The sequence below is a fragment of the Blautia glucerasea genome (assembly GCF_020537505.1).
Classification (GTDB): Bacteria; Bacillota; Clostridia; order Lachnospirales; family Lachnospiraceae; genus Blautia_A.
In genome coordinates, this window is record NZ_JAJBMO010000024.1 from 1 (window position 1) to 57,671 (window position 57,671).

The following is a 57,671-nucleotide window of genomic DNA, read 5'->3' on the forward strand; positions in this document are numbered from 1 at the left end:
CCGCTTCCATCATTTCCTTAATGGTACCGCCTAAAAGATCCTTGAGCGCATCCTGGATATCTTCAGCAGACTGGATATCATACTCTTCTAGAAGCTGATGGATGATGTTTCGTTTTCCTTCGGTCATTTGTACTCGATGTACCGGTTTCTTTTGTCTTGCCATAATAAAAGGTCCTCCTAATGATAGTTATTGTATCATAGAAGAACCTTCTAAACATTATTTTACAGAAAAAGTTTCATACTCTCGATAAAACTAATATACACAGACTAAATAACAGTACTCTTTTCAAACTCATAATTTCTTTCCAAGTTCATATGCTTTTTTCATCACATCAGCATGGCTTGCAGCTATATTTGCAGCATCAATTCCACCGCCACCGACCATGCCTTTCAAGGAAGCCTTTTCAAAACAGTCTACCCAGCCTTGCAGACCATTGTAGGCTTTTTCAAATGCACTTTCATCATTCTCAGCAGCAGTTGCAATCATATAAATATCTCTGAATGAATAATCTGTCGAATATAAAGGATTCAATCTATCAAGAAGTGTTTTCATTTGGCCACACATCTCATAGTAATAAATTGGTGTTGCATAGACAATGACCTCCGCATCCTTTACTTTTGCCATAATATCTGCAACATCATCCTTCAGTACACATATCCCATTCCTCTGACAGGATAGACAACCGATACAATATTTTATATCTTTTCCTTTCAAAGAAAGAAGTTCCACATCATGCCCGGCTTCTTTTGCTCCATTTGCACACTCATTTGCAAGTATATCAGAATTGCTGCCTCCTCGAAGACTTGTCGATATGATCAATACTTTTTTTGCCATGATTAAATTTCTCCTTTTTCAGTGTCTTTTTTAACCTTCCGTATAACTTTCGCAGGCACTCCTGCCGCAATCATATTGGCCGGAACATCCTTTGTTACAACTGCTCCGGCTGCAATGACCGAACCTTCACCAATCGTACCCCCCCCCCCGGAAGAACCGTTACATTTGCTCCAAGCCACACTTTTTTTTCGATGTGAATCGGCTGAAATATCATACCTGCTCTTTTCTCGGGATCTTCCATATGATTGATCGTTGCCAATACTGCTGCATTATGTCCAATCAGGACTCCAGCCTCTATATAAATACCACCCTGATCCTGAAACTTACATCCTGCATTAATAAAAACATTTTTACCTATATGGATATTTCGTCCGCAGTCTGTATAAAACGGAGGAAACATTCCAAAACTTTCATCTATTTTTTGTCCGGTAAGTTCCGACATAAGCTGTATAATTTCTTCTTTTGTATGATATTTGTTATTCAGCTCCATCGTTATCTTTAATGCCCTTTGAGACAGCTCATGCATAACCAGATGTTCTTCACTTCCACCATCTACGATATATCCGGGCTTCATATTACTCAAATATTCTTCACACGTCATAATTAACCAACTCCGTTTTCTTTAAAAAATTTCTGAATTTTGTCAAATGGGATCACATCCGGATTATCGTATAGATCTGTATGAACAGCTCCCGGAATTGTCAGCAGTTCTTTATTGGATGTGTACTTGCTGTTCTTGATCATATTTTCATAAGCATCTTTTCCAAAATAATAGCTGTGTGCTTTTTCTCCATGAACGATAAGGACTGCACTTCTGATTTCATTACTGTACTTTAATATTGGCTGATTCATAAATGACATACATCCAATACTGTTCCAGCCATCATTTGAATTCAGGCTCCTTTTATGATAACATCTGCCTTTATAATACTCACTGTAATCTTTTACGAAGAAAGGTGCATCTTCCGGAACCGGAAGGGGAACACAACCACCGCCTCTTGAATATTCGCCTTTACGGTATTCTTCTGTCCTGAGGGTATTCAGTGACTGTTTCTTTGCATAACGTGCTTCTTCACTGTCCTCAGAATCAAAGTATCCATTCGCATTTACTCTTGTCATATCATACATGGTAGAAGCAACGGTTGCTTTTATTCTTGTATCCAACGCAGCTGCGTTAAGAGCCATTCCACCCCAGCCGCAGATTCCAATGATTCCTATTTTATCCGGATCCACATCTTCCCGAACAGAAAGGAAATCAACAGCAGCCATAAAATCTTCTGTATTAATATCTGGAGAAGCCATAAATCTTGGATAGCCTCCACTTTCCCCCGTAAAAGAAGGGTCAAATGCAATCGTTAAATATCCTCTTTCAGCCATTGTCTGTGCATATAATCCGGAACACTGTTCTTTGACTGCCCCAAATGGTCCGCTTACGGCAATCGCAGGATATTTCCCAGATGCATTTTTAGGTTTATACAAATCTGCGGCAAGTGTGATTCCATAACGATTTACAAATGTCACTTTCTTATAGTCTACTTTTTCACTCTGTGGAAAAGTTTTATCCCATTCAGATACCAGCTTTAATTCTTCTGTTTTTAACATATTTAACATCCTCCATATGCAAAATTTCTTGTAATTATACTAACAATAGTATATGATATAAATATCTTACAACCTAAAGTTAACTTTAGGTCAAGCATAAATTTGAAAGAAGGTTTTTTATGTATACAATCGGTCAGGTCTCTGCAATGTTTAATCTTCCTGTTTCTACATTAAGGTATTATGACAAGGAAGGCTTTTTCCCTAATCTGGAACGCAAGGGAAATATCCGTTATTTCAGCGATAATGAATTAGAAGCACTTCGTATCATTGAATGTCTGAAGAAATCCGGTCTTGAGATAAAAGATATAAAGCAATTTTTTATCTGGGTATCTGAAGGCAGCTCCAGCTATGAAAAAAGGAAAGAATTATTTGAAACCAGAAAATCAGCTGTTGAAACTGAAATTCAGGAACTTCAAAAAACTCTCTCCCTCTTAAAATTCAAGTGCTGGTATTACGAAACAGCAATGAAAGATGGTAACGAAGATGCTATAAATGCCATGTTGCCTGACAAACTTCCAAAAAATATACAGAAACTATATGATAAAGGGCATGACTGATTTTTGCTTTCTCCATCAAACTGGAAATTGTTACACTTAAAAAAGCGGAATTTCACCATCATAGTTTTCTGCTTTTTCCAATAGCGGTCCTTTAGCTCCCATCGTAAACGCGATGTCGCTACTGTGGATAGAGAGCAGCTCCATTCCGGGTCTCACCTTCAAAAAATCCATCATTTTCTTCGTAAGAAGAATTTGCCCCTCCTGTGAAATTTCTACCCAGCAGTAGGAACGCCCCTTGTATTTGATAAATTCGCCAGAACCTGCTGAGTAGTCAAGCAACGGTGGAGTATCGTCCAAAATGTGACCAAGTTTTGACGGATGCAAAAGGCCTTTCCGGGTGACGCAGAAGCCACCGGTAATCTTACTTCCGGTAAAAAGATATACTTTTCCTTCATCTGCAATGTGATATTCTTCCATTGCCTGCGGTGGAATCCGCAATGTTCCATCCGTCCGAATGAGTGATTTCCCGAAAATAAATTTTCCTCCCTTATTCATTTGTGGCATAAAAAAACCTCCTGAAATTCCGATTTGAAATCAAATTTACATTATTAGCAAATTCATCACCAAATTAACCATAATATCTTTCTCCTTTGGATCTGACTCTGCAATCATTAATGTTATTGCTACTAATGCACCATCGCTTACCCTTTTTTGATCAGCTTTGTAAAGTATATTATTTCGAGCCAAAAATTCCAAAAATAACGATGCAGCAATTCTCTTGCATCCATCAGCATAAGGATGATCTTTTATCATAAAATACAAAAGATTGGCTGCTTTCTCTTCTAAGGAAGGATAAACATCTCCTCCAAAAACATTTTGATAAACTGCTGCAAGAATACCTTCAACTTTTCCCTTTTCTTTCTCAATCCCAAAGACATCCGAGTGAAATGAATCTTCCATTGCGTTCACCATATTTCGGCAATCTTCATATGTAATTCTATAGATAGCCTTGCTTCCAGTAGGCTTTTTAAGTGATTGATGATCATACTGATCTAACAGCATCAAAGCATTTGTATATAAGCTAACAGCTTTCAACACCTCTGCTTCATCTACTTCCAAAGTGCATGCAAGCATTTTTGTTTGGATATTTATTGTTCGTTGTAAAGCTTCTAATCTTTTTTCATTGATTGCATACCCCTGTATGATATACTGTTTTAGAACACTATTAGCCCATTTTCTAAATTCTACTCCTCGATTAGATTTCACTCTATAGCCTATAGAAATAATCATATCTAAATTATAATGTTCTATTTGATACACTTTTCCATCTGAAGCAGTTGTCGCAAAATTTGCGACAACTGAATTATCCAACTCTTCTTTTAATGCATTATTAATATGTTTCCCAATTGTCTTTACATCTCTTCCAAACAATTCGGCTAACTGTTTTCTATTAAGCCATACAGTATTATTTTTAATAGGCACAGTTAACTTTATTTCTTTATCAGCAGTTTCAAACAAAATTAATTCATTCTCCATGTTTGATTTCCCTTCTGAAAATACAAAAAATGCCAACAGTTAAAACGAATTCAATAATAAATCTTCTTTACGATAAGGACCTAATGTCAATCTATCTGTAATGATATGTTCTTTTTTTAGTATTTGCCTGCTCATCGCTCTGTTTCCTTCCTTACTGATATACAGCATTGATAATCACGCCTTTATTGTGACCGATCCCGATTGTTCTAAGCAAATTCACACCTTATATTTTCTGTAAATTCGATTATATATAAGTATCAATACCGGAATTCCAGCAATACAGCCTACTCCGGTGAAGATTCCTGCAATGACCATGTTCCATACTTCAGCAAAGGATGCCAGCCAGAACACCAGGCAATATCCAATCCACATAGTTTTTTTCTATTCCATGCAAAGATGCCGATTCCTGTAAATAACATACTACAGGGAACCATAATAACCAGCCAGATGATACTGTCCATATCAAAAGTCATCTTGTGTTCTTCCTTTCCATCCTGTTCTCTGTTTTCTAATAATACCATAAAAAGGGGATTCATGCATGACTTTATACACGAATTCCATTTTGGAAGTGTATTATTTACAGTTTAAAGTTAGAATCTTGGCAGCAGGATACGGCTTTTTCGTATTTCATTTTTCTACTTTTCGTTTGCAATAAACATTCACATATAGCAGTGATCCCGGTAAATACACAGATTCTGGCAAATCATCCGGTCTGTTTTAAATGTTCGTCAGTGTCAGCAGGAATCTGGCAAGATCGATTACCGCATAAGTTTGAGCAGATCCTCGTTGTTAAAATGAGGATCTATAAAGTTTAGGTTCTGTACTTCTGGATCTTTTGAAGTGAATAAATTTATCTCGCAGGAAGTTCCAGAGAGTTTTTGCACCATATCGTTTTTGAGTTGTACGGCCGCAGATGCTGGATCATGGTCAGTGCAGTGGTATTCCAAGGCCGTTTCAAAGGAATCCACCAGGACATGACATAAATCGTCAAAATCTTCCCGGGAATTGGTACTTCCCAGTAGTTTTTGCAAATCATTTTCTGTAATATTGTTCATCATGAGAGGTCCGATCTTCGGGATGATATACCTGTAGATCAGGTCTTTATACTTTATCCTGCGGGCAGATGAGATTATTTTCATTCCCGGCAGGTAGATACTGAGCCAGTATTCGAAAAAGTCTTTTACACTGTACTTGAAAATACACAGCCTTTTTTCTTCTATCTGCTTTTCATAAAAAGAACGCTGGGAAAGAAGTTCTTCCCTAGTTACATACGCAGTCTGGATTATTTTTTTCTGTCCTGACATAAAGGAACATTGGATCCGGTAATAAAAAAGGCTGCGATCTTTTTTACAAAGTGGATGCTCATATAACTTAGCATTGATCAGTTTTCCGTATGTAAATGCCTGGATTATGGCTTATTAAAACGCATCTGTTTAAATTCATCCATAATATTTTTCTTATCCAGGCTTGTTCCACGATAATGATAAAGACGTTTAAAATAGTCTGTAATTCCTGTTAAGTCATCTACTTTTTCATAGTCTTGCAGAACAGATGTTGCTGTTTCAATTTGCAATTTCTGATTTCCACCTTTTTTTCGTCAATTAAATCAAAAATATAAACTTTACTTTTCGCTACATCCTTCTTTCCGTTCCTGTTGCATCTTCCGGCTGCCTGAATTATAGAATCCACACTTGCAATCTGTCTGTAAACAATGTCAAAATCCAGATCCACTCCTGCTTCCACCAGACTTGTTGAAATAACAATGCCCGTTTCATTTTTATCCAGTTGCTCCCGAATTATTTTCAATACTCTTTTTCTATGTTTGGGATACATATTTGTAGATAAATGATATATATTTTTCTCTTCTTTCTGCAGTTTTTTGTACAGTTCCTGCGCAGTTTTTTTCGTATTCACAATGCAAAGTACACTTTGATCTCCCTGTATTCGCATGAGCAATTCCTCTTGAGAGATTTTTCCTATTTTTTCATAAGTAACCCGCTCAAAGAAGCGGAACTGTTCTTCTATACGAGGACATAATTCTATCATTTTATTCTTCGACGAGAAAAACATTTCAAGCGCAGGCTGTGTTGCAGTACATAAAACAATACTTGAAGCATAATTATCAACCAACTCCTGCAAAACAGAAACACAAGGTTTTAAGTAATCCATTGGGAGCATTTGCGCTTCATCAAATATCACAACACTATTTGCAATGTTATGGATTTTTCTGCATTTTGATGATTTGTTTCCAAACAAAGATTCGAAAAACTGTACATTTGTTGTCACAACTACAGGTTTATCCCAATTTTCACTTGCAAGCTGCATCGGATAAAACTCTTCTGAATCTTTATATTCTACGTTACAATGATTTTTCAATACATTTTCTGCACCAAGAATTTCTCGAAATACCTGCGCATTCTGTTCGATTATACTCGTATAGGGAATCACATAAATAATCCGATCCATCTGATGTTTTACTGCATGTTTTAATGCAAAGGCAAGAGAAGCAATCGTTTTTCCTCCACCGGTTGGAACTGTCAGCCGGTAAATTCCTCTTTCTTGTTTTCCCATTTCCATACAATGAGCTAAAATCTCCGTTCTTCTTCCATTAATACTTTCCAGCTCAGTATTACTTAACCAAGGTGCAACATGTTGTTCTAGTTTTTTCTCCAGAATTTGCATCGTTTCTCCCGAAACACGACCAGTATTTTCATTTTTTATAAAAAATTCTGTATCCAGAAAATCCGCATCTACTAAACACGAATACAACATCCTTACAAAAACACTTAATGCAAAATCTAAATTTTTAGTTGGATCAAACACAACCGGATCTGTATGAAGCATTGGAATTTGTATTTCATTTTTATAATTTTCGAAATCACAGATCCTTTTTTTGCATCTTCCACATAAGCTGTTGCTGATTGCGGTGTTTCCATAATCCGGAAGTCCAGCATGATGTCCAGCAATACAATAGCTCAAAATAGAATAGTAACCGCCTTTTTCATTGCAGACTTTTGCACCTGCAGTTGAATGGTCTACTCTTTCACCTGTATCATTTTGAATTTTTCTTTGAAACTCTTTGGAATATTTTCCAAGATCATGTAGCATTCCGCAACAATAACCCCATTCTTTTTTTCAAAATTTTTCCGCAAAAGATCCTGCTAATTCTGCCGTACCATATAAGTGTTCTTTTACTGTCTGTACTCTTTCACCATCTTTATGCGCTATATACTCCATGCAAACAACACCTCCAATAAACATACAAAAAAAGAATATCACATTACAGGATTTAAAGGTGAAATTGTAGCGAATTCCTTATTTTGCAATATACAAAACACCTAACGTGCCAGGTCCACAATGACTTGATATAACACCACCTGCCCTGGTTTCCAATATCTCATCAAAAACGCCAAGCTCTTCCAGATAAGCCCGCACTTTCTCTACAGTTTCCTCTTCACAGCCAGAATGTGTTATGAATACACGTTCTGGTCTCGCATTTTTTAAATCTTTTTCCATATCTTTAACATAGTCCATGATAACAGAATCAATTTTTCCCCGGTATTTCTTAGAAGCATTCATAACGCCATTTTCTACTACAATCCTGGGGTGCAGTTTTAAAACACCTCCAGCCATAGCCGCTACTGCATTGCAGCGTCCACCTCGGTACAAATAGGTAAGAGTATCTACCACAAAGCTTGCTCGCACATTTGGCTTTAGCCTCTCTATCTCAGAAACAATCTGGGAAGCTGTCCGGTTATTCTTTGCCATAATTGCAGCCTCTATTACAAGAAGACCGATGCCTGTAGAAAGGTTTGCAGAATCGATTACCTTTATCCTGTCAGAAGCCCCCAGCTCTTCAGCAGCAAGGCGCATCACATTTCCAGAGGTGGACATACCTGCTGAAATAGAAAAGCAGACAATTTCCCTTCCAGCCTCTACATATGGGCGAAAAAGCTCCATGGCATCTGCCAGGGCAGGAGCAGAAGTTTTAGGCGTTGTCTTATTTGCGTCAGACCAGGTATAAATCTGATCCGGAGTAATGTTTTTTCCATCCTCATATTCCTTATCACCCAGAAGAATATGAAGCGGAAGAATGTCAATCTCATATTTTTTTAATAACTCCTGCGAAAGGTCGCAGGTACTGTCTGAAATAATTTTTACCATATTCGTTTCTCCTCTGCCAACTCATTTTCTATCAGATTCCCGGCCTGCAAGAGCCAGAAATTTTTTATCAGACTGTATTCCCTGTGTCAGAAACCTTCCATCTCTGAATAGCGCATACGTTGTCACCGGTGCCGGAACGTTCTGTGCAGCTTCTCTGCTTGTAACATGAATTACCTTTAAAGAAATATTGTGTTCTTTTGCCACTTCCACTACACGGGGCACCCAGTAACAGGTAAAAGGACATTGATCTGTATAATAGAGAACAAATCCTTTCTCTTCTACTTTCGGGTGTCTTGCACATTCTTTGAATTTTGGCGGCTCAGTATCTGTGTCAAATGGTAAATACATAAGATTGATTCCGCAGTCCGAAGTATCTGCAACAGAAAATCCCTTAAATTTTAAATATTTCGGGTCTGCCAGAAATTCTTTTTTTCGTCCTTCTGAAGACAGAATACAGATTCCCTTTTTCCCTTGTTCTTTTGTATCACGAATGCATTCATTCAGCAAATCATTGGAATAGCCGTGTCCTTTCATGGAACCGGAAACCCATAAGCAGTTAATGTATATATATCCGTCTGCATCAATGGGCACCCAGGCATTCTCAGCAGGAATATATTCAATAAAACACTTTCCGCGCTCTGCACTCCGATAAAAAACCAGTCCTTCTTCAAAACGCTGTTTTAACCACTCTTTTTTTACGATACTGTTTTTTCCTGACATAGCACAGCAGATATGTTCCTTATCAATGTTTTCTTTTGTAATTCTAATATAATGCATTGTCTCGCTTCTATCCTTTCCAGGTAATACAATTACAATTTTCTCCAAAGTCTGTTTGGATTTACTATACCACTTTATTAAGATTGGGTACATTGAAATTTACAGAACAAAAAACTGCGGAAATAAAAAGCATTTCCCGATTTCATTTCTGATTTCGAAAAACGCTTTATCCATTTCTTCCTCCGTATTTCACATACCATATCATATACGACATGTTTTTTCCAAAGTCTATTAGATTTACTACTCACATCTGTTTTCTTTTGACATCCCCCAATAAAACACAGCGCAAAATACCAGAGCAAAAACAACACCAAATACATTCTGAATCACTCTGAGGCTGACTGCACCCTTTAATCCATAACTCTCTGCAGCGATAGCCAAAGCGCCAAATGTATTAAATACAGCCTGCCAGCCATATTTTGCGGAAAATCCTACACCGATTCCGCCAAGGATTCCTATATATGCATAGATGGATGACGGAAGCAGGAAATACAATGCTGTAAAACAAAGAACTCCTGCAATATTTCCCACAATTCTTTTCTTCACTCTGTACTGCATGTCTTCCATAAACGGTAAGATTGCTGACATAGCTGCAATACCTGCCCACATTGCACGTGGCATTTTAAAAAGCTCTGCAATACAAAGTACAGCCGGTACACACAGGATCTGGCATAACTGCCATTTTGTCCTGGAAGAAGAGAGATCAAATTCCTGCAGTACATCCTGTATCTTTCTTTTATAAACCTGGTTTCTGTGATTTCGATAAAATACCAGACAGGTAAGTACAGCTCCTACTGCCATTCCCACCAGTCTCATTTCGTAGCTTTTTCCTGTTACATCATATCCATATAGCAACAGATATCCAAGAACGAGTGTGGACTGATTAAACATAAATGGATTATGACAGCCGAACAGAATCAGCACTGCCAATGCAGCAATATTTAACAGCATTCCCGGTATCGGGGAAAGCTGATTTGCCAGATGTGGACACACTGTCATAACTGCGAAAAACAAAGCCAAAAGTATGGTAGACTGTCCAGTATGGATTCCGAGATCGGCATTTCGAAATACCATAAGACATAATAAGACAACGACTCCTACAATACTGTTCTCATTTCCAAGCAGAATACTGAAAATAGTAACAAATAAAAAACAAAATGCCATCGTGACCGCTACCTTCGCCATATATACAAACAGATGATATATTTTTTCTTTTGCGGTCTCACTTTTTTTCAGCAGGTCTTTTGAACCTGCCTGATTCAACTGAAGTTCCTGATAAAATGTCATATAGCACCTCCGCTTTTTTGTAAATAGGCATTTTATCACAAACAGGAAGATAATTCAAGAATGATTTTTAAGAGAATAATTACCTGGCCAGACCATTGCTTTCAATTCTGATCATACGATACCCAATTCCAATATGCGTCTGGATGTATTGCACACCATTTTTTTCTGGCTCCAGTTTTTTTCGCAGTGTTGCCATAAAAACACGGAGGGAAGCAACGTCATTTTCAGAACACCGCCCCCAGATCTGCTGGGTAATAAATGTATGTGTCAATACTTTTCCCGCATTACGGGATAAAAGGCAGAGCAGCTTATACTCAATAGGAGTCAGATGTAATTCTTCACCCTTCAGATATGCACAGCCAGCCGAATAATCGATCTCTAATTCACCATTTTTAAAAACAGATGTTTCCTGCTGTTCTCCGGGCTGCGTTATTGCAAGTCTCCTTTGCGCAACACGAATACGCGCAAGCAATTCCTCTACAGAAAACGGTTTCGTAATATAATCATCTGCACCAGCGTCCAGTGCTTCAATTTTATCTGTATCCTCACTTCTGGCACTGATCACAATAATCGGCATGTTCGACCAGGTACGGATTTTCTTTATTACTTCTACTCCTTCCATATCAGGAAGCCCGAGATCCAGAAGGACAATATCCGGATGATGAGAAGATGCTTCCAAAATGGCCGAAGAGCCGTTTTCTGCTGCCAGATATTTATAGTCATGTGTCTTTAGTGTCGTAACAATCAGGTTTCTTATAGGTCTGTCATCCTCAACCACCAGAATTAATGTTTTATTCATTCAATGTCACCTCACTTAAGGGTAAAGTAAAAGTAAAATTACATCCATGGGGATCATGGTCCGTCAGAATCAGGGTTCCGTCATGGGCTTCTATAATAGAGTGACAAAGCGCCAGCCCCAGTCCCAGACTTCGGTGACTATCCGCAACTGTTGTTTTGCCGGTATAAAACATCTGGAAAATATGCGGTTTCATTTCTTCCGGAATCCCAGGTCCATTATCCTCCACGCTTATCTGCGCTTTTCCATCTGTTTTAGTTCCCCGGATTCTGATTACAGTACCTGGCGGCGTATATTTTATGGCATTGTCAATTAAATTTACCAGAACCTGTATAATAAGGCGGACATCCATACGTGCAAGAACAAGTTCTTCACAGTCAGTTACGATTTTATAATCGTCATGCTTCCGGCTGATATGCCGCAGAGCCTCTGCGATCACCTCATCTAACAGCTGATCTGTAAATTTGAATTTCAGTCTTCCATCATTTAGCCTGGTAATGGAAAGCAGATTCTCCACAACTCCGATCAGCCATTCAGAATCATCATAAATATCCGTATAGATCTGATGCTTTGTAGCTTCATCCAGCCGTTCACTGTTGCTAAGAAGCATATCTGCATTACCTGAAATGGAGCAAAGAGGAGTTCGAAGATCATGGGAAATTGCCCGAAGAAGATCTGCCCGCAGCTGTTCGTTTTTGGCTATCACTGCATTTTTTTCTTTTTCCATGGCATTTTTGGCATTTTCCATTGAAAGTGCACATTCATTTATCACGGACAGCAGGATACTGTATTCAAAAGAGTCCAGTGTTTCTTTCTGCAGCGGTATTCCTATTACACCGTAAACATTGTTCCCGCTCCGAATTGCCAGATATAAGCATTTGGCATGTGGAAAATGATGTGTGGATGCACCGGCACGCTGTCTGTTTTCATAGGCCCATCTGGCTATCTTCTGTTCTTCAGGTGTTAAAAAATCTTCCGCGTCCTCTCTTTCCTCACCGGAAAAAAGCTTTCCCGCTGATAAAGCTCCGTTTTCTACTACATATGCTGTAATATTGCGGTTTAGCAGACGAAGAAGCTGTGTACAGGTGACATCAAGAATTTCTCTCTCTCCTTTAGCCTTTTGCAGCAAACGGTCTGTATCAAACAGAATCTGTGTACGAAAGGCAAGCTGTGTAGAAAGCTTTGCATGTGTTTTCAGCTTCGCCGCAAGTGCCCCAGTAAGTACGGATGAAATTAGCATTATGAAAAAGGTCACCGGATAACCCACCGCATAGGTCTGAAAAGACATCCTTGGTTCTGTCAGAAAAAAGCAAAATAAAAAGACACTTAAGAAAGAACCGGCCACACTGCATAGATAACCATCTGTCACAATGGAAGTAAGCAAAACTCCCAGAATGTATATGGTTACAATATTTGTATCTGTGAAATCCAGCTTCTGAAACAGCAGACCAATCAAAGTACATACTGCAAATATAAAAACTGTCAGAAAATAATCCTTTGCAGACGGTTTTTCCATATACCATGTAAATGACCGTTTCTGATAGTTTCCTGTTTTGACCGTATCCGGAATAATATGGATATCAATATCCGGTTCATCTGTTTTTTTATTATCCTCTTCAATTCCCAGACTCATCCTGCCAGTCCCCTTTTCTGCCGTTTTTGCAATTATATCATGCGACTGTATTATGGTCAAAATCCTTTTTTTCATACCCGGACTGTCCATCAAAAATTATAATTTCAGCTTCCTTATATTCAATTTTACACTCATGAATCTCTCTTAACAATTCTTCATCCGAAAGAGTATTCAAAAACAATATCTTCGATGACTGCTGTTTTTCTTCCGTATTTTCCTGAATTTCGCCCCAAAACTGATCTGCTTTATTTGCAATATAAAATCCAAGTCCAAACAAACAAAATACAGTAACAGCCAATATTCCTTCTGCCATTGTCTTCACCTCTATAGCAGCCTCTTCATAACAAATGACTATATTCGGAAACATTTCTGAAGGGCTCTGTATTCCCCTAATACCAGTAATTTATGATTCTCTTCAAAATACGTATCCGGTGAAATTGCAATACCAAATTCTCCTTCATTTTTTACTGCCAGAATATTAATATTGTAGCGTTTTCTGATATCCAGTTCTCCTACTGTTTTTCCAACCCATTCTTCTGGAACTTCCACTTCAAAAATCGCATGGGATGCATCCACCTCCATATAGTCGAGGATATGATCATCTGTGTAACGGATCGAGGCCCACTTTGCAACCTGCTTTTCCGGATAAACCACTTTATCCGCACCATTGCGCAAAAGGAATTTTTCCTGAACATCACGCTCAGCCCTGGATATCACCAGTTTCGCTCCCAGTTCTTTCAGAAGAGAAGTTGTTTCAAGAGAATTCTGAAAGCTTCCTCCAATGGTTACAAAACAGATATCGTAATTTCCTATTCCAAGGGAACGCAAAAATTCAGCATTGGTGCTGTCACCAATCTGCGCATTGGTCACAAATGGTAATGCTTTATCTACTCTCTCCTCATTCCAGTCAACTGCCATAATTTCATGTCCCAGCTGATTCAGCTGCATAGCAATATGTCTTCCAAATCTTCCAAGTCCAATAAGCAATACATTTTTCATAATTATATTTTCTCCTTCTTATCCAACTGTTATTTTCTCCAGAGGCAGTTTTGCATTTCCCCTGTTTCTTCTTGAAAGCACCGCATAAATCAGAGTCAGACCACCTACACGCCCCAGATACATCAGTATAATCAGCACAATTTGCGAAAACATATGAAGCTTCGGTGTAATTCCCAGTGTGAGTCCTACTGTTCCCACAGCTGAAGCAGCTTCATACAGGCAGTCTAAAAGAGGAAGCTCTTCATATACACTGATTGCAAGTCCGCCACAAAAAAATAACGTAAAATAAAGCATAGCGATTGTCGCCGCATTTTTTATCACATGATATTCCAGCCTCCTGCCAAAAGCCCCTGCATTTTCCTGGCTTCGGAATGTAGCAATTGCATTTAACAAAAGAACTGTAAACGTTGTGGTTTTCATTCCACCAGCTGTAGAACCAGGTGAACCGCCAATCAGCATTAACAATATCATAACTGCTTTTGAGGCTTCACTCATCTTTGAAATATCAATCGTGTTAAATCCGGCAGTTCTTGTAGTTACCGATTGGAACGCCGCAGCTAATAAGCGATTCCCTGCGGATAGATTTTTCAAATCACAGATGAAGAAAAAAATGATCGGAATTAAAATCAGGCATGCGGTAGTCACAAGGATAATCTTGCTTTGCATGCGATAACGTTTAAACTTCAGTTTGTTGGTATAAATATCGTCCCAGGTGAGAAAACCGATTCCCCCTATGATGATCAGAAGCATAATCACTACATTTACAAGAACATTTGCAGAATACCCGGTCAGGGAAGGAAAAGGATCGGCAGATGTTCCAAGAATATCAAAGCCAGCATTACAAAAAGCGGAAATAGAATGAAAGACTGACAGCCAGATTCCCTTTCCCTTGTAATCCCATAAAAAAACCGGCAGCAGTAACAATGCCCCTGCAGCTTCAATCAAAAATGTCCCCTTTAAAATAAATCTTGTCAATCTGACGATTCCGCCAACCTTAGGCGCGGAAATCGCATCCTGCAGGGTACTTCTCTGCATAAGGGATATTTTTTTACCGGAAAGAAGGGAAACAGATGCAGCCACCGTTACCACTCCAAGTCCGCCTATTTGTATAAGTACAAGAATAATTGTCTGTCCTGCCAGAGACCAGTAGCTTCCGGTATCCTTTACAACAAGCCCGGTTACACATACCGCCGAAGTGGCTGTAAAAAGAGCCTCATGAAATGGAGTTGGTATTCTATCTACAGATGAAAAGGGAAGCATTAAAAGAATGCTTCCCAAAAGGATCACTCCTGCAAATCCCAGAATTATTAGCTGAAAAGATGTCAGATGTTTTTTCTTATATGATTTTTCCGTCATAAACGATCAGAACTCCTTAAGAATAATTACTTTTTTGTTGCACTCATTATATATAATTGCCTTTAAAGATGGCATAAGAGTATCTGATTCCGTATTAAGATTGTATAAAGATGTGAAAAAATTAGATCTGATATTACTCTGCTTTTGACTTTGCCCTGGCAGGAATATCTCCCACTCCATTTAAAACCATAGTTGGACGATATGCATACATTTTAAGTGTATCCCTCGTCGAGCACCCGGAAAGGACCAGTACTGTAGACATACCGCTTTCTGACTTCCTACCCCGTATACCGCACCAATCAGTGCAAAACAGGGATTTCGCCCGTCCAAAGGATATTTATAAATAATAGATGTAACCAATACTACCAGAGCTGTACGCCACATACGTTCTGTCAGACGAGGCGATTTGAAGTTTTTCAACGGCGTAAGCTGCCATTTGTTTTTCACTTCTGCTCTGTCCAGCATTTCCTGTGGTCCCATAATATTATTTATAAAGTCTTATGACAGGTACGCGCAATTACATCAAGCTGCTGTTTCTTTGTTAAGGAAATAAACTTCACAGCGTAACCGGAAACACGGATGGTAAAGTTCTGATACTCCTCTTTTTCCGGATGTTCCATTGCATCGATCAGCTTCTCGGTACCGAATACGTTTACATTCAGGTGATGTGCATCCTGCGTAAAATATCCATCCAGAATCTGAACCAGATTGTTCTTGCGCTCCTCATTCTCATGTCCAAGTGCATCCGGATTGATGGTCTGAGTGTTGGAAATTCCATCCAGAGCCCAGTGATACGGAATCTTGGCAACAGAGTTCAGGGAAGCCAGAAGTCCATTCTGCTCTGCACCGTAGGATGGGGAAGCGCCTGGGGCAAAGGAGGTGTATGCCTTACGGCCGTCCGGTGTAGCACCGGTAGCTTCGCCATAAACTACGTTAGAAGTAATTGTCAGAATAGAAGTACTTGGCTTGGAATCGCGGTAGGTATGACGGCGGCGGATCTTGTCAAAGAAGGTGCGCAGCAGCCAGGTTGCGATCTCATCTGCACGAGGATCATCATTACCATAACGCGGGAAGTCGCCCTCAATCTCAAAATCCTTTGTAATGCCTTCTTCGTCACGGATGATCTTTACTTTCGCATATTTAATTGCGCTAAGTGAATCAACAACATGTGAAAATCCGGCAATTCCAGTTGCAAAGGAGCGATCGCAATCGTTGTTGATCAAAGCCATCTCCGCAGCCTCATAATAATATTTATCATGCATGTAATGGATCAGATTCAGCACGTTTACATAGATGTCTGCCAGCCAGTCCATCCACCAGTCGAATTTCTCGATTACATCGTCATAGTCTGCATATTCAGAAGTAATACGCTGCATAGCAGGTCCGCACTGGATTCTGTGTTTCTCATCAAAACCACCGTTGAACGCATAGAGCAAAGTCTTTGCAAGGTTTGCACGTGCACCAAACAGCTGAATCTCTTTTCCTGTTTTTGTTGCGGAAACACAGCAGCAGATGGAGTAATCATCTCCCCACTCCGGTTTCATAACCTCATCGTTCTCATACTGGATGGAGCTAGTGTCAATGGAAATCTTAGCTGCATATTTCTTGAATGCAGTTGGAAGATTCGGGCTGTAAAGAACAGTCAGATTCGGCTCCGGACTTGGTCCCATGTTTTCCAGAGTATGAAGGAAACGGTAGTCTGTCTTTGTAACCATATGTCTTCCATCCAGGCTTGTGCCGCCCACTTCCAGAGTAACCCAGGTAGGATCTCCGGAAAACAGCTGATTGTATTCCGGAATACGGGCAAATTTTACCAGACGGAATTTCATGGTCATATGGTCGATCAGCTCCTGTGCCTCAGACTCGGTAAGGGTACCATTCTGAATGTCACGCTGAATATAAATGTCAAGGAAAGTAGAGATACGTCCAACACTCATTGCGGCACCGTTCTGCGTCTTAACAGCTGCCAGATAACCGAAGTACAGCCACTGGACTGCCTCTTTGGCGTTTCTTGCAGGTTTTGAGATATCATATCCGTAAACCTTTGCCATCTCTTTCATTTCATTAAGAGCTTTCAGCTGCTGGCTGATTTCTTCACGCATGCGGATCACATCATCGTACATGTTTCCGCAGCCAGCGCGGTAATGAGCCACTTTTTTCGCCTCAATGAGACGGTCAATTCCGTAAAGAGCTACACGGCGGTAGTCACCAACAATACGTCCACGGCCATAAGTATCCGGCAGACCGGTAACAACGTGTGTTTTTCTTGCAAGACGCATCTCAGGAGTATACGCGCCAAAAACAGCGTCATTGTGGGTAGTTACATAGGTTGTAAAAATTTTCTTCAGTTCCGGATTGATCTCATATCCGTAAGTTTCAGCTGCCTGAACTGCCATACGGATACCACCGTAAGGCATAAATGCACGTTTCAGCGGTTTGTCTGTCTGCAGTCCTACGATCTGCTCCAGCTCCTTCATATCCTCGCTGATGTAGCCAGGTCCATATGCGGTAAGGCCAGAAACAACTTCTGTCTCACATTCCAAAACGCCGCCTTTTTCACGTTCTTCTTTCTGAAGCTTCTGGACATGATTCCATAACTTCTGAGTACGCTCTGTAGGATCAGCCAGAAATGATTCGTTTCCATCATATGGGGTATAGTTTTTCTGGATAAAATCGCGTACATTGATCTCTTCCTGCCAGATTTCACCACAAAATCCGTCCCATGCGCCATTGCTGTCAAATTTTCCAGGGGCTGTCATTGGCATTGTTTGGATCCTCCTTATTTGATAAACTTAACTTCTGGATAAATTGCCTGTTTAGCGGCTTCTTTTCGCTCATTGAAGATAACCTTGTTCTCCTCAAACAGGTTGCGTCCCTGTGCATCAATGGATACGATCAGCGGGCCAAACTCTTTTACTTTATTGCACCATAAGGTCTCTGGCATTCCAAGCTCGTCCCAGTGATGCTCCGCGATCTTCTCAACCTCCGTAGCCGCTACTACTGCACAGCCAGCTGGGAAGACACAGTGGATTGCTCCAAACTCTTTGCATGCACGCTCTGTGTTCGGACCCATTCCGCCTTTTCCAACGATTACTCTTACGCCGGTAAGCTTGGTAAATTCATACTCAAATTTTTCCATACGCATGGAGGTTGTCGGTCCAACGGAAACCATTTCGTAGCCATCCTCTGTTCCCTCAATCTTACGAACGATAGGGCCAGCGTGGAAAATAGCCTTGTCCTTGATGTCATATGGAAGCTCTCTTCCATACTCAACCAGACGGCGGTGTGCCACGTCACGGCAGGTCATCAGATCTCCGTCCAGCCATACAATATCGCCGATTTTGATGTCAGCCAGGTCTTCTGCACTGACTGGTGTAATAAGAACTTTTTTATCTCCTCTGATTTCGATCATGATTTTTCCCTCCGATTATGCGTTGAATTTCCATGTGGAATGTGTATCACAGGTTACTGTAAGGTCAGAATTTACGATCAGGTGACCGCGGCGGTGTGACCAGCAGCCTACGTTTACTGCAACACCGATTGTAGATGGATGACGGGCTGTATTCTCAATATTAACTCCCATTACAGAATATTTTCCGCCCATTCCCTGCGGTCCAAGGCCGATTGCATTGATTCCGTCTTCCAGAAGCTTCTCCATTTTGGCTGCGTTTGCGTTGTCGTTGTGAGAACCGATTGGGCGCATAAGTGCTTTTTTGGAGTTGAGGGCTGCTGTCTCTACAGATGTTCCTACACCTACACCTACAAGAAGCGGAGGACATGCATTCAGTCCGTAGGTTGTCATCTGATCAAGAACAAAATCGGTAACACCTTCATATCCTGCGCCTGGCATAAGTACCATAGCTTTTCCTGGAAGGGTGCATCCTCCGCCTGCCATGTATGCGTAGATCTCACATTTGTCGCTGTTTGGAACAATGTCCCACCATACTGTCGGAGTTCCTTTTCCAACGTTTTTCTTGGTGTTGTACTCGTCGAAGGTTTCTACAGAGTTATGTCTTAATGGTGCTGCGAAAGTAGCCTGTACAACTGCTTCTTTCAGAAGAACTTCCAGCTCATTGATATATGGGAAATTAGTTCCGCATTTCAGCCAGAACTGAAGAACTCCTGTATCCTGACAGCTTGGACGGTTCAGTTCTACAGCCAGTCCCTGATTCTTGGTCATTGTCTCATAAAGTACTTTTGGAAGCGCTGCGCTTTCCTGGGAGCCAAGCTCTTCCAGTTTTGCTACTACGTCGTCTGGTAATTTTTTTCCAATGTGGGCAACAAAGTCTGCCACCATATCTGTTAATACTTTAACTCCATTTTCCTTAGTCATGATTTACCTCCTGATTATTAAATGGTTTGGCATTTTATTTTTGGTTATTTATCTAAAGCAGTAATTTACCGCTTTATATCGTTTTGTTTTTCTTCTCACTCCTTAGGGATAGAATGGGAAAAGAATGGGCAGCAGAATCATACAAATTGCAAAGGATACCAGAATCAACAGTAAACCAGATTTTACGTAATCCTTGAATTTATATCCTCCAAGACCTACTACCATAGTATTTGCAGGCATTCCAATGGGTGTTGCATATGCACAGGAACCTGCGATTACGGTTGCTATAACAACGGCTCTTGGATCTGCTCCAAGATTGTTTGCCAGGGAAACGGCAATTGGAATCATTAGTGCTGTTGTGGCTGTGTTTGACATAAAGTTTGTCAGTGCACAGGTTACAATGAAGATTACCAGAAGAAGGATTACCGGATTCGGATCTGCCCCCAGAAGTCCAACAAGCTTGTCCGCAATCAGCTCACCAGCACCGGTTGTATCCAGAGCTTTTGCCAGTGCAAGAGAACCACCGAACAGTAATACTACTTTCAAATCGATGGAAGCCAAAGCTTCTTTTTCTGAAAGTACACCTGTCAGCACCAGAACAATTGCTCCGATACAGGCGGAAAGCTGAATGCTGATTCCGATCATTTCCTCGAAAATCATTGCAAGGATTACAAGTATCAGAACCACCAGTGATACGGTCTGTTTCCACTTCGGAACATCGCTGAAATCTTTCTGATCTTCAATTGCTGCCCCTGCTGCTCCTTTTCCATCTGGAAGAAATCTGTATCCGATAAATATGAAGTAGAGGATTCCCAAAATTAACATCGGAACTCCAACTGGTGCATACATGAAGAAGCTTGTGGAAAGCCCCATTTCCTGAAGTGCATTTACACCCATCAGGTTTCCAGGTGCGCCGATGATGGAAAGATTTCCGCCAAGTGCTGCTGCAAATACCAGTGGCATCAGAAGGCGGCTTCTTGAATAGCCGGATTCATCGGCAATTCCACAGACCACAGGGATCAGAACTGCTGCTGTACCTGTATTGGATAAGAATCCAGACATGATTCCCACAATTACCATAATTGCAATGATCAGCGTTCTTTCTGTTCTGGCAAATCTGGTAACCAGACCTCCAATTTTATTTGCCATTCCTGTTTCAAATAATGCCTGGCCGACTACAAACATGCCGACACAAAGGATTACGTTGCTGTTTACATACTGTGAAAATGTGGTAGATACATCCAAAACTCCGGTGAGTGTCAATCCAATTGCACAGATTGAAGCGGTAAGTCCAAGTGGAATTTTTTCAAGGATGAAACTAATGATCGTAAACACAAGAAACAGCAGTGTGATTGTTTGTTGAGACATTTGTAAATCTCCTTTCACTTCTTTTTCTTTGTATTAATCTCTCTTGAAAGGTACCGGCCGTGCACGTTTCCTTTGATGAGTTTATTATAACCTTTGCACATGTAAAAAAACAAATTAATGGACTGTATGTCCCCATAAATATTTTTTATAATCTCATTTTTCGGAAATGTTTTTTGTGCAATATTGCCATATGATATTGAATTTTATAAAGGTATGTGGTATTTTTTAAGAAAAAATGAATTAGAATTAGGGGTACTTATATTATGACGCTCAACCAATTACGCTACTTCTGTACGGCAAGCCGCTGCCACAGCATCACCAAGGCGGCTGAAGAATTATATGTCACCCAACCCACCGTGTCCGTGGCAATCCGTGATCTGGAAATTGAATTTGGTATCAGCCTTTTCTATCGAAAAGGGAACCAGCTGATTCTGACCCAGGAAGGCGAGGAACTTTACGAAAAAGCAACTTACATTCTTCAATATTGCAACGAACTTCAGGCAGACTATTCCAGCATGGCAAGAGTAAAACCACCTCTCCGTATTGGAATCCCGCCTATGCTTAGCACCGTATTTTTCCCAGAGCTTCTTATAGCCTTTCATCAGGAATATCCGAATATAGCCGTTGTACTGGAGGAATATGGGTCTGTCCGTGCCTGTAATCTGGTCCAGAACGATACGCTTGATCTGGCACTGGTAAATATGGAACAGTATAATATTGACAAATTCCATAACGCTGTTCTGGCTAACGACCAGATTGTTTTCTGTGTGAGCAATGATCATCCACTGGCAGACAAAGAAGTGGTTACGATCAAAGAAATGTCAAAAGAATCCTTGATTTTTTTCAATGCTGATTCTGTGCAGAACCAGCTTATTAAAACACGCTTTGAAATGGAAGGCTACATCCCTAACATAGTCATGCGTAGCAGCCAGATTCATACCACACTTCAGTTTGTAAAAACCTGTAAATACAGCTGCTTCCTCTACTCGAGCATGATTGATAAATTTATCTCCTTCGGTATCACTGGGATTCCACTTAGCTCCCCCATACACATAAAGATTGGAATGATTTGGAAAAAGGGAAAATACATCAGTGGTGATATGCAGAAGTTTTTGAACTTCACCAGAATGTACTACCGGGAACATCCCCTGACTCAGAAGCTTTCAACACCACGAAGTTGATTCCCTTTTCCAAAATCCACTACTATAAAACCCGGATTTACAAAAAAGATACAGACCCACAGTAATTACTGCAGATCTGTATCTTTTTTATTCGAAAGTTCCGGTAAATTTCCAGACCATGTCTGGTTCCTCAGGAAGGTAAGTTACATTAGGGCGCCAGGTTGCAATAACCATATCTTCTGAATTTACCCATAAGCAATATTCTTCTTTATAAGAAGTATTTATAAGTCCTACAGACAGATACAATGCTCCTATTTTCAGACGCTAATGCCGTTAAAGAGCTCCTGTGAATATCTGAATCTCCTCTGCATTTAAAACTATTTTTTCTTCACAGCCATTATACAGGATTATACATTCTGTACGGCATATGGAATATAAAGATATTTCTGTGACGCACTTATTTTTCCATTTAAAACCAATAGTAATCCCTCCAGGTGCTTTAAGACCGCTTATTTCCCCATCCGTCCACTCATCTGGCAATGCAGGAAGTAGAAGAATCTTATCTCCTTCATATTGGATTAGCATTTCCAGAACAGCTGCTGCAAAGCCAAAATTCCCATCAATCTGAAATGGTGGATGGGCACAAAGCATATTGGGATAGATGCCACCTCCTGTCAGACTACATTCTTCTTCTCTGGTAAAACGCAGCTGGTTTTTTAGAAGTTTTAATGCATGATTCCCGTCACCAAGTTTTGCCCACAGGCAGGCTTTCCAGGCCATGCACCACCCGGTTCCTTCATCCCCTCTTCTTTCCAGTACCACACGGCAGGCTTTCAGAAGTTCTGGACTCTCCTTGGAAATCAGATTTCCAGGGTACAGGCCATATAAATGGGAAAGATGTCTGTGGTGAATATCCGTTTCCGGATAATCATAAAACCATTCCTGTAGCTGCCCTTCTTTTCCGATTTTCCAGGGCGGAAGTTTTTTCAGAGCTGCTTTTACCTGGGCTGATAAATCTGTACAGTTCAGAATTTTGCTGGCTTTCAGATAGATTTCAAACAATTCCTTCAAAATACTTATGTCCATGGTGGAAGCAAAGGTAAGGCTATGGCTGGTATGATCCTGAGTTACAAAAGTATTTTCTGGTGACGTGGAAGGAATTGTCACAAGAAAATCTTTGTATGGAACCAGGGAGCCAAGATAAAATTCCACAGCTCCTTTTATTAAAGGAAATGCCCTTTCTTTTAAAAATGTTTCATCAGCAGTATAACAATAATGTTCCCATAAATGCCGACACAACCATCCGGAACTCATAGGCCACATGGAATAGGTGCAGGGATTTTCATCCTGTCCAAAGTGTCCCACCGGACTGGAATGCCCCCAGATATCCAGGTTATGGTGGCTTACCCAGCCATTTAAGTGATAAACATCTTTTGCTGTTTTTATCCCTCTTTCTGCCGTTCGTTCTATGAGCTGGAACAAGGGTTCGTGACAGTCACTCAAATTTCCTTTTTCTGCCATCCAGTAATTCATTTCCGTGTTAATATTTACCGTATAATTACTGCTCCAGGGGGCACGCATGGAATGGTTCCAGATTCCCTGAAGATTTGTACATTGGGAACCTGGTTTTGAGGAAGAAATCATCAGATACCTGGCAAAGTAGAACATTTTTAACACAAAGTTATTTTCTTCGGCGTCGTTAAGGGTAAAACTTACTCGATCAAAGTACTTTGCATATTCTTTCAAATGTGCCATTTTCACCCTGTCATATTGCCAAAATCTCAAACGTTCCAGCATCTGTTTTTTGCGGGATAGATAAAAATCCTTCTGTTCAAAGTCTGTCAGTCCAGATAAATAAACAAAAACATTCCGGGCATCTTTTATATACAGCTTGTTTTCTTGCTGAACAGTTTTCCCATCCGTCTGCACATACAGACAGAAGGCAAAACGGATTCCAAGTCCTTCTTGATATACAATCGGATTCTTGCAGGAATAATAAGGAGGAGCTACAGAAACAGGAGCCTGTCCCTCCATAAGAAGTCCGTTTTTTTCAAACAAAGAAGTCTGATGGTGTATCTGACTTTCCAAGGACAATGCCATTTCAAGGCTACAATCCTTGCTGGAATGATAATGAAGTGCCATAACAGGTTCAGCCATACTTACAAATAATTCCCTTTGATATCTCTTTCCTTCCTGGCAAAACTCCACATTTTCTATGGCTTCTTTAAAAGAAAGCTGTCTTTTATAGCTGCCTGCTTCTGTCAATACAGGTACTTTTACATCAATCTTTAAATTACCAGCTGGAAGATAACTTTCTGTCCAATCACCAAGCACATTCTCCCGGCAGTAATCTTCTGCTTTCTGATATTTTTTATCAAAGATGTTATTTCTGAGAAATTCCCAGTCAATCTCCCTGTTTGGATTTTCTTTACACTTCCCGGTTCCAGACCAGAGGGTGTCAAGGTTTAATTCAATTTTTTCATTCTGAAATCGTCCATAAGACATTGCCCCCATTGCCCCGTTTCCAAGGGGCAATGCTTCATACCACTTGGCGGCCGGCTGCTTAAAAGTCATTGATAAATAATCCATCTTCGCATCCTCTCCAGAAATATATTTCTAGTCAGACTGACCACGATCTTGGTATATTCCCACAAATGATAACAGTGGTAAAACTCTGAAATCCTGGATCAGAATTTTCACTTCTTTTACATTCTCTCGGAAAACGGGAATGATCTTCTGATATCCAATTACAGTTCCATCATATATCTTTTCCCAATCAACATTTTCGTCTGTCTTTACGGATACTTGAAACGCTTCCACTCTCTGGCTATACTGGATTGCTTCTTTTAGCACCAGATAACCAACACGCCTGACTTCTGGCAGGGAGAAAATAAGTTCAGTCGGAATTTTACCATCTTTAGGCTGATACCAGGTATTAGAAGTACCCTCCAGCAGATTGCATACCGGATGGTCCGGATCCTCATCTTTTGAAAAAATATCTGCCGTTTTTGCCAGATTACAGGAAAAGGCTTCCTGTTTCCACTCTCCAAATTCCCTCAGACGGTTTACGTCATTTTCATGGAGCAGTCCATTTGGCATTGGTGGGATATTCAAAAGAAAGGTTGCATTTCCTCCTGCTGAGCCCAGATAAATATGTTTCAATTCTTCCAGGCTTTTGACATTATTGTCCTCTTCTTTATGATAGAACCATCCAGGTCTTATGGAAGTGTTTACTTCTGCAGGATACCAGATCAGATCATTTTCTCCTTTTAGGACTTCCCGGCTTCCAAGTTCTTCCATATCACTGGTGATTTTTCGCTGACGAAATTCAGCATCGTCTGACTGCTGGCTCTTTTCCTGAACGCTTTCTGCCAGTGCAGTGCGGGCAGGAACAACACTCCACTCTGATTTTCGCACATCACCGGCTTCATTTCCGCACCATCGGATATCCGGTCCGCATACACAGATACAGGCATCTGGCTGGTATTTACGCACACAGGCATAATAGCGCTCCCAATCGTAGATCTGCTTTTTCCCATTTGGTCCTTCTCCGCAGGCGCCATCCAGCCATACGCTAAAAATATTCCCATAACCTGTCAGAAGTTCTGTAAGCTGGGAGATATAGTAATCATTGTATTCTTTCCCACTTCCATAACAAGGCTGGTTCCGGTCCCATGGAGAAAGATAGATTCCAAACTTCATCCCGTACTCACTGCAGGCATCCGCTACGTCTCGTACTATGTCTCCCTGCCCGTTTTTCCATGGACTTGCTGTTACGCTGTGAGCTGTGTATTTTGTTGGCCACAGGCAGAATCCATCATGATGTTTACAGGTGAGGATCACACCTTTCATACCTGCACTTTTGGCCGCCTCCACCCACTGTCTGGCGTCAAATTCTGCCGGATTAAAAATTGCCGGATCTTCGGTTCCGTCTCCCCATTCCCGATTTGTATATGTATTCATTCCAAAGTGAAAAAAGGCATAAAATTCTGTAGCCTGATAGGCAAGCTGTCTTTTTGACGGAACCACTTTAATCAATTCCTGATCTGTTGGCATTTGCTCCCTCCTTATTCATAAACATTTGTTTCAAGATATCAAATAATTATCCTTTTAGTCCTCCGGCTCCGATTCCCTGCAGCAGATATCTCTGACCAATGAGATAAATGATGATTGTTGGAATCATAACAATCACAAGACCAGCAAATAAAGCGCCCCAGTCAGTGGCGTATTTCTGCACTTCAAACAGATTTGCCATTCCAATTGGCAGGGTTTTCTTTGCATCTTCTGTGAGCAGCACCAAAGCCAGGGGGTATTCGTTCCAGAATCCCATTGCGCTTAACATGGTGATTGTTGCTATTCCAGGCTTTGCCAGGGGTACCATCACTTTTAACAGAAGCTGAATATTGGTAGCTCCGTCAATCCTTGCGGATTCTTCGTAATCACGTGGGACTGCTGACATAAATCCCTGTAAAGTGAAGATACAAAACGGAAATTGCATGACCGCATATACCAAGCATAGTACAGGAAGACTGTTAAGACCATTCACCGCCTGCAGTTCCAGGAACAGAGGAATCATAATATAAGTTGCCTGAAGGAAGATACAAGCCATATAAATAGTAGAAATCAGTTTGCTGCCTACAAAACGGTATCTTGCCAGTACATAAGAAATAGGGATCACAAACAGAAGCAATAAAAATGTGGACACAATTGTTACAAAAATGGAATTTCCAAAATAAGCGGCAATATTTGCTTTTTCCCAGGCACATAAAAAGTTATCCAGATTGAGTGCTGCTGGCAGTGCATAGGGATCTGTCAGATATTCTGCATTGGTTTTAAATGCAGACATCAGATTCCAGAAAAGCGGATATAGAAATACGATCGTGAACAAAATCATTAGGATTCTGGTGCACCAGGTTCTTACAGTTTTCATCAGTTTCCTCCTATTCCTTTTCAGACGACAGTTTACGTGAGATCATGGCAAGAATCACTGCCAGTATCAGAGTAAACATGGCAATGGCCATGGCATATCCGAAGTTTGCGTTTCGCATACCCTGGGTGTACATGTACTGTAAAAGGACACTGGATGCTCCATTTGGACCACCGCCAGTCATGACATTGGACAGTGTAAAACTTAAATTGATGGTTCCGGACAAAGAAAGGATATAAGTTGTTCCAATAGATTTCCGAAGTAGTGGAATGGTAATCTTAAAGAACTTCTGGGCTCCCGTTGCACCATCAATAGAGGCTGCTTCATAAACCTCCTGGGAAATTCCGTCTATGGACGCCACATGCATGACCATATAGTAACCCACTGCCTGCCATACCAGTGCTGCACCGATACACCAGAGCGCTGTTTTTCCTTCTCCCAGCCAGGCATGTTTCCAGGTAGACAGATGGAAAAGATCCAGCATATGGTTCAGAATTCCCCTTGTAGGATTAAAAACAAATGACCACACAATACCAACCACTGTCATGGAGACGATGCTTGGAAAAAAGAATACCGTACGGTAGAAGGATTTTTCTTTCAACTGTCCCTGTGTAAGGATAAACGCAAATACAAGGCTTAAAAAGATTGTCACAGCGGGGATCACAAGCATTAATTTGAAGGTATTATACAGGGCTTGAAGGAAGTCCTTGTCCCGAAACATGTAAATATAGTTATCAAAAAATACAAATTTACTGTTAAACCCAACGCTTAGTGCAGTAGAACTGGTAAAAGAAAGATAAATGGCATTCAGCATTGGTGTGATCATGAAAACGATCGTAAGAATCAGTGCCGGAAGTGTACACAAGGCAATGAATAATTTTGGTTTTTTTACCACGTTTGGTCACCTCTTTTTTATTTTAGGCTGCCCGACAGATTATTTGGCCGGACAACGGATCTTATGGCTATCAGAGTCAAGAAAAGCTGCTGCATATATTGTGCAGCAGCTTTTCCAGGAGTGTTACTGTTCAATTCCAAACATGTGTTACTGAATGTTATATGTTGAAAGTAACTATCTTACATGATTAGTTTGCAGCTTCCATATCTGCACGAACCTGAGCAAAAGCGTCTTCCACATTCTGTGCCCATTCTTCTACTGTCATTTCATCATTCATAACAGAAGTAATCGGGTTGAAGATCTCGTCTTTTGGATTGATCTTACAGTCAGCAGGAACTGCTGCAAAGCTCATGATCAGGGATGAAGCGTTGGCTTCTTCATAGATTCCGTACATGTTGTAAATTGCTGTGGAAAGCTTGTCTTTTGCTACTTCACGAGCACTCTTTGTAGCATACAGGGCACCGGAAGCTTCTGCAAATGCAGATACGGACTCATCACTGTACAGGAAACGAAGGAATTCTTTTGCAAGTTCTGGATTCTTGGCAGCTGCCGGAATGGAGAACTGCTCACAGCTGTCAAATACATAATGTACGTCATCTGCATTCTCGGTTGGGATTGGAGCCATGGCAAATTCAAATCCATCTTCTCTTGGTGCATCCTGCATTTCATTTTCCATCCAGGTTCCGTTTGTGATGAATGCTGCCTTTCCAAGCATCATTTCTGTCTGTGATTCGGTATGGTTCATACCAACAGTGCCGTCAAGGAGATAACCGTTATCTGCAATTTCCTTGATGTGTGTAAGAGCTTTTAATACACCTTCGTTGTTAAAAGAACCTTCCTCATAATTTGCAATCTTTTTCAGTGCATCTTCGCCACATTCGTTTGCGATTGCCGGCCAGAGCATTTCTTCCATATAACCTGGATAAATTCCCTGATAGGTAAACAGTGCACGTCCATCAATTTCTTTTACGCTATCACCAAGAGCAAAGAATTCGTCCCATGTCTTTGGCACTGCCAGATTATTCTCATCAAAGAAAGTTTTATTATAGATCAGACCCTGCGGACCGCTGTTAAATGGCGCAAGATAAATCTCATCGTCTCCATAAGGTGCACATTTTGTACTTTCCAGGATTCCATCTGTAATGTCATCCCTAAGAGTACCGGTTCCGGCATAATTTTCACCATCAAATACATCGTTCAGATTTAAAAGCGCATGTTCTTTGATAAGGGATAGGATTACACCGTCTTCTCCACCATCATTGAGACAGATAAAATCAGGTGCATTTCCGGCAACAATCTGTGGACGGATAATATCTCCGATGGTAGGACTGATCGTCATATTTATCTTTACACCTTCATGGCTCTGTTCAAAAAGTTCTACCATCTGGTTCCAGTAAGCATCTCCGTATCCTCCCTGGAAAATGGCAATATTCAGTTCCTGTTCTTCTGTTTCTGCAAATGCGGTGAGTGGGGAAAGCACGGTAGCTGCGCTCATGGCAAGGATCATGGCAGAAGCTGCAAATCTTTTTTTCATAGGTTGGTTCCTCCTTTTAATTGGCTTTTTATTATGTTTGCCTGATGATGTTATTATAAGCACGATTGTATTTGTGGTAAATTGACAAAACGCTCCTGTATATAGAATATCTTCTTGTACAAATTACCCCATATGGATTTTCTTGTGCTATATATGTACGTTTTTTTTGCATTTTCATTTTAAATGGATTATCCTGTCTTTTTCCTGTATAATGAACGTATGATACTAGACGCAAAGGAATTTTGGATTGTAATATCAACTGATCATAGTAAGAGAAAAGGAATATTAAAATGAGAAAAAGGCGGCATTACCAGGGATTCCGTAAATTCAGCATTAAAACCAGGCTTATGATTGCGCTTCTGATGATTTCCATTATACCATTAGCAGGAATCAGCGGCTATTCTTTTCATATTTTTTCAGTCGCACTTAGGTCAAAACTTTCCGCTTCCATTTCACAGACCTTGTCCATGATCAATCTGAACATGGTCAGTGAAATTGAAAAATACCAGTATCTGTGTGGCTCTATCTGTGTCAGTCAGGAGATCAAAGATGGTCTTCTGAACAAGGATATGGCAGATATGGAAAAAAACAAGGCAATCACCGAAATTCAATCCATGATCCGCAGTAAGATCATCTATCCTGCACAGGCAAAAAATATAACTGTATATGATACAGATGGAAATATCTTTTATGATCTGGGGTATGACGGATTCTATCAGGAGGATGTTGATATGCTACTGGACCGGCTGGAGACAGAAACAGGGGATGTATGGGCTTATGTTCATACTTATCGTGACAGGGACATTCTTGTTCTGGGCCGTAGAATTTATGAGCAGTACAATCAGAGCCAGGTGATTGGTTATACGTTGATCTCTATTGATGAAAAGTTCTTTTCCAAAACGGTACTGGAGCCTATTGGTTTGGCTGATTCTTCCAATATCATGTATCTGAATACAGATGGTACTATCCTTTCCTCCTGGGACAGGAAAGTAGGAATGGGTCAGAAAGCAGATGAGGAATTACTGGAAAACATAAAGAACAGACTGCCAAAGAAAACTGATTCCTTCAGTATTGATGAAAACGGACAGGAACAGCTGGTCACATATATCTTTAATAAAAATCTGAATCAGCTTTTCGTGTATACCATGCCCTATCACTATATCAATTCGGAAGTCTACACCTTGTTGAAAAGGATTCTGATCGTTGCCGTTTTTCTGGTTCTTCTGTGTGTTGCAATTGTCTCAGCCGTATACCTTGGAATCACATCACCAATCCGAAGTATGTTGGATTTTTGTAAAAAACTCTCTGACGGAGACTTAAGTGTCCGGATCCAGGATACCTGTTCGGATGAGTTATCTGATCTTTCCGGAAGCATGAACCATATGGCGGATACCATTGAACGGCTGATTCATCAGCAAAAAGAACAGGAGGAGAAAAAAAGAGAATTAGAATTACAGATGCTCCAATACCAGTTAAATCCACACTTTCTGTTTAATACCTTAAACAGTCTTCGATTTGTGGCTGCTATGCACAAGGATCAGATCGTCAGTGATGGTATCCAGGCACTTAGCAGTCTTTTACAAAATACACTTACCAATAAAAATGAGTACATTACCATCCAGGAAGAGCTGGAAAACTTGGAAAACTATTTTTCCATTCTCAGGATCCGTTATGCAGGAAGTTTTGAATATTCCATCCATACAGAAGAGGATGAACTACTTTCCTGCCTTATTCCAAAACTGATTCTTCAGCCTCTTGCTGAAAATTCGGTCATGCATGGTTCTTCCGATGACGGCTCCGTCATGGAAATCATGATCACATGCTGGGAAGAAAATGGAAATATAATGATAGAGCTTACAGATAATGGGAAAGGGTTTGAAGTAACTCCTGCCGCACTTGCGCCCCACAAGGATCGCAAAAAAATCGGGGTTTCCAATGTAAATGACCGGATTCAGCTGAACTTCGGCCGGGAATACGGATTGAAAATTGAAAGTCATCCAGGTGATGGGACAACCTGCACTTTAACATTACCGAAGCTGAACATTGACCATAGGGATTCAGTTTCAGAATGTAAAAACACAGAAAGGAATTAATATGTATACCATACTTATCATAGACGATGAACCAATCGTAAAAATTGCTCTCCGTTCTATCCTTCCCTGGGAAGAACATGGTTTTTCTATCTGCGGAACTGCCTCAAACGGTCTGGAGGCGATGCCATTGATTCAGAAACATCAGCCAGATGTGATTATTACAGACTTAAAAATGCCGGAAATGAATGGGCTGGAACTAATCCGTACATTGAAGGAAAAGGGATATCCTGGAGAAATTCTGGTACTTAGCAACTATGAGGATTTTGATTCTGTGAGAAGTGCGTTGCTTCTCGGGGCAGCCGATTATCTGCTGAAAATAAAAATTCAGCCAGATAATCTTTTGGCATGCCTTAACAAAACAACGGAAAAACTACAGAAAAAAGCCGGAGAAAGATCTGATTTAAGTGTAAATACTTCTTCGGATAAAACAGGTCTGCTCCTCTCCTTTTTTCAGGGAGAGGCTACACTTCCGGCATTTTTGCAGGCACATTCAGAGACTGATCTTTCTTTTATGGAAAAGAGCTGTGCAATCTGTTATGTCACTTTCGAAAAATACCTTTCAAATGAAGCGTTTTCCATATCCGGGAAGCTTTTGTGTGATATGATTCTTGATGCAGTACAGGGAGTATTACAGCCTTATATTCTTGTTCTAAGTGATTTTAGCGCACTGGTTGTTTTTTCACAGAAGGAACTGAGCATAAGCCAAGTAAAAGTTGAGCAGCTGATAAAGAAATTGTATAACCGTTTTACGATGTATCAATCCTTTGCTCCCGATATGCCTTACCAGGAAAATCTAAAAAACTATGAAGAGGCAAGGAAGATTTATCAGACTTTTATCTCAAATGAAGGACATTATAAAGATGATGTGGCAAAAACCTTGAGCTATCTGGAAGAGAACTATATGCACCGGCTTACACTTGCTTCCATTTCTTCCAATGTCAATCTTAGTTCCAGCTATTTGTGTCGGGTTTTTAAATCTGAAGTGGGAACAAATATTACCAGCTATTTGAATAATCTCAGGATACGGAAAGCGGCTACTATGATAAAGGAAGACAAACTTTCCTTAAAAGAAATATCTGCTATGGTAGGAATTGAAGACCAGCTTTATTTCAGCAGACTATTTAAGAAATGTATGGGAATTTCACCATCTGAATATGGAAAACGGTTTCATCAGTAATTTATGATAGAAAGACATTTCTTCTCTAAAAGAAACAAACAAATTCTTTTACAGCTGTGATAATTTTTTCCTGACACCAGTATTCACCGCCAAATTCCTGGCATACTTCTTTGATATACTGAACAAAATCCGGGAGCTGAAGTGCCAGTTTTAAATATTCGCCGTATCCAATGCGCTGAATCGGACTTCTCAAAATGGCGCGTCTTGCGGTTACCCAGTTTACCTTTGCTTCTTTTACCGGATCACCACCTTCATGGAACGTATCAGGGAAGAAATACGGGAGATTATTTCATTGCACACAAATTTTCATCAATCCATTTCTGGACATCTTTTTCGCTGAGATTTACGGCTTTTGCGATTTGATTAACTGGGATTCCCATTTCAGCCAGTGAAAGGATGGCTTCATTTTTGGCTTTTAGCTCGCCACGTTTCTCTCCGCTTTCCATTCCCTCACTATAGATTTTTTCCATTTCATGGCACATAAGTTCAACCCCTGTGTCTCCTTCAATTCCTATACTCGCTTTGCAAGAATCGGACTGTGCATCTCATCTGCCTTTTTACAGTGTAGATCATGCATCAGTCTTCCAAGTTCTGTATCATCCTGCTTCCTGGAATTTACATATATGATATGTGCTTCATCCTGAAAAGCCTCGTTCAATTCTTTGATCTGCCGGTCAATGTGGTAAATGGGAAGTCCATATCCAAGAATATCGTCCCTGGTAATAAAAATTACATAGCTTTCCGGCAGTTCCTCAAAATCCTGTCCAGGATTTAAGGTATTCATATTCTATGGGATAAAAAAGTGAATATTGTACTACTTTGGAATTATTAACTATTATTTGATACAAGCCATCATTTAACAGCTAAAATTTGACATACTATATTTTATTATACCTACTCATGAATATAAATTCAAGAAAATTATTGTGCAAAGAAAAAAGTCGGAAATTGTAGTAAAAAAGAAAACAGATCTACATGTAGAAACCTGCAAATGGTGATGTATGTAAGCAAGGTAATTACTACAACAGGATAAAACACGTTCTGCAGAGCATTTCATAGTATTTTCGGTATTCCTGGTTTGTCTGAATTTCAGCACCCATTCCCAGCAGAATCCCTGCAATGATACTTCTGTGGCAAAGTTCTTCATCCTCACAGTAGCACCCGAGAACAATATTTTTCCTGCTGCTTTCCCTGCACAGATAGTTCAGATCCGCTTCTGCTTCTTCGTTTTTCGCCAGTTCTGCAATGAATTGTGGGACATATACATTTTGGAAAAATTCCGGACCAAATTGTTCGGCATGGAAAGTTTCCCGGTATTTTAGAAACAGCTCCCTAGATGGGGAAAGGGATTGGACCAGTTTTTCTTTCTGCGGCAGGATATCTGGGGAACGGACAATCCACCAGACTTCATCATAGTCAGATGTGCAGATGTTTGTAATTCGATCTATATAAATCATAAGCCTTTTAACTTCCTTTCTCAGCGGTTCTCCAGAAGCAGTTCACCTTTCATCCACCCATACTTTGATTTTCCTTCTGCTCCGCGCTGAAGCATACTAAGGGCAAAATCCAGACTGGTTGGGCTGAACATCATATTTTCTCCAGACTGTATTTCTGCAATTTTGACAAACTACATAAATTTTAAACACACCCGGATATAATGGTGTTTTTCAACTCTCTTGCTGCGGCCCCATAGGATGCTGGCTGTCATATACCAGGCAGATCTGACGCTCTGGCATTTCGTCTTTTAGTGGAATCTGTACGATTTCTTTTTTCAGAAGGGATGGGGCTGCCATTGGATGGGGCAAAAAGGCAAGGCCAAGCTCACATTTTACCAGCGGCAGGAGCTGGTCCGCAGTGGCAGCTTCCGTATCTGGGGAAAAATCCAGGCCATGGGATAAAAATACACTATTGTAAAATTTATAGGTCATAGTTTCCCGTCCAAGAGAAATCAGCGGATAGTTTTTTACCTCCCGAAGGGAAAGCTCCTGGCTTCCCAGGGCTGTAAAAGTGGTACCGCCAACCAGGATCTCCTGAAAGGGCATGAGCATGATCTGTTTCAACGGGGAATCCACCTCTGCCGGAGTGGAAACTACTGCAAAATCGATCTTTCCACTTTTTACGGATTCAATGGCTTCCGGGGTGGAATGGTTATAAAGCTTCAGCCGGATTCCCGGATAAGTCATATGGAAATTTTTTAATTTATCAAGCAGAAAAATATTCAAGGCAGTTTCACTGGCACCAATCGCCACACTTCCATGAGAAAGCCCGGAGCTGTCCGCCAGCTCTTCTTCTGCTGCTTGGAACTGCTCCATTGCACCAAGTACATGGGTATAAAGCCGTTCTCCCTCCGGGGTAAGCTGTACCCCGCGGTTAGTGCGGATAAATAAAGTGGTATTCAGCTGCTGTTCCAGACAGTTCATAGCCCGGGTGATATTAGGCTGGCTGTTGTTTAACGCCTGGGCTGCCTTGGTAAAGTTGTGGTATTTTGCCGGCTTCTGGGCATGGTCCAGACGGCCTTCACTGCCGGATAATATAATCACAACTTTATCCTTCCTGCCACGATTTCTCTTAGTTTTTCCTGCATAGTTTGTTTTGTTCCTTTCACAATAATATATTTGGAAAAAATTGTTCAGCATGGCATTTAATACATATGTTTTATACCGCCATTCTTTTCCTTTTGGAATATACCAGAGCTTTAGTTAAACAACAGACTGCAGCCAATTGTAACCTTTAGCTGTTGTTTTTCTTATAATACCATAAAAGCAGGTCTCATGCATAATTTTATACATGAATCCTGCTTATGTTGGAACTGTTTACGTTACGGTTCATAGAAAATCTGAGTACTTTTATTTTATGCTCTGGATGTTTCTCCAATCAGCCCGGCAAGTTTATTTCCAGCTGAATCCTCTTTGAAAATTCTAAACGGAATGATATCTACACATTCCAATTTTGAAGGATTATATTCTTTCAAATGATTGTATATTTGCGGTTTCCTGTACTTTTGGTACCCAATAGTATGTGTACGGGCACTGGTCAGTGTAGTATAGAACGAAGCCATTCCCGGACACCTTGGTCTGCTTGGCACATTCCTTGAATTTAGGTGGCTCGGCATTGGGTACAAGGGGTAAATACATCAGGTTAATCCCACAATCGGATACATCTGCAGTCCGGAAGCCCTTGTAAGCCAGGAACTTCGGATCGGCGAGAAATTCCCGTTTCCGTCCCTCGGCGCACAGGATGCAAATGCCATTCTTTCTCTGTGCATTGGCGTCACGGATACACTCATTCAAAAGGTTGCTGGAATATCCATGGCCTTTCATAGAACCGGAAACCCACAGGCAGTTGATGTAAAGCCAGTCATTTGCCTCAATGGGCACCCATGCATTTTCTGCTGGGATATATTCGATAAAGCATTTTCCACGCTCCACACTGCGGTAAAAAACAAGCCCCTCATCGAAGCGCTGCTTCAGCCATTCTTTTTGGCAAGGCTCTGTTTGCCAGACATGGCACAACAGATGTGTTCTTTGTCGATATTTTCTTTCGTAATATAGATGTAGTTCATAGATTGTTCCCCTTTCCGAATGCTTATTTTGTTTCTAATACATTATTTTTCTATGTCCAATTAACATTTTATTCTTCATAAAAATCTCTACGGTATTGGGAGGGCGTGCAGCCTTCTGCTTTCTTAAATGCTTTCGTAAAAACTCTGTAATCGCCATATCCGCACTGGACAGAGATTTCTCCTATGGAAAGGGAGGTGGCAATCAAAAGTTTCTTGGCTTTTTCCATACGGATCATACCGTATCCCCTCCGTAACCCAGTTTTGGAATATTACACTCCGTGATCAGTAACACGCTCCGCGATGCATAGAAATCATGCATTCGCATGATTTCGCGCCGAGGTTCTCGGGGTTTCTATGAGCTTTGTTCACAAAAAACACCTCGCGGAATGTTACCTGTGAACAATAACTACAAACATTCTAAATTCCCCGTTTTCCTCTTTTTTGAACTCACTCAGAGCGTATGTATCTTTATAAATTAAAGGATATCTGATATCCGTTTTTGGGATAGGCCAAAATTATAGGAAAATGTATCAGTTTTTTAGAAAATCATCCTTGCAGAAAAAATGCACCGACTTACTTGAGCCAGTGCACATTTCGAGAAAATGTTATTTATATAATTTCTCCCAACAATCTTTTGTCATTACGTTGGTGTGTCCAACACGTATCTCATTTAGGAGTGGCACAGGAACTTCATTGCAGGTATGATGAAAAACAAAACCCAGCTTTTCCTGTACACGCTTTGATTTTTGGTTTCCATCAAAATAGCCGCACCAGATGGTTGTCATGCCCAGGTCCTCAAATCCATGCCGCAGCAGTTCACTGGCAGCTTCTGGCATATAACCACGTCCCCAGAATGGCTGTCCTAGCCAGTAGCCAAGTTCGCATTCATCATCCCGCTCTGTCATATCCGTGTGTCCATTCAGCTTTAATTCTACGGCACCAATGGCAATGTTATTTTCTTTTTCACAGATTGCGTAACACTCCGTCCCATTGAATACATTTCTGATTACGTCTTTACTCTCTTCTACACTTTTATGAGGCGGCCAGCCTGCAATAGGGCCGACTTCCGGATTTTTGGCATATTCAAATAAGCTGTCGGCATCTTCTTCTGTCCATTTTCTTTAAATCAGTCTTTGGGTTTCCAACATTCTCTTTCACCTCAACATTTATACGATTCGGATTTTCTAAATATTATTTTTCACAACAGATCCTTATCAATGATCTGATAATTTGCTCTATGTATGTACAGTGCCTTTCCATCTACCATAAGCTTTGTCATCTTCGGCAGATCATCTGGGATTTCCCAGTAAACATCATTTCCAGAAAAAGCTGCTATAGGCTGGCCGAGCTGAGATTTTATGACAACGATCCTGGATTTTCCAAAGTCATTCTTGTACTGGTTTAACACTCTGGCAAGCGCTGCATTATCCGTAATTCCATTTCCACGATCGCTGTCAATTTCATCCAGGGAAAAATCCACTTCCGGTTCCAGTCCTTGCTGGACGAAAACACAGGTATCTCCACAGCTTTCAATTTCTTTTCCGTCAATTGTAATGGTGATCACAGAAGACAAGTCATATCCGGTTACAGCCTTTCCATTGCTGTCATAACTGGTTGTCTCAATTTTATTTCCGGTAATACTGATTTTCTTTCCTGTAGTTTTCAATGTCTGGCTTCCATAGTTATCATAGGTATATATGGTGTAGTTATTTCCAACCAGTGATCCGTGGATATCATTGATAATGGAGCCCAACTTTGCACAGCCCGTTAATTGAAATACTAAAATTATGGTTAGAACGGTGAAAAATCTTGATTTTATTTTCTTTGTCATTTGTATTCTTTCTCCTTCTTAGTTTGGATTTTTTCGCCAGTTTAAATTAATTTATCCTTTTTCATGCAACAGATTAAAGTTATAATAGAAATTAAAAATGGAATAATAAACATTACGAAAATCAGTAAAGCTTCTTCAATATCCGGATGGTTTAATTGATATCTTTGCGAAATCAAAAACACTAACATACATATGTAGAAGATTGTTTTTACAAGAGCATCACGTTTCAGTCTTCTTTTTTCTAATAAAGGATTTTTTCTCAGGCATATACAGGAATGGATAAAAATTGCAATGCAAATAGCGAAAGGCATCACAACCGCCATTGCCAGAATTAAAGATACCAGCCAGCTGAAAGTGCTAAACACGGTGAAAAATCCAATGATCGCTGTCATAATTTCATCTACTGCCGGAAGCATGTTGGCAGTTGCAGTTGTCCCATTTTGGAATAAATAAATTCCGTATATCAAAATCCCCTCAACAAAAATTAAAAATATGCTGTACAATAAAAAATAACCTGTGGTAATAATTGATAAAGTTCTCTCTCTTTTCATCCTTCCCTCCTGTTACCGCATATTAACAATAATTTACTTTGAAATAATGTATCTTGTATTCTATCATACTATTGAATTAGGTATTTAACAAGTTTTACTGATTCGATATGCATAAATTGATTTAAATGTAGTATAATGCTTTTCCGTCTGGTGTGGCACAGACATAGATTTGACAGTTCTTATGGGTCAGTTTTTAAAGAAACTGTTCCGTGAATAATTCAGGTTTATTATCCCAATTGGCAGAGTTCCAGTATAAAAAAAGACTGCTGGATTCTTCCTTCCAGCAGCCTTTCTCTACATTAATTGGAGGAATCAAACTTGTTGAGGGTCTCTCTTCGTGAGGGGCAAACTTGAGGGTTCTTCATGAGGGTTTCTGCCTGTAATGGAAAAGGATTGATCAGTTTCTTGGCTGACCAATCCTTTTTTCATAAGGATCTCTTGTCCTTTTATCCTTCTTTTCATATGATGTTTTTGCGGAAACTACCAAATGAAAGGAGGATACATGAATAGTATCACAGATTTACTTGACCTTGAAGATACTGATATAACAATTACGGATATTCAGATCCAAGGGCAAACCAAAACTCTCTTTCTTGAATCCAAACCAGTCGCTCATTACTGTCCTTCCTGTGGATATAAAATGCACTCTCGTGGGATCAAGCAAAGAAAAATCAATCATTGAATAGGGACAGTCCCCATACCAGATTGTCACCAATCACCCAGAACGGAATGTTAGAAAAACGTTTGGGAACTTATGGATTCCTTTCAACTTTCGAGTATATACTAACCGATCGTGGATCAGAATCCGGTGATCCTGAATTATTAGAAACAGGGGTAAACTGTATATAGCGCACCAGCATTTATTACTGTGATCCTATGAGGAACGGGCAAAAAGGAGGGCTTGAGCAGGCACATACCATGTTCCGCATGGTGCTTCCCGGGATATTTAGTACAAATTAATTTTCTTTTTCACAAGTTGGTCCCCTTCATATTGTAGCTTTATGGAGAAAAAGCGTTCTTCATTTGAAAGGAGCAGATCAAGAAATACTCTGTCGCCTTCCCAGGTAGGCAGATTCGGAACCTGTGTTTTATCAACCCAGCGAAGCTCTCCTTCGTTGCAAGTAATAAGCTCACCAGTATATCCATCTGCTGTAAACACGCACATAAGCTCCGATTCACATTTGTTGTTTACAAACGTTACCAGACCGCGGAACTTATAAGCAGTAAGTGTAAGTCCTGTTTCCTCTCTCACTTCACGGACAAGGCATTCTTCCGGTGACTCATCCCTCTCCACATGTCCGCCTACTCCAATCCATTTGCCTTCGTTTATGTCGTTTGGCTTTTTTGTTCTGTGAAGCATCAGATATTGATTATTATTTTCTATATAACATAAAGTTGTAATTGTCATTTTCGTTTTGTTTAACACCCTTTACATTTAGAAATCTGGAAAGCTTATAATAATGATATTGTTTTATAGGGTATAGCAGTCGTACCTTATGGCTTTTCCATTCAGGGTATAAGAAGGTTTTCTCCCAGCCAGGAACTCACTTTTCAAAGGTCTTTTCACAATAATCTTATCCGGTCCCGCGCTGATAGCGGCATCAAAAAGGTCGGTCTCCTCGGAGCATGGGGGTTCCAGCTTCTGGATCAGCTGTAACTTCTTGTTGATCAGGCTGGACTTCTGTCTCGCAGGAAACATGGGATCCAGATAAATTACATCTACCGGATCCAGAAGAGCAGGCATTAACTCCACGCTGTTGCCCTCCACCAGCTTCATCCGGGCTGCAATTTCCTTTAATACCGGATGCTTTTTCGCCCGGCGCAGGGCATCTTTTAAAAGAACTGCGATTACCGGATTCTGTTCATACAAAGTTACTTCATAGCCCTGGGCCGCAAGAAGAAATCCGTCCTCTCCCATTCCTGCTGTGGCGTCAATAGCTTTGCGTCCCTCTTTTTCCGACTTGGAAGCCCGAACAAGCATTTCGTGCTGGAGGCGGCCGTTTGTGACACGGTGTAGCATGTTTTCGAAATCGCCTTGATAAGTCAGACCATATCCAGTCAGGGAAACACCTTTTAAATTAAAAAGCACCGTCAGTTGATCCCCAGGCTTTTCCACAAGAAGAGCCCCTGTGCGTCTGGAAAAAGACTCCGCCATATCCCTCTGTCCGCCCTTTTCCAGGCAAACTACAATTTTATCACTCATGTTTTCTTCTCTTTCTTTGGTCATGCTCCTAAATCGGTTCTCCAATTCAAGAAAATAGTTTTGGAACATGCTTATGTATAATGAAATATTTTACAACGAGGAAAGGAAAATTTCAATGAAAGAAAAAGACTCCGAAATAGTATTCAAAGTTACGTCCGCCAAAAGCACTTTTTTCGGTGGCCGAAAACGCAGATGCTATTCAAAACATCTACATTTAAATGGGAATTTTGTAAAATGTCTAATACCTATATTTTATTGTGTCTAATCTCTGTCGAGCATTATAATTATAACTGCTTCATTTTTTCCAGAAGTTTGGAGTACACATTTGCTACAAACCATGGCTCTGTAGATTTCTCAAGTGCTTTTTCCGGGGAAAACCAGGCGACACCGCTGTTTTCGTCGGCTTTTATGGAAACTGCCTCATCAGAGTCTGCTTCCAGCAGATAGGTTACGTTCAGATGTAAATGGCTGGATATGTAGTTGCCTTTTTTCACATGACCGTCTACGGTAAGGGATTCCAGGGAGAAAATCTCCTCGGACACTGGTTTCACGTTGGTAATTCCTGCTTCTTCTTTTACTTCGCGAAGTGCTACAGAAAGCAAGTCCGTTTCTCCATCTGCATGTCCGCCCAACCAGGACCAGGAATTGTAGATATTGTGATAGACCATGAGAACTTTACTTCTATCTTTATTGACCACCCAGGCGGAGGCTGTCATATGTGCCACTGTATTTTCTCTGGAAAAAGCATTGTCATTATTCCTGATCCAGTTTAAGAGCAGCAGTTTATCCATCTTTTCCTGCTCATTAAATGGCTTATAATCTTCAATTTGATTGATTAATTCCTGACGGGTTATCATATGGTAATTGCTCCTTTTCTAAAGCGTGTTTGAAAAAGGCTTTCTGCAAGATATACGACACACTTTGTGGGAGATTGCGGAAATGATTTTTCAAACGCGCTCTGGTATTCTTTTGGAAAAGTATAACATAACGAGTTTGAGATTACATCTGATTAATTGCATTTTCTCTGGAAAACTTCTAAAAGTCAAAAGCCGGGGCGGATGATCGTTTCTGACTTTTTGGGGGGATTATTCTCTTATAAAATTTGTGAATCCCATCGGTTCCTGCTTCGGCAGGGGAAGTATAATTTCATTGTCTTTGATATATGGTGAGAATCTGGTTTTACGGCCTCCGGATAAATCTACTTTCATTAAGTCTGTTATTTCTTTTTGTATATCTTTCGGAGTATTAGTCTGGTTCATCCAGGTAATATCTTTTACAAAGGGTGCCTGTGCCCTGTCTCAAATGCAGTTCCCTTTGTGGAACAAATAAATGACTTATATTAGCGTGTTCCAATTTTAACAGTGAAATTTTTTTATCAATTCCTCCCGCATATCCTGTCAGACTGCCATTTGTGCCCACGACACGGTGGCAGGGAATGATAATGGAAACTACGTTATGTCCAATTGCACCACCTACAGCCTGTGCAGACATGTGCGTGACCTTTTTTATTTCTGCCATTCTGCGGGCAATTTCCCCATACGTAATCGTTTGTCCATAAGGAATCTCTAATAAAATTCGCCATACAGCCTGTCTGAATTCTGATCCTGCAGAATGAAGAGGCGGCGTAAATGTCGGCTCTTTACCGGAAAAATATATGTCCAGCCAATCTTTTGCCACTGTGAGAATCTCCGTTTCCTTTGAAATTCTCCCTTCTGGAAGTGTATTTGCAAAATATTTCTGTCCTTCAAACCATAGGCCAGTAAGACCAATTTCATCAGCAGCCAGCAAAATAGATCCTAATGGCGATGAATATGCAGATGTATATATCATAGCTGTTTTCTTCCTTTATTTATTAGTGTTATTTATGCTTAAGGTATTGAAAAATGTTTTTGACACTTTAATACATCCATATATCGCAGCAAAAATCGCTGCAAAATACTTCACTAAAAAAGGATCTGTGGACTGCAGGGTCCTTTTTGTGCCTTATTATATATATAACGAGTTAAAAACTATGTTTGAGAGATATATTACGCATCCGATGGTAAGTGCAAATAAGACTACCATATTTTGTAGTTATGATAACAATTCTTTGTATCGTTTTGCATATAAGATGAAAGATAAAAGCATAAAGAAGCTGCACATCAAGATCAGCACATTGGCAATCTGAATGGAAATGTCTGGAATAAAGAGAAACAGGAACATGACCAGATAGAAAAAGGCGGTACAAACCTTTCCGTACCACATCGCACCTTTGTTCTCGCCTGTTTTCTTTAATACTTTGGCACCTACAATTCCCATAAAGGCTTCCTTTACTGTAAAAAGCAGGAACAGCCAGCGAAGCAAAGGATATTTTTTCATCAGACATAGGATCAGAACACCTTGGGTTATTTTGTCTGCAATGGGATCCAGAATCTTACCCAGCTCACTGACCATGTTAAATTTTCGGGCAATTTTACCATCCAGAAAATCAGTAAGTGCGGAAATCAGAATAATCGCAGTCGAATAGCGTTCTTTGTTATCCAGGTCTGACTGATAAAATATAGTCAAAAATACAAATGCCAGTATCACTCGAAAGCTGCTTAGAATATTGGGGATTGTAAAAATATTTTTCTTATCCAGTTTCATAATCCTCTCCTCCTTGGTTGCTATCCATTGTATAGCATTTTGACTGTAAAATCAATTTACAGATTTATGAATGAGACAAGAAGATTATGAACTATTTTATAATAATATTGTCAAAAATGGAGTATGGGAAAGTCTAAACTGATTACACCTTAAAGTGGGAACATACGGTAGGAATAATACTCGATAGAAATCATATTTATTATTCAAACAATTGTCTGGCGCTTTCAAGATTGTCTTTCCCTTTTATCTTAAGCAACACTTTTGTTACTGTCAAAGGAGTACCAGCTTCACTGCACAGAGCTCTAGCCTGAGAAAGAGGGATATATATCTGGTCATTTTCCCCTGGGAGTATCGCGGCGACTTTACAAGGGAACCATGATGCAGATGAAATATTATTACCAGAATTGTCCATAGCCATAGAACTGCTGCTGGAAATTGGACTACTGTTTTCAGTAGAGCTTTTATTTGAACTGATACTGTCTAAAGTATATGTAATAGCAAGCTCTTTTCCTATTTTCAGATATGTATTCTGCTGCTTCTTTGAAATGACATGTCCATTAGGGTCTTTCATGTTTTCCAGAGAAGTACTTCCCAGAAGTAAAAGTGGTGCGTTTCCCAAATTGTCTTGACTGAAATTTTCGGTGAAAGCATTTAGATCAATTCCGTTAAAGACGGTGGTTTTGGTATAGTCATCTGTTTTTATCGTTACTGGAATTTCCACAACTGGCCAGATTTCCTGAATTCCTTTTATTTTTGAGGCATTTTTAAGAAAATCCTGGTCGTAACTGAGATTTCCAAGGGAAAATAAGGCTGTATACTGCTGCTTCTCCTTCTGCATTTCATAGGTAAGTCTGAGAAAAAAGAAAAGAACCAGCGAAATGAGAAGAAACAAAAAGCAGATGAAGCCATCTATTTTTTTCTTTCTCAATGAGATGCCGCCTTTCTTGCTTCTTCCAGGAGTATGGATTTCTTATGTAATCTGACGAGAAGAAACAGAATAATGAAAACCAGCAAAACTGCCAGAACCACAATAATAGAATACCACCAGCTGTTGGTTTCTTCCTGAGAATCATCAACTTTTAGCGACTGGATCTGGGATTCTTTGATCTCGGAGGTGAAATCCATAGTTGTCTGGTAGGGGGTCCCTGTGGAATCCTCGTAAGTGAGAATCAGCTTTCCAGCAGAGTTCTCAGCTCCGGAACTTCCCTTTACGTATATTCTTATTGAGCCCTCTGCGGCTGTTCCTGCATCTACGTTTCCAAGAAATACCGTCTCCTTTGGACTTAGTCCATCTGCTTCTAACTGTATTTTCGCATTATATATTTTATCCCGTCCTAAATTTAGTGCTTTTACTGGAATTTCCACAGTGTCCATCGTGTAAAAAACGGAGGGAATATCAGACGCTTCCAATTCTGCACGTACAGGCTGTGTGACGTTAAACGTCAGAGTTTCTGTACCAGTGGCACCGGTGGCTTTGGAATCTTCATATTCCAGGGAAAACAAAATCGTTACCTGACCTGGCTCTGTATCTTCTGCGATAGATAGATTCTGTTTTAAAGTGATAGCTTCGCCTGGCGTCAGACGCTGCACGTAAAAAGAATTTTTATCAAATTCAATTCCTTTTGTTTCCGTGGAAAGAGAAATCTTCAATCCATATACGTTCTGGCTGCGGCTTTTATTTCGAAAGGTTACGGACATTTCCTGGGTTGTGCCAGCTTTTAGTATCTGACTGGATAGATTACTGTCCTCTAAAAGCAGCTGCGGCTTGTGGAGGATCTTTTCACCAGAAGAGCTGGTTTCTCCGCCTGTACTTCCGGTATAAACATCTCCATAAGAAGGATCCCCTCCTGTCATAGTACCATCACCGGCTGGATCTGTATTACTGTTGTCTGTATTGCCAGCGGATCCATTTTCAATAATAACATGAATGGTATTATCTTTTTCAGAAGAATCGTCACCAGATATGAACCCATCCAGATCTGGATCCGAATCTGGAACTGGGGTTATATCGGGAGCAGTTTCTGTTTCGTCTTCAAAAACTGTTTCTGTATTTTCAAGATCAGTCTCCTGTGCAAAAACTGCAAAAGGAAACGTAAAAAATAATATCATGGCAGTTGTTACAGCAATCCAAATGATTTCGCTTATTTTAACAACAAAAACAGATTTTTTCTGTAATCGTTCTTCTCTCATGTTCAGGCTGTCCTTTCCTTCAAGATTCCTCCGTCCATTTCATATACATGGTCACAGAGAATACGGATATCTTCTTCATTATGGCTGGCAAGGAGAATGGTCTTACCGGCCGCTTTCAGTTCCAGAAGAAGCTCCCGGATTTCTACTACGCCATGTTTATCCAGTCCGTTAAAGGGTTCATCCAAAATGAGAAAACGGGGATCTTCCATAATGGCCTGGGCGATTCCAAGACGCTGGCGCATTCCAAGAGAATACTTTCCAACGGGCTTTTTCATATCTGGATCCAGTCCAACCTTTTGAAGAATAAGACGGATATCTGCCTGGGAAATCAGTCCCCGCATATTTGCCAGTATTTCTAGATTCTTCATTCCTGTATATTGGGTAAGGAAGCCTGGTGTCTCAATGATAACGCCAAGGCTTTCCGGAAAATCAGTATCTTTTCCAATTTGTTTTCCTAACACGTGGATGGTTCCAGTTGTAGGCGGCAGAAAACCGCAGATACACTTCATAAGAACGGTCTTTCCGGAACCATTATTTCCAACAATACCATACACCTGTCCGTAATTCAGATTCAGATTTACTTCTTTTAGAACAAGATCCTCGCCGAAACGTTTGGTAACATGATTTATATGTACACAGGAACCTGGTTCCGCCAGCTTATAGTTCTTCGATTTTAGCATATAACACACCTCCCAGAACTGGTATCAGCACAAGCAGAAATAATAACAAAAATAACCATAAACCAGTTTGGTATGGCCCCCAGTTTCCAGAGGGAGCTATCCATTCTGACGGGTAAAACCAGAGTTGATCTTTAAAATACCGTTGGTGCAGAATAATTCCGAAATAATAACTTATAAAAGGAATTCCGTAAGCCATATAAGCGGATTCCCATAGTGTTCCGCAGATTCCGCCAAGGATGCTTAGGATACTTCCAAGGATGCTCATGCGAAGCGCTTTCATTAGAAGCTCTGCCAGCTGATCTTTTTGAAAATCCCCTTTTATTTCTAAAGGATAAAATATAACAAAATTAACAAAAAGCACTGTCAGAACTGCCAGTATCCAGACCAGGAACCCAGACATCAGAATAGAAAAAACCTTTCCTTCCACATATTGAATGCGGCTGGTTCTGGGCAGTGCTGCTTTTAGAAAACCGCTTCTATACTCCTGTAGGAAAGAATCACTCCAGGGAAGCACTGCTGCTACAGGCAAAGCAAAGGATACAATCTGTCCTTTCATGGAGCTATCCAGAAGGCTTATAAACGTACCGCATGACAAAGGCTTCTTCAGACTGGGGTAAGTCTGCCCAAGGACAAGAGATACACAAGCGATCAGCCAGGCGGCCAGAAAGCTTTTGGATGTAAGCATACGTTTCATTTCACCACTCATGCCTTTTCCCCCAGGAATTCAAACGGATAGTTCTTTATTCTGTGAAGCGCCAGAATAACCAATATTAGTGCCAGAACCAGAAAAAATATACAGGATTGCCAGAGCTTGGGGAGTAATGGATCATAGCCCAGATTATGTTTTCCATAGACGGCCTGGTTTAAGGGACTGATCCAGCAGATCAGCACGTTTATCTGGTACATTTCATACTTTTCTTTATGTAAAACAGCTGCCAATACATTGGAATCCAGAAGGAATCCATAGATACTGTAAAGCAGACCAAATACCATGCCTTTTGTTTTTCCTTTGTAGAGATTCCCTACCAGAATTACAAAGCTTAAGGTCAGGGAATAACAAAAAAGCAAAAGAAATACCTGCAGCATACAGCCATAAGGAGAAATACTTTCCATAACACGTACTGTAGATGGCACCTGCAGATTCTTTCCAAGATCAGAGTAGCCCAGCATAGCTGCAGTGTCACTCCACAGATTTCCTGGATAGCTGTCCTTCATGCATAACACAGAAGTAAACAAAAGCATAAAAAATGTATATAAAATAGTTACGACTGTAATATAGACGAACTGGCCTAAGAGCCATTTCCTCTTGGTGGTGCGGATCAGCTGATAAGGAGTGACCGGTGTCATTTTCGGCAGGTCTGAGAACAGCAGGAGCAAAAGCATGGAGCTTAGAAGCACTGCTGTTCCATCCCCGAAGGTCCACAGGAAAGGTTCAATGGCCTGTACCGGCGTGTCGTAGCTCTCCATAACAACCATGATCCTTCCTGTAAGCAGAAAACTGAGCACAAATTCCAAAAGGAATGTAAAAATCACCTTTGGATTCCGGAAAAAGCCGAAGAAATTGTAGCGTACAATTCCAAGTATCTGCTTCATATCAGTAGCCCAGACCGCGGTCTATAATGCTTCCATCAACTGCATTGATGGTAAGGAAACTCCATGTGGGGTAATCTGTGATATCTGAATAGGTCTCACCATCATACTCGGAATCTATCTTGCGGGATCCAAAGAAATCCCAGACTGGAACCAGAAGCCCGGTATGGGCGTCTGTAGATGGTTCATAAATTCTGGCATAGCCGAGAACGATTCGGTTAATACTATATATTCTGGAATTTTCATAACTCAGGTTGTCCGCATTGGTGACGATCATCATTTTTTCGTAGATATTCATGATCTCAGTGAATGGAAGCAGTCTTAAATTCTCAGTCTTAGTCTCTCCGATGGTATATGGATTACTGTAAGACATGCTGTCGATTCCGTCTGCATTTACATAGAAATAAAGATTTTCATAAGCCCAGGTTTCCATAGTGCTGTCCATATCTTCAAGTGCCCCACCTGCATCCATGGTATAGGTAAGTGGAACTCCATTTATGGTACGGCTATAGTAGATAACATAACCGCCTCCAAGATAACTGGACGTATCATCTGTTCCGATGGAAGTCTGGATGGCGTAATTCCATCCGCATTGGCTCATATCGCCAAGTCCCATAGCATCTACCTTTTCCTGAACTAGCTGCTTCGCGTCATCCAGAGAAATTCCGATAGATTCCTCAGTTGGCTTTTCGTATGAACTACCACTGGAATAATCCATCCATGTGGCATCAGAAGGAACTTCCGAACCGTCTTTCTTAGTAATCTTGTTAAGCCTTACCTCTAAGGGATAGGCTCCCCAGGAAGAAGTACGATAATAATATTCCGAGCCGTCATCCAGTTGTGCTACCCCCGTAAATTCATTCTCTCCCATAACTTCTCCGTTATCACTATATGTCTGTACTCCTACAGTTGGACGTCCCTCTATCGGATTTTTTGTCTCTGGGGCGGATTCATACTGTCCTTCCCAGTATTCGATGTCATTGTAAATATCATATACCAGGTTGCCATTATCATCAGTTCCATAATTATTAGGATCCAGATTTCCGTTGGCAACGTCTTCTTTTAATTCGTCTATTTTTTGCTTAATCTCATCCTTTGTCTGGACATAATAGCTGTCTGCAGTGTAAATCTTCGCATCAGAGAAAAAGGCGTCTGTAATACGGTCCAGAAGATCCTGTGTAACTTCAGCCGGTGTAACAGAAATTGCAGAGATCTTCTCCACATCGGGAATCTCTACAGAGGCATCTGTATTTACCACAAGCTTGGCGGTGTCATCTGTTACCTGGCTCTTATATGTCTCAGGCGCATTGAGCAGGTCACGGATGGTGGTTCTGGCAGCGGAGATGTTATCTGTAGAATCATCAGTGGCGGTTATCGAATCAGCAGTACCAGTGCTCTGAGACGTATTTGTCTGGTCAGCGGAACTGTCACTTTCTACCATATCCACATTGTTATCCGCTTCTTTGTAAGAATCCAATGCTTTACTTCCCTTCTGCCTTACAAGGGACGATTCTGGTGTCTGTGCACATCCCGCTAACATTCCCATGCAAAGGGTAAGTCCGATTATTCTTTCTATGTTTTTTCTCATTTGTGTGTGAAGTCTCCCTTCCTGTGTTTGAACATGACCGAATACCCAGGGGAATAGGTGTTTGATGTTGCGAATGGTAACTTCTCGGTCATGTTCTGGTATAGATTGTAGCATTGGAAATTACACCGAATCTTCCGTAACTTGTAACTGAGTTGTAATCTGGCATGTAACTGGTACAACCAAAAATGCAACGATAAAGGAACTAAGCAATTACCTGTACGCTTATACTCCAATAGACTTTCCTACCATTCAATAAAAATCCGAGTGCCCTCTCCAAGTTCACTTTCAATTTTCAACTGAAATCCATGTATATCCGCAATTTTCTTACATAGTGCAAGTCCCAGTCCCACACTTCCATTCGCTCGGGAGCGGGATTTGTCAACCATATAAAAGGCCTCGGTCACTTTCTCCAGATCTTCCGCGGGGATTCCCTTGCCAAAGTCCTGGACCATCAGCTTCCCGGCTGTTGCTGACAGTATGATTTTGGAATTTTCCAGGGAGGCTTTTGCCGCATTATCAATAAAATTGTTTACCACACTTAGCATAAGATCTTTATCAAAGGTTTTCTTCAGATCAGCAGGTTCACACTGAATTTCAAGATGGATATTTTTCTCCTTCAGGCGGTAGAGATTCAGTTGTCTGACATCTTCCAGAAAGGCTTTCACGGAAATTTCTGCTGGTGCAAAACGTGCTTCTCCAGTTTCATACAGGCCGGTAAGCTCCAGCATCTTTACAGAAAGCCGTGACAGCCTGCGGCATTCATTGGAAATGTAGGAGAGCGCTCTCTCCTGCTGCTGTCTTTGCAGGCGTACTGTGAGAAGTGTATCTGCATATCCAAGAATGGAGGTCATAGGTGTTTTCAGCTCGTGGGCAAGGCTTCCCATCAGCTGTCTTTGTGTTTGGTTTATGGCGGAGAGGCTTTCAATCTGTTCTTTTACCTTGGCAGACATCTGGTTAAAGCTTTGTCCCACCTGCGCCAGTTCCGTATCTCCTTCTGCGGGAACTTTTATATCATAGTTGCCTTCGGATACGGAGACCGCGGCTTCCTTTAGTCTTGTAAGAGGTGCCATGATTTTGCGCAGACTGAAAAAGAGAATGGTTCCGGTCAATAAAAGCAGGATCAACGTCAACGCACCTACCTGGTAAAAAAGGATCTGGTTACTCGCCAGAACATCAGAAATATCTTTATAAGTGACAATCTGATACTTCAGATTTGTAGTGGATTCTGTGGAGGAATAACAAAAGAGCAACAAAGTCTTGCCATCAATTTTGCTGACAATGGGATCATAGACATAAGTATCCATGTCATACCATTTCCCGTGTAATTCTACGTTTCCCATCTGCTTCTGGATTCCCTGGATATCAAAGTCATAAGTGGTACCGTTGTGAACTTCTTTGCCATCCTGATACAAAACAGCGCTGTCGTGAAAAATCTGCCGGAAAGCGTAGATCAGGATCCGGTTTCGGACTCTTTCATCAGAATCTGCTGACTGACTGCTTGTAAGTCTTAATTTCTCTTCGAATTGTAAAAGATTGTTCTGGAATTTGCTGTATTCATAGTTATTGATGTACTGAATGCTCTGATTCTTCCAGCGGTATGAAGTATAGAAAAAAACAGTGGAGGATAAAATCAGGATCACGCGGGCTACCTGCAGAAATATTCTGGTAAAAAGCTTCAAAGCTCCACCTCCAGTCGGTATCCAATACGGGGAATAGTTTTGATCTTGTCCTGCCAGCCCAGCTTCTTGCGGATGCGTCCTACATGGGCATCTACGGTTCTGGTCTCTCCTTCAAATTCTACGCCCCAGAGACCGGCGAGAAGCTGTTCTCTTGTAAGGGCTTTATTGGGATTTCGGACGAACATCATAAGGCAGTTGTACTCCATTGGCTTCAGATAGACTTCTTCTCCCTTCCGGGTAACGGTGTGGCTCACGGTATCGATCGCAACATCTTCTATCTGAATCTGTTCCTGGATATTTCCGTGACGTTCCAGAACTTTTTCCAGGCGGACCATCACTTCAAGCATTTCGAATGGTTTTACAATATAATCTTCTGCCCCCTCTTTCAGCCCCTTTACTTTACTTGCAAGATCAGCTCTGGCGGTGAGGAAAATGACAGGAATGCCGTAGTGCTTCAACTCTGGTAAAAGTGTGTATCCATCTTTCCCAGGGAGCATAATGTCTACCAGGGCACACTGAAAATCGTGGTCCCGGGCAATGCCTTCGCTGGCTTCATTGCCATTAAAATAGCTTACGGTTTCATATCCGGTGACTTCCAGGTTCATGCAGAGCAGGTCATTGATTGCGGGTTCATCTTCTATTACAAGGATTCTGGCTTTCATTTCATATCCTTTCTTGTGATTAAAAGTTCACAGACACCTGGAGAAATACTTCTTTAGGCAGCTGTCTGTGAGAAATGGTTAAATTATATTATACATGTTTTTACAAGGATAAGTGTAACCAGATTGTAACGAAATACAAAATACAGCCAAAAAGGACACAAACTATCTTTTTCTGACAGTCTGTGTCCTTCATGTGCAGTTATTATGCAGCATGTTTTTGTAGGAATTCATATACAGTTTACAATTATTTCAGCTTGCCGTACTCCTCATCAGATACAGGTTCGCACCACTCATTTGAGGTTTCTGTTCCTGGTACTTCTACTGCCAGATGACTGAACCAGCTGTCCGGTGCAGCGCCATGCCAGTGTTTTACTTCTGCCGGGATATTGATGCAGTCGCCTGGCTTCATCTCGATGGCTTCCTTGCCCTCTTCCTGATAATAGCCGCGTCCTGCAACACAGACAAGAATCTGTCCGCCGCTTGTTTTTGCATGATGGATATGCCAGTTGTTACTACAAAAAACTGGACTACCCCTCCGCAATCCCTTATAGTTACGGGCTTTAACGGCATACACGTCTGTGTTTTGTGCGACCCTTTCATGACGAGCAGTTTCTGCCAGGTTATTTCTCTGCTTCGTCCTCATTCCAAACCTCTTTTGCAAGATTAAAGACTGCCCAGCCTTTTGGCCAGCCTGCATAGAATGCTACGTGAGTGATGATTGCTGCGATCTCTTTCTGTGTTACCCCATGATCCTTTGCATTCTGTAAATGGAATTTCAAAGAGGAATCTGTGATTCCCTGTGCCATCAGTGCTACAACTGTGATGATACTTCTTGTTTTTAAATCAATATCTTCGTTATTCCAGTTCTCTCCGAAAAGAATGTCATCGTTAAAATGTGCAAAATCTGGTGCAAATGTTCCCAGAGCATTTCTTCCTGCTATCTGTGTGATCTTTGCCATGATATCAAACCTCCATCTTTCTTATTTATGGTAATTTGTCATACTCTTCTTCCGGTAAAAACTCAAGCCATTCATTGGAAGCTCCCTCTGCTGGAACTTCAACAGCCAGATGCTGGAACCAGCTGTCTTTCGCTGCCCCGTGCCAGTGTTTTACTTCTGGTGAAATATTTACTACATCTCCAGCTTTCAATTCACGAGCTGGTTTTCCTTCTTCCTGGTACCATCCTCTTCCACCAGTAACCAGAAGGATCTGTCCACCTTTATGATGGATGTGGTATGCATTGATTGTTCCCGGAGCGAAAGTAACCAGACCAACTGGTACTCTCTCTGTTGTAAGCATATTCAAATAGCATTCACCTGTAAAATACTTTGCGAATGCTACGTTTTCTTCACCGATTGGAAATACGTTACCTCCACCTAAGTCTTTTTTCATCTGTTCGATATCCATAAAAAATTCCTCCTTGCTCTTTTTATTTTATGGTACAACCTGAAGTAAGCTCTAGGTCAATAGATTTTGCAACTTTTTACATAAAGTTCATAATTTTTCTGTGACAGTTTGCATTTCAGGTACACTCTATTTCTTATCGGTATCATCATACTCCCATATTGCTTTCTATGTCCAATACCCATTATTATGGGTTGCTTAATGCCTTTTAAGCATAATCTGTTTCTATATCACAATGCAAAACAGATCTGCTGTATTCTGGCAGACCTACTTTGCATTATGATATAGCTTAAATCTGTTTGATAAGATTCAACTCTTTCTTGGATAGTGCTTTTTTTAACTTCTGGTTTTCCTTTATTAGATTCTCATTTTCGCTTTTCAGTTTCTGTAGCTGTTGCCGGAGCAGATTCATTTCCGCTTCCATCGCCTGACTGATAATGTTTCTCCTTGGATCCACCATACCAGCCTGCTGTTCCATTGCTGCATCAATCTCACCTCTTACAATCGGATTCTTGTAAAAGAATCCTCTAGATAAACCAGTCTTTTGCATCAGTGCTGGTACGGACACCTTTTCTCTCTCCAACACCATTGTCCGTATTGTCAGGACTGCCCGTTCCACTTTTTCTTCGCTCTTTCTTTTATTCAATTCCAGCATCTTGTCGTATTTGCTCATATTCTTCTCCCCATCCGTCCAGATTTGCTAAGATAATCTGTGACATAAGATTTCTTACTTCCCTTGTCTCATCTGCCAGTCTCTGATTGCTCATTTTCCGGTAGTACTGGACGCTTTTCACTCCTTTATGACCCAGGAGCTTTGCTATGGTCCAATCATCCACATGGAGTTCTGTCAGCTTTACCCCATAACAGTGCCGGAACATATGCGTTCCAAATCCGAATAATTTCCCGCTGTCATCTCGGATATCTTTTTCATAGATCATTCGAAGCACTTTATCCTGCAAGGTTTGGTAACTGATTGGTCTCTCCGGTTTGTTCTCGTCCGCAAAGATATAAATGCTTTCAGGATAATGCTCATTTGCATAACTGACTGCCTTTCCAATCAGCTGTGCCAGCTCCCGGCTGATCGGTTTTTCATATCTTCTTGTTTTCGGCTGGTATATGATAATCATATCCTGACGGTCATGTTTATAAAGGCAGTCTTTCCGCAAGGTCAGCGTGTCGGAAATTCTGGTTCCAAGCATCTGGTGGATGATCATTGCCCTTGCTATCTGCTCTTCCATTTTTACAATCTGGGCATTCAGTCTTTTCAGCTCACTGTCCGAATAAGATTTGAATTCTGCTTTCCGTTCTGGCGGAAAATCAGATTTTAAAAACAGTTTTGTAAGATGTGGAAAATCATAAATTTTTCCGATTGTTTCCAGCACATTTCGAAGCTTTAGCAGGTCATCCCGGATGCCATTCCCTCCGTTTGATTCTACCTTGATGTTGATTAAAAATTGTTCTATGATCTCCCGGTCAATCTCTTCGCAGGTGCTGATCTTGGAATGCTTTTCATCCAAATACTTTGAAAATTTATTCATGGCGGACAGTTCACGTTTTATACTGCCAAGGGCTTCGGTTTTCAGATGATGGTAAATTGCTTTTTTTACTTCTTCCCGAATATCTGGTTGCCGGATTCCTCTGAAATTTAGTGTCTTATGGTTGACAATCGGATTTGTCCGCAGGATAAGCGGAAGCCTTTCCAGATGCCAGATATCCTTTGCCAGCTCATTGGTTTCTGATCGGTCCAGTGTAAATTCCAGAAGGCTTTCAAAATACCGGATCAGGGCAGCTTTTTCCACCGATTCAGTCTGAATGTTCGTCACTTTATGCTTCGTCAAAGCCCTACCGTTTTGTATCATCCACATTTTCAACTGCTTTATCCAGAAGTCTTTTTCTCTGTCAAGCAGGCTGTTTTCCTGATGGGATGACTTCTGAAAAAATTCACATAAGCTGTTAAAATAATGCCTTTCCCTTTTTATGGTCAGGATGGATACCTGCGTTCCACGGTAGTAAATGTATTCGACAAATTCTGTCTGAAGCTGGTTTTCCGGCAGTTTATCCAGATCAAAATATTGTTCCTTATTCAGCTTTTCCTTTTGCTCATCGGTAGCCAGCTTATAACATTCCAGTTGTTGGAATTTCAGTTTATTATCCATGCTTCTCTCCTTTCTGCATACAGGCAAGCAGGCTGTTTTCCTCTTCCTCAAAGTATGCGTCATTTTCTTTAGCAATTTTTCTTGGCATATAATCTATATACTGCATGGTCATTTCCTCAAACGTATGTCCCAGATAGTCCCGGATGCTTTGGATTGATACGCCATGCTCATAAAAATTGGTTGCTACGGTATGTCGGTAATCATGAGACTTAAAAATATATTCTCCATTCTGTATGCCTATCTGGGAGCAGTATTTTTTCATCTGCCCCATGAAGGTGCTTTTGGAAAATGCTCCACCTTTCCGATTCCGAAAAATGTATGCTTCTTTTTTGGTAGGGTGCTTTTTCAGATAAACCTGCATCAGACGATACAATGTTACCGGAATGGGAACCCTTTTATAATTTTTCATTTTCACCTGGTAGACCTTCATCCAGCAGTCACCATTCTGGATATAATACGCATCCCCTTTTAAGGTGCAGACCTCACTGATCCGGAGTCCCACACACCAGAGATGTAAAAACATCATTCTCAGGTGTTCAGGAAACTGTGAGAGGTTTTGGATAATTTCCATATACACATCCTCTTCCACACTTCTGTCATGGTGGACTGGGATCTGTTTTTCCAAGTAATACGATGCATAAAACGGAACCTTTTTTATATACCCCTTTACTTCCAGAAATTTCATAAAAAACTGTATTCCCGAAACATTGGTATTAAATGTCTTTGCTCCCATAGCACCATTCTGCAAATTCTTTAAATATACATCAATCAGGCTGGCATCACACTTGGTAACTTCCAGTTCGCTGATCTCCTGCAAAAAATTTCGAATGGTTCGGAATCTTTCGTACACCGTGCTGAGCGCCAGTTCTCCGATTCCAATTTCGTACTTCATATATTCCTGAAGCAGCAATCGATTCTTGGGCTGTAGAACTTCCTGAAATGATATTTTTTCTATACTGTCACTCTGGTTTATTCTTTCTTTGGCAATACGAAACCGCTCTAAATACCAGATGGTAGCATCCCATCTTGTTTCATCAGTTTCTATAAAAATCACTTTACGGGCAGTTTCCACAATGCTCTTCAGTCGTTTTCGCCGTTGCTCTTTCTCGACTTTCTGCTTCAGGTAGTCCTGAAATGCTGTTTCCTGTTCCAGCTCCAGAAGCTGGATATCTGTAATCTGCTCCCGGATGCAAAATTCGTAAAAAAGCTGTAGCCCGGTCAGTTTATATTCCCTCAGTCTGGAAATTTCATAATTCTTCAGAATATATTCCAGCACGGTAAAAATCTGACGTTTCAGTTTCTCACTGGCTGCCGCTTTAAAATTCCAGACCATGTTGCTCCGACACCGTACCGTTTCCACACTCTTTACGATTACAGGATCTGAGTGGTATGGAACAAAAAGTATTTCATTTTTATATTTCCATTCACATTCCCTCTGTCCAGCCGGAGTTTTCATCCGTTCCCGGATGTACGCCTGCCGTATCCGGTCGAACGTTCCGGTATATCGGTAAATGTAATTTCGCTTTATCAGCGGTGTTATGTATAATTCAAATTTCATTCGCAGTTCATAATCTATTTCCGAAAGATGTTCTACCATCTCATCTGCCAGAAACAGCAGAATCTGTTCTGTAATGGAACTTCCTGCTTCCTCTTTTGCAAACTCCCGGATTTCTTTTCGTAGCTGCTCAATCCGCCTGCTCCGTTCTTGTTCTGCCTCTATAAAAGACTGTAAAAACGCAGGCATAAAAACCACCTCCTATAGCAATTCCTCAATCCCATACAGGGAGGAGTGTTTCTCGTAGAATTCCTGGCTGGCATCCAGCAGTTCATCATCCACAATGTCCAGATAATTGATGGTTGTCTGGATGTGGCGGTGTCCATAGGCCAGCTGTATCAGTTCCAGCGACCATCCTGCTTTTCTCCGCTCATTTCCAAAGTAATGCCGGAGCATATGAGGCGTGATCTTAATCCCTGTTTTCTTATCCATTCTTTTTAGCATGGAGTATACTGCTTCCACGTT

At 40.8% G+C, this 57,671-nt stretch carries 56 protein-coding genes and 8 pseudogenes (1 of these 64 running past the window's edge); 6 read left to right on the forward strand and 58 right to left on the reverse strand.

The genetic code is table 11. The annotated features are described in order from the left end of the window. The 4 genes and pseudogenes from LIQ05_RS20400 to LIQ05_RS15435 form a co-directional block, all read right to left on the reverse strand. A pseudogene (locus LIQ05_RS20400) lies at window positions 1-163 on the reverse strand (IS256 family transposase); the annotation flags it as partial. A 129-nt stretch (window positions 164-292) separates the two neighbouring features. Continuing rightward, window positions 293-835, reverse strand: coding sequence for a flavodoxin family protein (locus LIQ05_RS15425; protein WP_226822086.1), 543 nt, complete (start codon window positions 833-835; stop codon window positions 293-295). 94 nt (window positions 836-929) lie between these two features. Next, window positions 930-1,436 (reverse strand): sugar O-acetyltransferase, encoded by a 507-nt coding sequence (locus tag LIQ05_RS15430; RefSeq protein ID WP_330634014.1) that lies wholly within the window; start codon window positions 1,434-1,436, stop codon window positions 930-932. A gap of 2 nt (window positions 1,437-1,438) precedes the next feature. Next, a complete protein-coding gene (locus tag LIQ05_RS15435; protein ID WP_226822087.1) occupies window positions 1,439-2,437 on the reverse strand; it encodes an alpha/beta hydrolase in 999 nt (332 codons plus the stop codon). Window positions 2,438-2,556: 119 nt separating this feature from the next. Here LIQ05_RS15435 and LIQ05_RS15440 point away from each other — a divergent pair, with 119 nt between their 5' ends. Continuing rightward, entirely contained in the window at window positions 2,557-2,994 is a 438-nt protein-coding gene (locus LIQ05_RS15440) for a MerR family transcriptional regulator (protein WP_055154026.1), read from the forward strand. A gap of 36 nt (window positions 2,995-3,030) precedes the next feature. Here LIQ05_RS15440 and LIQ05_RS15445 read toward each other — a convergent pair whose 3' ends face one another. From LIQ05_RS15445 to LIQ05_RS15530, 18 genes and pseudogenes are all read right to left on the reverse strand, one after another. Then, window positions 3,031-3,498: a hypothetical protein gene (locus tag LIQ05_RS15445; protein WP_226822089.1), complete on the reverse strand. Its 468-nt coding sequence runs from the start codon at window positions 3,496-3,498 to the stop codon at window positions 3,031-3,033. 36 nt (window positions 3,499-3,534) lie between these two features. Then, window positions 3,535-4,470, reverse strand: a complete 936-nt coding sequence (gene rhuM / locus LIQ05_RS15450; RefSeq protein ID WP_226822091.1) for a RhuM family protein — start codon at window positions 4,468-4,470, stop codon at window positions 3,535-3,537. A gap of 284 nt (window positions 4,471-4,754) precedes the next feature. Next, a complete protein-coding gene (locus tag LIQ05_RS15455; protein WP_226822093.1) occupies window positions 4,755-4,991 on the reverse strand; it encodes a hypothetical protein in 237 nt (78 codons plus the stop codon). 237 nt (window positions 4,992-5,228) lie between these two features. Continuing rightward, window positions 5,229-5,774, reverse strand: a complete 546-nt coding sequence (locus LIQ05_RS15460; protein ID WP_226822095.1) for a hypothetical protein — start codon at window positions 5,772-5,774, stop codon at window positions 5,229-5,231. 220 nt (window positions 5,775-5,994) lie between these two features. Continuing rightward, window positions 5,995-7,578, reverse strand: coding sequence for a CRISPR-associated helicase Cas3' (gene cas3, locus LIQ05_RS15465; RefSeq protein ID WP_318289545.1), 1,584 nt, complete (start codon window positions 7,576-7,578; stop codon window positions 5,995-5,997). A gap of 207 nt (window positions 7,579-7,785) precedes the next feature. Then, window positions 7,786-8,634 carry a DegV family protein gene (locus LIQ05_RS15470; RefSeq protein ID WP_226822097.1) on the reverse strand — a complete coding sequence of 283 codons (849 nt, stop codon included), beginning with the start codon at window positions 8,632-8,634 and terminating at the stop codon, window positions 7,786-7,788. A gap of 21 nt (window positions 8,635-8,655) precedes the next feature. Then, window positions 8,656-9,411, reverse strand: a complete 756-nt coding sequence (locus tag LIQ05_RS15475; RefSeq protein WP_226822099.1) for a YoaP domain-containing protein — start codon at window positions 9,409-9,411, stop codon at window positions 8,656-8,658. A 240-nt stretch (window positions 9,412-9,651) separates the two neighbouring features. Continuing rightward, window positions 9,652-10,698, reverse strand: coding sequence for an FUSC family protein (locus LIQ05_RS15480; RefSeq protein ID WP_226822101.1), 1,047 nt, complete (start codon window positions 10,696-10,698; stop codon window positions 9,652-9,654). A 79-nt stretch (window positions 10,699-10,777) separates the two neighbouring features. Continuing rightward, entirely contained in the window at window positions 10,778-11,497 is a 720-nt protein-coding gene (locus tag LIQ05_RS15485) for a response regulator (protein WP_173771418.1), read from the reverse strand. After that, entirely contained in the window at window positions 11,490-13,127 is a 1,638-nt protein-coding gene (locus tag LIQ05_RS15490) for an ATP-binding protein (protein WP_226822103.1), read from the reverse strand. The genes LIQ05_RS15485 and LIQ05_RS15490 overlap by 8 nt, the downstream gene beginning before the upstream one ends. A gap of 37 nt (window positions 13,128-13,164) precedes the next feature. Next, a complete protein-coding gene (locus LIQ05_RS15495) occupies window positions 13,165-13,440 on the reverse strand; it encodes a hypothetical protein (protein ID WP_173716005.1) in 276 nt (91 codons plus the stop codon). 38 nt (window positions 13,441-13,478) lie between these two features. Then, the gene (locus LIQ05_RS15500; RefSeq protein ID WP_148462026.1) at window positions 13,479-14,126 is read right to left on the reverse strand and encodes a potassium channel family protein; all 648 of its coding nucleotides are present in this window, start codon (window positions 14,124-14,126) and stop codon (window positions 13,479-13,481) included. Between the two features lie 18 nt (window positions 14,127-14,144). Beyond that, the gene (locus LIQ05_RS15505) at window positions 14,145-15,482 is read right to left on the reverse strand and encodes a TrkH family potassium uptake protein (protein ID WP_226822105.1); all 1,338 of its coding nucleotides are present in this window, start codon (window positions 15,480-15,482) and stop codon (window positions 14,145-14,147) included. Between the two features lie 133 nt (window positions 15,483-15,615). After that, window positions 15,616-15,753, reverse strand: a pseudogene (locus tag LIQ05_RS15510) (HAD hydrolase-like protein); the annotation flags it as partial. A gap of 217 nt (window positions 15,754-15,970) precedes the next feature. Continuing rightward, complete coding sequence (gene pflB / locus LIQ05_RS15515) at window positions 15,971-18,241, reverse strand: formate C-acetyltransferase (protein WP_416386003.1); 2,271 nt, start codon at window positions 18,239-18,241, stop codon at window positions 15,971-15,973. Between the two features lie 20 nt (window positions 18,242-18,261). Then, window positions 18,262-18,894, reverse strand: a complete 633-nt coding sequence (gene ttdB, locus LIQ05_RS15520; RefSeq protein ID WP_226822109.1) for a L(+)-tartrate dehydratase subunit beta — start codon at window positions 18,892-18,894, stop codon at window positions 18,262-18,264. Window positions 18,895-18,909: 15 nt separating this feature from the next. Further along, window positions 18,910-19,815, reverse strand: a complete 906-nt coding sequence (ttdA, locus tag LIQ05_RS15525; RefSeq protein ID WP_226822111.1) for a L(+)-tartrate dehydratase subunit alpha — start codon at window positions 19,813-19,815, stop codon at window positions 18,910-18,912. A gap of 102 nt (window positions 19,816-19,917) precedes the next feature. Then, the gene (locus LIQ05_RS15530; RefSeq protein WP_226822113.1) at window positions 19,918-21,183 is read right to left on the reverse strand and encodes an SLC13 family permease; all 1,266 of its coding nucleotides are present in this window, start codon (window positions 21,181-21,183) and stop codon (window positions 19,918-19,920) included. Between the two features lie 263 nt (window positions 21,184-21,446). On the opposite strand from LIQ05_RS15530, the gene LIQ05_RS15535 reads away from it, so the two are divergent. After that, window positions 21,447-22,364: a LysR family transcriptional regulator gene (locus LIQ05_RS15535; RefSeq protein ID WP_226822114.1), complete on the forward strand. Its 918-nt coding sequence runs from the start codon at window positions 21,447-21,449 to the stop codon at window positions 22,362-22,364. A 273-nt stretch (window positions 22,365-22,637) separates the two neighbouring features. Here the strand turns inward: LIQ05_RS15535 and LIQ05_RS15540 are convergent, their stop codons facing one another. From LIQ05_RS15540 to LIQ05_RS15560, 5 genes are all read right to left on the reverse strand, one after another. Next, window positions 22,638-24,893: a glycosyl hydrolase family 95 catalytic domain-containing protein gene (locus tag LIQ05_RS15540; protein WP_226822116.1), complete on the reverse strand. Its 2,256-nt coding sequence runs from the start codon at window positions 24,891-24,893 to the stop codon at window positions 22,638-22,640. A gap of 27 nt (window positions 24,894-24,920) precedes the next feature. Beyond that, window positions 24,921-26,360, reverse strand: coding sequence for an alpha-L-fucosidase (locus tag LIQ05_RS15545; protein WP_226822118.1), 1,440 nt, complete (start codon window positions 26,358-26,360; stop codon window positions 24,921-24,923). A 46-nt stretch (window positions 26,361-26,406) separates the two neighbouring features. Continuing rightward, window positions 26,407-27,234: a carbohydrate ABC transporter permease gene (locus tag LIQ05_RS15550; protein WP_226822120.1), complete on the reverse strand. Its 828-nt coding sequence runs from the start codon at window positions 27,232-27,234 to the stop codon at window positions 26,407-26,409. Between the two features lie 10 nt (window positions 27,235-27,244). Then, window positions 27,245-28,126 (reverse strand): carbohydrate ABC transporter permease, encoded by an 882-nt coding sequence (locus LIQ05_RS15555; protein WP_226822122.1) that lies wholly within the window; start codon window positions 28,124-28,126, stop codon window positions 27,245-27,247. 187 nt (window positions 28,127-28,313) lie between these two features. Beyond that, the gene (locus LIQ05_RS15560; protein ID WP_226822124.1) at window positions 28,314-29,660 is read right to left on the reverse strand and encodes a carbohydrate ABC transporter substrate-binding protein; all 1,347 of its coding nucleotides are present in this window, start codon (window positions 29,658-29,660) and stop codon (window positions 28,314-28,316) included. Window positions 29,661-29,950: 290 nt separating this feature from the next. On the opposite strand from LIQ05_RS15560, the gene LIQ05_RS15565 reads away from it, so the two are divergent. Together LIQ05_RS15565 and LIQ05_RS15570 are read left to right on the forward strand one after the other, a co-directional pair. Further along, entirely contained in the window at window positions 29,951-31,753 is a 1,803-nt protein-coding gene (locus LIQ05_RS15565) for a sensor histidine kinase (RefSeq protein ID WP_226822126.1), read from the forward strand. Between the two features lies 1 nt (window position 31,754). Further along, the gene (locus tag LIQ05_RS15570) at window positions 31,755-32,930 is read left to right on the forward strand and encodes a response regulator transcription factor (protein WP_226822128.1); all 1,176 of its coding nucleotides are present in this window, start codon (window positions 31,755-31,757) and stop codon (window positions 32,928-32,930) included. Window positions 32,931-33,021: 91 nt separating this feature from the next. Here the strand turns inward: LIQ05_RS15570 and LIQ05_RS15575 are convergent. The 10 genes and pseudogenes from LIQ05_RS15575 to LIQ05_RS15620 form a co-directional block, all read right to left on the reverse strand. Further along, window positions 33,022-33,213 (reverse strand): annotated as a pseudogene (locus LIQ05_RS15575) (1,3-beta-galactosyl-N-acetylhexosamine phosphorylase N-terminal domain-containing protein); the annotation flags it as partial. A gap of 1 nt (window position 33,214) precedes the next feature. Next, window positions 33,215-33,400 (reverse strand): hypothetical protein, encoded by a 186-nt coding sequence (locus LIQ05_RS20720; RefSeq protein WP_330634016.1) that lies wholly within the window; start codon window positions 33,398-33,400, stop codon window positions 33,215-33,217. Between the two features lie 41 nt (window positions 33,401-33,441). After that, the gene (locus LIQ05_RS20725; protein ID WP_330634017.1) at window positions 33,442-33,714 is read right to left on the reverse strand and encodes a hypothetical protein; all 273 of its coding nucleotides are present in this window, start codon (window positions 33,712-33,714) and stop codon (window positions 33,442-33,444) included. A 235-nt stretch (window positions 33,715-33,949) separates the two neighbouring features. Beyond that, window positions 33,950-34,387 (reverse strand): DUF488 domain-containing protein, encoded by a 438-nt coding sequence (locus LIQ05_RS15585; RefSeq protein ID WP_226822130.1) that lies wholly within the window; start codon window positions 34,385-34,387, stop codon window positions 33,950-33,952. Between the two features lie 181 nt (window positions 34,388-34,568). Further along, window positions 34,569-35,440: pseudogene (locus LIQ05_RS15595) on the reverse strand (LysR family transcriptional regulator). 447 nt (window positions 35,441-35,887) lie between these two features. Then, the gene (locus LIQ05_RS15600) at window positions 35,888-36,400 is read right to left on the reverse strand and encodes a hypothetical protein (RefSeq protein ID WP_330634020.1); all 513 of its coding nucleotides are present in this window, start codon (window positions 36,398-36,400) and stop codon (window positions 35,888-35,890) included. A 160-nt stretch (window positions 36,401-36,560) separates the two neighbouring features. Next, entirely contained in the window at window positions 36,561-36,728 is a 168-nt protein-coding gene (locus tag LIQ05_RS15605; protein WP_226822136.1) for a helix-turn-helix domain-containing protein, read from the reverse strand. A gap of 369 nt (window positions 36,729-37,097) precedes the next feature. Then, window positions 37,098-37,601, reverse strand: a pseudogene (locus LIQ05_RS15610) (GNAT family N-acetyltransferase); the annotation flags it as partial. A gap of 89 nt (window positions 37,602-37,690) precedes the next feature. Then, window positions 37,691-38,323: a DUF5052 family protein gene (locus LIQ05_RS15615; RefSeq protein ID WP_226822138.1), complete on the reverse strand. Its 633-nt coding sequence runs from the start codon at window positions 38,321-38,323 to the stop codon at window positions 37,691-37,693. 41 nt (window positions 38,324-38,364) lie between these two features. Then, the gene (locus tag LIQ05_RS15620) at window positions 38,365-38,874 is read right to left on the reverse strand and encodes a hypothetical protein (protein ID WP_226822140.1); all 510 of its coding nucleotides are present in this window, start codon (window positions 38,872-38,874) and stop codon (window positions 38,365-38,367) included. 502 nt (window positions 38,875-39,376) lie between these two features. On the opposite strand from LIQ05_RS15620, the gene LIQ05_RS15625 reads away from it, so the two are divergent. Further along, window positions 39,377-39,556 (forward strand): hypothetical protein, encoded by a 180-nt coding sequence (locus LIQ05_RS15625; RefSeq protein ID WP_226822142.1) that lies wholly within the window; start codon window positions 39,377-39,379, stop codon window positions 39,554-39,556. A 50-nt stretch (window positions 39,557-39,606) separates the two neighbouring features. Then, window positions 39,607-39,813, forward strand: a pseudogene (locus LIQ05_RS20730) (IS30 family transposase); the annotation flags it as partial. 7 nt (window positions 39,814-39,820) lie between these two features. Here LIQ05_RS20730 and LIQ05_RS15635 read toward each other — a convergent pair. The 21 genes and pseudogenes from LIQ05_RS15635 to LIQ05_RS15730 all read right to left on the reverse strand — a co-directional run. After that, window positions 39,821-40,282, reverse strand: coding sequence for an NUDIX hydrolase (locus tag LIQ05_RS15635; protein WP_226822144.1), 462 nt, complete (start codon window positions 40,280-40,282; stop codon window positions 39,821-39,823). Between the two features lie 63 nt (window positions 40,283-40,345). Next, window positions 40,346-41,077 carry a class I SAM-dependent methyltransferase gene (locus tag LIQ05_RS15640; protein WP_226822146.1) on the reverse strand — a complete coding sequence of 244 codons (732 nt, stop codon included), beginning with the start codon at window positions 41,075-41,077 and terminating at the stop codon, window positions 40,346-40,348. Window positions 41,078-41,361: 284 nt separating this feature from the next. Next, window positions 41,362-41,934, reverse strand: a complete 573-nt coding sequence (locus LIQ05_RS15645; RefSeq protein WP_226822148.1) for an NUDIX hydrolase — start codon at window positions 41,932-41,934, stop codon at window positions 41,362-41,364. After that, window positions 41,931-42,077, reverse strand: coding sequence for a DUF6783 domain-containing protein (locus tag LIQ05_RS20735; protein WP_416386004.1), 147 nt, complete (start codon window positions 42,075-42,077; stop codon window positions 41,931-41,933). The genes LIQ05_RS15645 and LIQ05_RS20735 overlap by 4 nt, the downstream gene beginning before the upstream one ends. A gap of 245 nt (window positions 42,078-42,322) precedes the next feature. Continuing rightward, window positions 42,323-42,907 carry a methylated-DNA--[protein]-cysteine S-methyltransferase gene (locus LIQ05_RS15650; protein ID WP_226822150.1) on the reverse strand — a complete coding sequence of 195 codons (585 nt, stop codon included), beginning with the start codon at window positions 42,905-42,907 and terminating at the stop codon, window positions 42,323-42,325. A 243-nt stretch (window positions 42,908-43,150) separates the two neighbouring features. Next, a complete protein-coding gene (locus tag LIQ05_RS15655) occupies window positions 43,151-43,702 on the reverse strand; it encodes a CDP-alcohol phosphatidyltransferase family protein (RefSeq protein ID WP_226822152.1) in 552 nt (183 codons plus the stop codon). Window positions 43,703-43,901: 199 nt separating this feature from the next. Then, entirely contained in the window at window positions 43,902-44,540 is a 639-nt protein-coding gene (locus LIQ05_RS15660; protein ID WP_226822153.1) for a hypothetical protein, read from the reverse strand. An 86-nt stretch (window positions 44,541-44,626) separates the two neighbouring features. Then, window positions 44,627-45,892 (reverse strand): hypothetical protein, encoded by a 1,266-nt coding sequence (locus LIQ05_RS15665; RefSeq protein ID WP_226822154.1) that lies wholly within the window; start codon window positions 45,890-45,892, stop codon window positions 44,627-44,629. 2 nt (window positions 45,893-45,894) lie between these two features. Beyond that, complete coding sequence (locus tag LIQ05_RS15670; RefSeq protein ID WP_226822156.1) at window positions 45,895-46,572, reverse strand: ABC transporter ATP-binding protein; 678 nt, start codon at window positions 46,570-46,572, stop codon at window positions 45,895-45,897. Then, window positions 46,550-47,278 (reverse strand): ABC transporter permease, encoded by a 729-nt coding sequence (locus LIQ05_RS15675; RefSeq protein ID WP_226822158.1) that lies wholly within the window; start codon window positions 47,276-47,278, stop codon window positions 46,550-46,552. The genes LIQ05_RS15670 and LIQ05_RS15675 overlap by 23 nt, the downstream gene beginning before the upstream one ends. After that, window positions 47,275-48,165 (reverse strand): hypothetical protein, encoded by an 891-nt coding sequence (locus LIQ05_RS15680; protein ID WP_226822160.1) that lies wholly within the window; start codon window positions 48,163-48,165, stop codon window positions 47,275-47,277. Before LIQ05_RS15680 ends, LIQ05_RS15675 begins: the two co-directional genes overlap by 4 nt. Window position 48,166: 1 nt before the next feature. Then, entirely contained in the window at window positions 48,167-49,750 is a 1,584-nt protein-coding gene (locus LIQ05_RS15685; protein ID WP_226822162.1) for a DUF6034 family protein, read from the reverse strand. 242 nt (window positions 49,751-49,992) lie between these two features. After that, window positions 49,993-51,429: a sensor histidine kinase gene (locus LIQ05_RS15690; protein ID WP_226822164.1), complete on the reverse strand. Its 1,437-nt coding sequence runs from the start codon at window positions 51,427-51,429 to the stop codon at window positions 49,993-49,995. Continuing rightward, a complete protein-coding gene (locus LIQ05_RS15695) occupies window positions 51,426-52,091 on the reverse strand; it encodes a response regulator transcription factor (RefSeq protein ID WP_226822166.1) in 666 nt (221 codons plus the stop codon). Before LIQ05_RS15695 ends, LIQ05_RS15690 begins: the two co-directional genes overlap by 4 nt. Window positions 52,092-52,335: 244 nt before the next feature. Further along, window positions 52,336-52,608, reverse strand: a pseudogene (locus LIQ05_RS15700) (cupin domain-containing protein); the annotation flags it as partial. Window positions 52,609-52,735: 127 nt separating this feature from the next. After that, window positions 52,736-53,050 (reverse strand): annotated as a pseudogene (locus LIQ05_RS15705) (carboxymuconolactone decarboxylase family protein); the annotation flags it as partial. A 25-nt stretch (window positions 53,051-53,075) separates the two neighbouring features. Continuing rightward, window positions 53,076-53,498 carry a cupin domain-containing protein gene (locus tag LIQ05_RS15710; RefSeq protein WP_015533404.1) on the reverse strand — a complete coding sequence of 141 codons (423 nt, stop codon included), beginning with the start codon at window positions 53,496-53,498 and terminating at the stop codon, window positions 53,076-53,078. A gap of 286 nt (window positions 53,499-53,784) precedes the next feature. Beyond that, window positions 53,785-54,168: a DUF6262 family protein gene (locus LIQ05_RS15715; RefSeq protein ID WP_015533403.1), complete on the reverse strand. Its 384-nt coding sequence runs from the start codon at window positions 54,166-54,168 to the stop codon at window positions 53,785-53,787. Further along, on the reverse strand, window positions 54,134-55,651 hold the full coding sequence (locus tag LIQ05_RS15720) for a tyrosine-type recombinase/integrase (RefSeq protein ID WP_015533402.1): 1,518 nt from the start codon (window positions 55,649-55,651) through the stop codon (window positions 54,134-54,136). Before LIQ05_RS15720 ends, LIQ05_RS15715 begins: the two co-directional genes overlap by 35 nt. After that, window positions 55,644-57,395: a tyrosine-type recombinase/integrase gene (locus LIQ05_RS15725; protein ID WP_055153009.1), complete on the reverse strand. Its 1,752-nt coding sequence runs from the start codon at window positions 57,393-57,395 to the stop codon at window positions 55,644-55,646. Before LIQ05_RS15725 ends, LIQ05_RS15720 begins: the two co-directional genes overlap by 8 nt. 12 nt (window positions 57,396-57,407) lie before the next feature. After that, window positions 57,408-57,671 carry the 3' end of a tyrosine-type recombinase/integrase gene (locus LIQ05_RS15730; protein ID WP_015533399.1) on the reverse strand. 855 nt of this gene lie beyond the right edge of the window, so 264 of the gene's 1,119 nt are visible here — the last part of the coding sequence; its start codon lies off the right edge, out of view; its stop codon occupies window positions 57,408-57,410.

Excerpts from the sequence above, each read along its gene's own strand:
- LIQ05_RS15425 (WP_226822086.1), bottom strand. The coding sequence starts at position 835 with ATGGCAAAAAAAGTATTGATCATATCGACAAGTCTTCGAGGAGGCAGC.
- LIQ05_RS15430 (WP_330634014.1), bottom strand. The coding sequence starts at position 1,436 with ATGACGTGTGAAGAATATTTGAGTAATATGAAGCCCGGATATATCGTA.
- LIQ05_RS15435 (WP_226822087.1), bottom strand. The coding sequence starts at position 2,437 with ATGTTAAAAACAGAAGAATTAAAGCTGGTATCTGAATGGGATAAAACT.
- LIQ05_RS15440 (WP_055154026.1), top strand. The coding sequence starts at position 2,557 with ATGTATACAATCGGTCAGGTCTCTGCAATGTTTAATCTTCCTGTTTCT.
- LIQ05_RS15445 (WP_226822089.1), bottom strand. The coding sequence starts at position 3,498 with ATGCCACAAATGAATAAGGGAGGAAAATTTATTTTCGGGAAATCACTC.
- rhuM (WP_226822091.1), bottom strand. The coding sequence starts at position 4,470 with ATGGAGAATGAATTAATTTTGTTTGAAACTGCTGATAAAGAAATAAAG.
- LIQ05_RS15455 (WP_226822093.1), bottom strand. The coding sequence starts at position 4,991 with ATGGTATTATTAGAAAACAGAGAACAGGATGGAAAGGAAGAACACAAG.
- LIQ05_RS15460 (WP_226822095.1), bottom strand. The coding sequence starts at position 5,774 with ATGTCAGGACAGAAAAAAATAATCCAGACTGCGTATGTAACTAGGGAA.
- cas3 (WP_318289545.1), bottom strand. The coding sequence starts at position 7,578 with ATGCTACATGATCTTGGAAAATATTCCAAAGAGTTTCAAAGAAAAATT.
- LIQ05_RS15470 (WP_226822097.1), bottom strand. The coding sequence starts at position 8,634 with ATGGTAAAAATTATTTCAGACAGTACCTGCGACCTTTCGCAGGAGTTA.
- LIQ05_RS15475 (WP_226822099.1), bottom strand. The coding sequence starts at position 9,411 with ATGCATTATATTAGAATTACAAAAGAAAACATTGATAAGGAACATATC.
- LIQ05_RS15480 (WP_226822101.1), bottom strand. The coding sequence starts at position 10,698 with ATGACATTTTATCAGGAACTTCAGTTGAATCAGGCAGGTTCAAAAGAC.
- LIQ05_RS15485 (WP_173771418.1), bottom strand. The coding sequence starts at position 11,497 with ATGAATAAAACATTAATTCTGGTGGTTGAGGATGACAGACCTATAAGA.
- LIQ05_RS15490 (WP_226822103.1), bottom strand. The coding sequence starts at position 13,127 with ATGAGTCTGGGAATTGAAGAGGATAATAAAAAAACAGATGAACCGGAT.
- LIQ05_RS15495 (WP_173716005.1), bottom strand. The coding sequence starts at position 13,440 with ATGGCAGAAGGAATATTGGCTGTTACTGTATTTTGTTTGTTTGGACTT.
- LIQ05_RS15500 (WP_148462026.1), bottom strand. The coding sequence starts at position 14,126 with ATGAAAAATGTATTGCTTATTGGACTTGGAAGATTTGGAAGACATATT.
- LIQ05_RS15505 (WP_226822105.1), bottom strand. The coding sequence starts at position 15,482 with ATGACGGAAAAATCATATAAGAAAAAACATCTGACATCTTTTCAGCTA.
- pflB (WP_416386003.1), bottom strand. The coding sequence starts at position 18,241 with ATGACAGCCCCTGGAAAATTTGACAGCAATGGCGCATGGGACGGATTT.
- ttdB (WP_226822109.1), bottom strand. The coding sequence starts at position 18,894 with ATGATCGAAATCAGAGGAGATAAAAAAGTTCTTATTACACCAGTCAGT.
- ttdA (WP_226822111.1), bottom strand. The coding sequence starts at position 19,815 with ATGACTAAGGAAAATGGAGTTAAAGTATTAACAGATATGGTGGCAGAC.
- LIQ05_RS15530 (WP_226822113.1), bottom strand. The coding sequence starts at position 21,183 with ATGTCTCAACAAACAATCACACTGCTGTTTCTTGTGTTTACGATCATT.
- LIQ05_RS15535 (WP_226822114.1), top strand. The coding sequence starts at position 21,447 with ATGACGCTCAACCAATTACGCTACTTCTGTACGGCAAGCCGCTGCCAC.
- LIQ05_RS15540 (WP_226822116.1), bottom strand. The coding sequence starts at position 24,893 with ATGGATTATTTATCAATGACTTTTAAGCAGCCGGCCGCCAAGTGGTAT.
- LIQ05_RS15545 (WP_226822118.1), bottom strand. The coding sequence starts at position 26,360 with ATGCCAACAGATCAGGAATTGATTAAAGTGGTTCCGTCAAAAAGACAG.
- LIQ05_RS15550 (WP_226822120.1), bottom strand. The coding sequence starts at position 27,234 with ATGAAAACTGTAAGAACCTGGTGCACCAGAATCCTAATGATTTTGTTC.
- LIQ05_RS15560 (WP_226822124.1), bottom strand. The coding sequence starts at position 29,660 with ATGAAAAAAAGATTTGCAGCTTCTGCCATGATCCTTGCCATGAGCGCA.
- LIQ05_RS15565 (WP_226822126.1), top strand. The coding sequence starts at position 29,951 with ATGAGAAAAAGGCGGCATTACCAGGGATTCCGTAAATTCAGCATTAAA.
- LIQ05_RS15570 (WP_226822128.1), top strand. The coding sequence starts at position 31,755 with ATGTATACCATACTTATCATAGACGATGAACCAATCGTAAAAATTGCT.
- LIQ05_RS20720 (WP_330634016.1), bottom strand. The coding sequence starts at position 33,400 with ATGGAAAAAATCTATAGTGAGGGAATGGAAAGCGGAGAGAAACGTGGC.
- LIQ05_RS20725 (WP_330634017.1), bottom strand. The coding sequence starts at position 33,714 with ATGAATACCTTAAATCCTGGACAGGATTTTGAGGAACTGCCGGAAAGC.
- LIQ05_RS15585 (WP_226822130.1), bottom strand. The coding sequence starts at position 34,387 with ATGATTTATATAGATCGAATTACAAACATCTGCACATCTGACTATGAT.
- LIQ05_RS15605 (WP_226822136.1), bottom strand. The coding sequence starts at position 36,728 with ATGATCCGTATGGAAAAAGCCAAGAAACTTTTGATTGCCACCTCCCTT.
- LIQ05_RS15615 (WP_226822138.1), bottom strand. The coding sequence starts at position 38,323 with ATGACAAAGAAAATAAAATCAAGATTTTTCACCGTTCTAACCATAATT.
- LIQ05_RS15620 (WP_226822140.1), bottom strand. The coding sequence starts at position 38,874 with ATGAAAAGAGAGAGAACTTTATCAATTATTACCACAGGTTATTTTTTA.
- LIQ05_RS15625 (WP_226822142.1), top strand. The coding sequence starts at position 39,377 with ATGAATAGTATCACAGATTTACTTGACCTTGAAGATACTGATATAACA.
- LIQ05_RS15635 (WP_226822144.1), bottom strand. The coding sequence starts at position 40,282 with ATGACAATTACAACTTTATGTTATATAGAAAATAATAATCAATATCTG.
- LIQ05_RS15640 (WP_226822146.1), bottom strand. The coding sequence starts at position 41,077 with ATGAGTGATAAAATTGTAGTTTGCCTGGAAAAGGGCGGACAGAGGGAT.
- LIQ05_RS15645 (WP_226822148.1), bottom strand. The coding sequence starts at position 41,934 with ATGATAACCCGTCAGGAATTAATCAATCAAATTGAAGATTATAAGCCA.
- LIQ05_RS15650 (WP_226822150.1), bottom strand. The coding sequence starts at position 42,907 with ATGATATATACATCTGCATATTCATCGCCATTAGGATCTATTTTGCTG.
- LIQ05_RS15655 (WP_226822152.1), bottom strand. The coding sequence starts at position 43,702 with ATGAAACTGGATAAGAAAAATATTTTTACAATCCCCAATATTCTAAGC.
- LIQ05_RS15660 (WP_226822153.1), bottom strand. The coding sequence starts at position 44,540 with ATGCAGAAGGAGAAGCAGCAGTATACAGCCTTATTTTCCCTTGGAAAT.
- LIQ05_RS15665 (WP_226822154.1), bottom strand. The coding sequence starts at position 45,892 with ATGAGAGAAGAACGATTACAGAAAAAATCTGTTTTTGTTGTTAAAATA.
- LIQ05_RS15670 (WP_226822156.1), bottom strand. The coding sequence starts at position 46,572 with ATGCTAAAATCGAAGAACTATAAGCTGGCGGAACCAGGTTCCTGTGTA.
- LIQ05_RS15675 (WP_226822158.1), bottom strand. The coding sequence starts at position 47,278 with ATGAGTGGTGAAATGAAACGTATGCTTACATCCAAAAGCTTTCTGGCC.
- LIQ05_RS15680 (WP_226822160.1), bottom strand. The coding sequence starts at position 48,165 with ATGAAGCAGATACTTGGAATTGTACGCTACAATTTCTTCGGCTTTTTC.
- LIQ05_RS15685 (WP_226822162.1), bottom strand. The coding sequence starts at position 49,750 with ATGAGAAAAAACATAGAAAGAATAATCGGACTTACCCTTTGCATGGGA.
- LIQ05_RS15695 (WP_226822166.1), bottom strand. The coding sequence starts at position 52,091 with ATGAAAGCCAGAATCCTTGTAATAGAAGATGAACCCGCAATCAATGAC.
- LIQ05_RS15710 (WP_015533404.1), bottom strand. The coding sequence starts at position 53,498 with ATGGATATCGAACAGATGAAAAAAGACTTAGGTGGAGGTAACGTATTT.
- LIQ05_RS15715 (WP_015533403.1), bottom strand. The coding sequence starts at position 54,168 with ATGAGCAAATACGACAAGATGCTGGAATTGAATAAAAGAAAGAGCGAA.
- LIQ05_RS15720 (WP_015533402.1), bottom strand. The coding sequence starts at position 55,651 with ATGGATAATAAACTGAAATTCCAACAACTGGAATGTTATAAGCTGGCT.
- LIQ05_RS15725 (WP_055153009.1), bottom strand. The coding sequence starts at position 57,395 with ATGCCTGCGTTTTTACAGTCTTTTATAGAGGCAGAACAAGAACGGAGC.